Here is a 56176-nt window from a genome sequence, read left to right as displayed (position 1 = left end):
CGGTGAGGGTGATGGCCATGATGGTGTGCTCCTCGGCTCTGCGTCGCGCGGCCCCGGATCGGGGCTCGCGTCTGTGGAACAGAGCCTGCGCCCACCCGGTTTCACGACGGCCTCAGCGCGCTTTCAGCCGACGCGCGGACAACGGCATGCGCTGAAAGCGAGTTGAGAACACGCCTCTCAGCGATCGACCACCCAGCGCGCGTCCACAGGCCAGGACCCCGTGCCGACGATGTGCTCCACGATCCTGAACGCCTCGTCGATCCGCACGGTGTCCCCGTCCGGGTACTCGTCGTGCTGCCCGTCGGCAAGAACGAACCCCGCGCTCGACCCGTCGGCTCCCGGATCCACGGCATGCTCGCCGGGGTCGCCCTCTCCGGCCAGCAGCATCACCATCGCCCGCTCCGCATTCGTCACGAAGGCCAACGACCGCCCGGCCGAACTGGTCAGCCAGGTCTCACGATGCCCGTCGTCGATCCGCGCCCGCAGAATCTCCCGAACCGCCTCGGAGGGCACAGCCACGGCTCCGCCGTCATCGATCGTCCATGACTCGATCATGAGCACGACGATCTCACGGACGGGTCAGTCGGTGGCCGCTGCGGCAGCACTGGTCAGGCCACCCGCGTCCCCCGCCGCCACACCCCACTCACCAACGGCACCCCCGGCCGATAAGCCAGGTGCACATGGCTCGGCGCATCCAGCAGAACCAGATCCGCACGCGCCCCCACCGCCACCCGCCCCACATCATCCCGTCGCAACGCCGCCGCCCCACCCGCCGTGGCCGACCACACCGCCTCGTCCGGAGTCATCCCCATGTCCCGTACCGCGAGCGCAATGCAGAAGGGGACGGACGACGTGAAGGACGAACCCGGGTTGCAGTCCGTCGACAAGGCCACCGTGACGCCCGCGTCCAACAGGCGGCGCGCGTCCGGCCATTCCGCGCGCGTCGAGAACTCGGCGCCGGGGAGCAACGTCGCGACCGTACGGCCGCTCGCCAGCGCGTCCACGTCCGCGTCCGTCAGATGCGTGCAGTGGTCCGCGCTCGCCGCGTCCAGTTCTACGGCGAGTTGGACGCCGGGGCCGTAGGAGAGCTGGTTGGCGTGGATGCGCGGGTGCAACCCCTTCGCCCGCCCCGCCGTGAGGATCGCGCGCGCCTGGTCGCCGTCGAACGCGCCCTTCTCGCAGAAGACGTCGATCCAACGGGCGTGCGGGGCACAGGCGTTGAGCATCTCGCCGGTGACCAGTGCCACGTATGCGGCGGGGTCGTCGGCGTAGTCCGGGGAGACGATGTGCGCACCGAGGTACGTCACCTCGTCCGTGTGCGCGGCGGCGATGCGCAGCGCGCGGGACTCGTCGGCGACCGTCAGGCCGTAGCCGGACTTCGTCTCGAAGGTGGTGGTGCCCTGGCGGAGCGCCTCGTCCAGGTAACGGGTGAGGTTCGCCTCCAGTTCCGCGTCGCTCGCCGCGCGCGTCGCCGCGACCGTCGTACGGATGCCGCCCGCGCTGTACGCCCGCCCGGACATGCGGGCGTTGAACTCCTGGGTGCGGTCGCCCGCGAAGACGAGGTGGGAGTGGGAGTCCACGAAGCCCGGCAGGACCGCCCTCCCACCGGCGTCGACCCGATTGTCAGTGGCGGGTGCTTTGCTTGATTCACCGGTCCAAGCGATGCGGTCGCCGTCGATGACGACGGCCGCGTCCTGGATCAGACCGAGAGGGGAACCGTCACCGAGGGAGGGGTCGTTGGTGACCAGCGTGGCGATGTTGGTGATGACAGTGGTGCTGCTCATCGTGTCCTCGTGGGTGCGGGGGAGCGTGTCCTCGTGGGTGCGTGGGTCGGCGATCGTCTCTACGCACGCAGGGCTTCGACCGCCTGCGCGAGCGCTTGCGGCACATCCGGTACGAGCGCGTGCGCCCCGTCGCGTACGACGTGCCGCCCGCCCACGATCGTGTGCCGTACGTCCGCTGCCGTCGCCGCGAATACGGCCGTCTCGGCGCCGAGCCTGGGCACCGGGCCTGCCGTCCTGACCGAGTCGAGCGCGATGGTGGTGAAGTCCGCGAGCGCGCCTGCCTCGAGAGTGCCCGCTTCGGCCCAGCCCAGCGCCGCGTGGCCGTCGGCCGAGGCTGCGCGGAGCAGGGCCGCCGCCGTCCAGTGACCCCGGGTTCGGGTGCGCAGGCGTTCGTTCAACTCCATTGCGCGGGCCTCTTCCAGCAGGTCGATGACCGCGTGACTGTCCGAGCCGAGGGAGAGGGGGGAACCGGCTCGCTGGAGGGCTACGGCGGGGCCGATGCCGTCCGCCAGGTCGCGTTCCGTCGTCGGGCACATGCAGGTGCCCGTGCCGGTCGAGCCCAGCAGCGCGATGTCCTCGTCCGTGAGGTGGGTGTTGTGGACGCCGGTGGTGCGGGGGCCCAGCACTCCGTGGTCGGCGAGGAGCCGGGTCGGCGTGCAGTCGTGGGCGGTGCGGCAGGCGTCGTTCTCGGCGGTCTGCTCGGACAGGTGGACGTGGAGCGGGGCCCGCCGCTCCTCGGCCCAGCGGGCCACCGTCGCCAACTCCCGTGCGGGCACGGCCCGTACGGAGTGGATGGCGGCACCGATCCTTGCGTGATCCCGTTCCTTGAGAAGTGAACAGCGTTCCGCCCAGGCGTCCGCGCTTCCGTCGGAGAAGCGCAGCTGGTGGCGGTTGGGGGGCTGTCCGAAGCCGGAGGAAAGGTAGGCGGTGTCGAGGAGGGTGATGCGGATACCGGCTTCGGAGGCGGCGGCGATGAGGGCCTCGCCCATGGCGTTGGGGTCGGCGTACGGGGTGCCGCCGTGCGCGTGGTGCACGTAGTGGAACTCGCCGACCGCCGTGATCCCGGCCAGCGCCATCTCGGCGTACACCGCGCGGGCGAGTGCGTGGTAGGTGTCCGGGGTGAGCTGGTCTGCGAAGGAGTACATCAGCTCGCGCCAGGTCCAGAAGGTGCCGGAGCCGACCTGGACGGTGCCGCGCAGGGCGCGGTGGAAGGCGTGGCTGTGGGCGTTGGCGAGACCGGGGAGGGTGAGGCCGCGGAGGATCTCGGCGCCGGGGGGCGGACCCTCGATGCCCGTGCGGACGGCCGCGATCCGTCCGTCACTCACCTCCAGGGCTACGCCCGGCTCGACGTTGGTGTCGAGCCAGGCGTGTTCCAGCCAGTACGTCCGCGTGGTGGGGTGCGTCACCTGCAGGCCAGCCCTTCCAGTACGTCGGCGAGTGCGGTCACCCCGGCCACGCAGTCGTCCTCGGCCGCGAACTCGGCCGGGGAGTGCGAGACGCCCGTGGGGTTGCGCACGAACAGCATGGCGGTCGGGATGCTCCCGGAGAGGATTCCGGCGTCGTGTCCGGCACCGGTGCCGAGGACGGGGACGTTCAGGTGTGTGTCCTCGCCGGTCTTCCCCAGGACTCGGGCGAGTTCGTCGCGCAGGGCGTGGTCGAACTCGACGACCGGGGTGAAGGACTCCCGGACGATGTCGAGTTCGATGCCGTGCGCCTCCGCGTATTCGCGGGCCGCCTTCTCGACGCCGGTGACCACCGTGTCCAGGGTGTCCTGATCGGCGGCGCGGGAGTCGAGCCAGCCGCGCACCAGGGAGGGGATGGCGTTGACGCCGTTCGGTTCTACGGCGATCTTCCCGAACGTGGCCACGGCGCCCGCGAGTTGGGCCTCGCGACGGGCGGCGAGAACGGTCTCGGCGTACGACAGCATCGGGTCGCGGCGGTCCACCAGCCGGGTGGTGCCGGCGTGGTTGGCCTCGCCCCGGAAGTCGAACCGCCACCGCCCGTGCGGCCAGATGGCGCTGGCGATGCCGACCCGGTCGCCGGACAGGTCGAGGGCGCGGCCCTGTTCGACGTGGAGTTCGACGAAGGCGCCGATGCGGGCGAGTCGTTCGGGGTCGGGGCCGATGGCGTCGGCGTCGTAGCCTGCCGCCGCCATGGCCTGCGGGAGGGTGACCCCGTCGCCGTCGGTCAGCCTGTGCGCCTGCTCGACGGTGAGCTGCCCGGCGGTCAGCCGTGACCCGACGCAGGCGAGCCCGAAGCGGGCTCCCTCCTCGTCACCGAAGTTGACGAGGGCGAGCGGCTTGGTGAACTGCGCTCCCCTGCCCCGCAGTTCGTCGAGTGCGGCGAAGGACGACACGACGCCGAGGGGACCGTCGAAGGCCCCACCGTCCGGCACCGAGTCGAGATGCGACCCGGTGACGACGGCGTCCCCGGCGGCGGGGTCACCCAGCCAGGCCCACTGGTTGCCGTTGCGGTCGAGCTCGTAGGTCAGGCCGCGTGACTCGGCCTGTGCCTTGAACCAGTCCCGGCACTCGGCGTCGGCGGCCGTCCAGGCGAACCGGCGATAGCCGCCGGAGTCGGGGTGCCGGCCGATGGGGAGCAGCTCGCGCCACATCTCGTGGAAGGAGTCACCGGCCACCAGAGCCGCGCCGGCACCGGCACTCACGCCCGAAAACACACCCGCACCCGGCGACGAGAGACCCGCCCCCGCCGAAGAGCTGCCGCCCCGCTCATCTCCCGGAAGGGTCACGCGTCTCCACCCTCGCGCATCGGCACCCGCACACCCCGCTCGTCCGCGACCCGCTCCGCGATGTCGTAGCCGGCGTCGACGTGCCGGATGACGCCCATGCCGGGGTCGTTGGTCAGCACGCGGCGGAGCTTCTCGCCCGCGAGCTTCGTGCCGTCGGCCACCGAGACCTGGCCCGCGTGGATGGAGCGGCCCATGCCGACGCCGCCGCCATGGTGGATCGACACCCAGGACGCACCCGACGCCACATTCACCATCGCGTTCAGCAGCGGCCAGTCGGCGATCGCGTCGGAGCCGTCGAGCATGGCCTCGGTCTCGCGGTAGGGCGAGGCGACGGAGCCGGAGTCGAGGTGATCGCGGCCGATGACCAGCGGGGCGGCCAACTCACCGCTCGCCACCATGTCGTTGAAGCGTTCGCCGGCCTTGTCGCGCTCGCCGTAGCCGAGCCAGCAGATGCGAGCCGGGAGGCCCTGGAAGTGGACCCTTTCGCCCGCCATCTTGATCCAGCGGTGCAGGGACTCGTTCTCCGGGAAGAGGTCGAGGATCGCCTTGTCCGTCTTGTGGATGTCGGAGGCCTCGCCGGACAGGGCGGCCCAGCGGAAGGGGCCCTTGCCCTCGGAGAAGAGGGGGCGGATGTAGGCGGGGACAAAGCCGGGGAAGGCGAACGCCCGCTCGTATCCGGCGAGTTGGGCCTCGCCGCGGATCGAGTTGCCGTAGTCGAAGACCTCGGCACCGGCGTCCATGAAGCCGACCATCGCCTCGACGTGCTTGGCCATGGACTCACGGGCGCGGACGGTGAAGCCCGCCGGGTCCTTGGCGGCGGCGTCGGCCATGTCGTCGAAGTCGATGCCGATGGGGAGATACGCCAGCGGGTCGTGGGCCGAGGTCTGGTCGGTCACGATGTCGATGGGGGCGCCCTCGGCGAGCATCTGCGGGAGCAGCTCCGCCGCGTTGCCGAGGAGGCCGATGGAGAGCGGGCGGCGGGCGTCGCGGGCCTCGACGGCGAGCTGCAGGGCGTGCGCGAGGGAGTCCGCGCGCACGTCGAGGTAGCGGTGCTCGATGCGGCGTTCGATGGCGCGCGGGTCGACGTCGATACAGATCGCGACGCCGTCGTTCATGGTCACGGCGAGGGGCTGGGCGCCGCCCATGCCGCCGAGGCCGGCCGTGAGGGTGATGGTTCCAGCGAGGGTGCCGTTGAACTTCTTCGCGGCGACGGCGGCGAAGGTCTCGTAGGTGCCCTGGAGGATGCCCTGGGTGCCGATGTAGATCCAGGAACCGGCGGTCATCTGGCCGTACATGGTGAGCCCGAGGGCCTCCAGGCGCCGGAACTCCTCCCAGTTGGCCCAGTCGCCGACCAGGTTGGAGTTGGCGATGAGGACGCGCGGCGCCCACTCGTGGGTCTGCATGACGCCGACCGGGCGGCCGGACTGCACGAGCATCGTCTCGTCCTGCTTGAGGGTGCGCAGGGTGCGGATCATGGCGTCGTAGGAGCGCCAGTCGCGGGCGGCCTTGCCGGTGCCGCCGTAGACGACGAGCTTGTCGGGGTGTTCGGCGACCTCGGGGTCCAGGTTGTTCTGCAGCATCCGCAGGGCGGCTTCCTGCTGCCATCCCAGGGCGCTCAGTTCCGTACCGCGCGGTGCTCGTACGGGGCGGGGTCCTGACATGGTCTGCCTCCTAGCGGACTGCGATCAGCGGATGTCCACGGCGCGTCTTTACTGTGGTTATTCACATCCTGGCGTTCTGAATAGAACTAGTCAATACATCGAGGCCCCGATGTGGGCAGGCTCCGAGTGTTTGGCTGGATGTAACGACCACGGGCAACGACACGACGGGGGACGCAGTGAACGACGTACACCAGGGTCACACGGACGGCGCCGAGCGGACCGCGCGCCGGGACCAGGCGGTGCGGGCCGCCGTGGAGCAAGGGCTCCTGGGACCCGGCGCCCCCATCGCCGCGCTGCTCGACGTCACCGGTATCCGGGAGTCCGCGGCGGCGCTGCGGGCGGCGTTCGACGAGGTGACCGCGCCGGGGACGCCGGTGCTGCACGCGTTCGCCGTGAAGGCGAGCCCGCTGGTGCCGGTGCTGCGGCTGCTGCGCGAGGAGGGCATCGGGGCGGAGGTCGCGAGTCCGGGCGAGTTGGCGCTCGCGCGGGCAGCCGGCGTACGGCCGGAGCAGACCGTGCTGGACGCGCCCGCGAAGACGGCGGCGGAGTTGCGGGAGGCGCTGGCGCTGGGGATCGCGGTGAACGTCGACAATCCGCAGGAGTTGGAGCGGATCGACGCGCTCATGCGGTCCGCCACCAGCCGCTCCCCGCTCGGGATCCGGGTCAATCCGCAGATCGGCGGCGGGTCGATCGCCGCGCTCTCGACGGCCACGGCGACCTCGAAGTTCGGGGTGGCGCTGCGGGACGAGGGGGCGCGCGAGTGGGTGGTGCGGGCGTTCGCGGAGCGACCGTGGCTGACCCGGCTGCACGCGCACACCGGGTCGCAGGGCATCCCGCTGGCGTTGCTGGCGCGGGGCGTCGCGGAGACGTACGAGCTGGCGGAGGAGATCAACGCGCGGATCGGGCGGCCGCAGATCGACACCCTCGACATCGGCGGCGGCTTGGGGGTGAACTTCGGCTCGGACGCGACGACCCCGACGTACGCGCAGTACGCGCGGCTGCTGCGGGAGGCGGTGCCGGGGCTGTTCGACGGGCGGTACGGGCTGGTGACCGAGTTCGGGCGGTCGATGCTGGCCAAGCAGGGCACGGTGGTGGCCCGGGTCGAGTACGCGAAGAGCGCCGGCGGGCGGCCGATCGCGATCACGCACGCGGGCGTGCAGGTGGCCACGCGGACGGTGTACGCGCCGCAGTCGTGGCCGCTGCGGATCGCCGCCTACGACGGGAAAGGGCGGCCCAAGTCGGGGGCGGACGTGGTGCAGGACGTCGCCGGGCCCGCGTGCTTCGCGGGGGACCTGCTGGCCGAGGGGCAGGCGCTGCCCTTGCTGGAGCAGGGGGACTACGCGGCGGCGCTGGACACCGGGGCGTACTACTTCGCGGCCCACTACGCCTACAACTCCCTTGCCAGGCCCGGGGTTTACGGCTTCGTGCCGGACGGTTCCGGGGGCGTGGCGTTCGCGACCGTGCGGAAGCCGCAGACGGTGGCGGAGATCGTGGCCGAATCCGGAGGGGCGCACGCCGCCGCGCTCACCACCCTGCGCGCGCCTGGGCGCCGTTGACGCACACCGGTGCGAGCAGGGTTCAACTGACCCATGCAACTCGTCTGAAAACGGGGTCAGTTGACCCACCTTAGTCACTCGGGTGCATGTTCCACTGGAAAATGCCAGATCCCTCACCCCTCGGCCACACGGTGCGTAGCTTCGTCGTCACTCAGCCGAACCGCAGGCGGGAGGGGAGCCACGGTGCCCGGAATCGACGAGTGCTTACTGGAGGCCATGCGACTGCCCGGTGCCCGGGGAGCCGCGCTGGTCGACTGGACGAGCGGGCTGGCCCTGGGCGTCGTAGGAGAGTCGCCCGGGGGTGACCAGGAGGCCAGTGCGGCCGAGGCCGCGGAGCTGGCGCGGCTGGCGGCCGAGCACCGGGCGTTCGCGTCCGTCGGGGAGGACGGGGAGGAGGCCGACGATCCTCCGCTCGAGGATCTGATCGTCAGCAACCGGGACAGCTATCACGTGCTCCGGTTCGTGCGGACGTCGTTCGAGAGCAGTGTGTTCCTGCATCTGTGGCTGGCCCGCACGGAGGGCAATCTGGCGCTGGCCCGGATCCGGCTCGGCGAGATGGCCGGACGGCTGGTGCTGGGATGACCGCCGTCAGGACCACGCCGACCACACCGCCGCCCCGGCTGCCCGTACGGGACAAGGCCGCCGCCGGTGACCGCGGCTGGGGCGGGGTCTCGCCGATGCTGACGCGGCTCGCGGCGGAGGAGGCCACCGGGGTTCTCGTCCGCGAGCGCGGCAGTCTTCACCTCGTCGCGGGCCATGTGGTGCACGCCGAGAGCCCCTCCGCACCCGGTCTCGACCTGCTCCTCACCGCGCGCGGCACATTGCGCACCGAGGCCTGGCAGGCTGCCGCCGACGCGACCGACGACCGGCACGCCACGACCCGACTGCTGCTCGACCGCGGCCTGTTGAGTTCGGGAGCGCTGGAACTGTGCCATCTCGGGGCGCTGTACGACGCGGCGTACTTCGTGCTCGCGCCGAGCAGTACCCCGGGGCGTTTCCGGTACGGGGTCACGCATCCGGTCGGCGGGGTGCGGCCGGTTCCGGTGGCCACGCTGGAGCGCGAGACGCTGCGCCGCCGCGATCTGCTGCACCGCGTCTGGCCGGACGCGGCGACGGACGGCGCGCCGCTGGTGCGGGCCGAGCCCGTCGCTCCCCCGCCGGTCACCGCCCGGCAGGCGGCGGTACTGGCCCAGGTGGACGGCGTACGGACGGCGACGGACATCGCGCGGGCGCTGGGCCGGCGGGCGTTCCCCACGCTGCTGGACGTCCGGCGGCTGGTGTCGGCGGGGCTCGTGTCGCCCCGGCCGCCCGCGCCCGCCGCCGCGCCCTCGTCCGGCACCACCGGTCCCGACGGCACCCGTCCCCATGCCAGCCCTCCCCATGTCACCGACCCCGACATCACATTGCTGAAGAGGCTCAGGGATGCGCTGGAGGCCCTTTGAGTGGCAGCGAGCACGCGCCGAGAGGAGAGAGCCGATGGCCTCCGAGGCCGAGATCCTCGACGAGCTGCGCCGGTTGAGAGCCCGTGTGCCCCAGCTGACCGGGGCGCTGGCGGCGGGCGTCGACGGTCTCGTCCTGGCGCAGGACACCCCCGGCGTCGAGCCGGAGCGGGTCGCGGCACTGACCGTGACGGCGCTCGGCGTGGCCGTACGGATGGCGGACGCGACCGGGCAGGGCGACTTCCGCGAGCTGATCGTGCGCGGGGTCTACGGCTATGTCGCGACCTACGCGGCAGGCACGGGCGCCGTGCTGACCGTGCTCGCGCAGGACCGCGTCAACGTCGGCCGGCTGCTGCTGGAGGGCCGCCGCGCGGGGGCCCGGATCGGCGAACTGGTCGACGCCGAGGCGGCGGCCGCGGCCGAGGCCGAGGAACAGGCCGAAGCGGCGCCCGCCGAGGCACCCACCAAGACCACCACGGCACGAACGAGAACGGCGCGCGCACCACGCACCACCGCAACCACCAACGCGCGCACCACCACGGAAAGTTGAACGGACCCAAGGGAGCACTGTCATGGCCAACACCGAAACCTCGCTCAAAGAGGCGCTGACCTCCATCGAGGGCGCGACCGGCGTCGCACTCGTCGACTACACCAGCGGTATGGCGCTCGGCACGATGGGCGGCAGCAAGACCTTCGACCTCGGCGTCGCCGCCGCCGGGAACACCGACGTCGTGCGCTCCAAGATGCGCACGATGGAGCACCTCGGCCTGAAGGGCGAGATCGAGGACATCCTGATCACCCTGTCCAACCAGTACCACCTGATCCGCCTGCTCAAGGGACGCGGCGGCAACGGCCTGTTCCTCTACCTGGTGCTCGACGCCAACCGCGCCAACCTGGCGATGGCCCGCCACCAGCTGAAGAAGATCGAGGCGGACCTGGAGGTCTAGGCCCCCGGCTACGCGAAGACGTCGCTGCGGCGCGCCCCGCCCGGGGTCGCGTCGCCGGCGGCGATGCCCGTGGAGCGGTAGCCCTTGACCGGCTTGCCGGCGGGGGCGCCGTTGCGCTTGTCCAGCCAGTCCACGCGGATCCACAGCAGGACGTCGTCGGCCCGTTCCCGGCGGCCCAGCCAGGCGGCCTTCAGGCGCAGCCCGGCACCGGCACCGGCGAGCAGCATGCCGCCCGCCGCGGGCACGGCGAACGAACTGCCCAGCGCGAGCACGAAGGCGAGGACCACCCACCAACGGTGGGCGCGGCGCCAGTTCCGTACGGACACCGCGCGGTCCTGGAGCACGTCGTGCTTTCCGGCCCGGGCGGCGCCGCGCGCGAGGGCGGTGTAGCGCTTGCGGCGCGCGTACGACACCACGAGCGCCGCGATGATGAACAGCGCGGCCCCGGCCATCACCCCGATCCGGCGCCCGGTGACACCCGACGGCAACACCCCGACACCCGCCGCCAGCACCCCGAACCACCACAGCGGGGCGGCTCCGGCCCGTACGACGACTGCCACTCGGGCCAGCCCCTGGACTCTGCGATCTCCGCGTGCCACGTCCCGCCTCCTGGTCGTCCCGGCACAGTTCCGTAGTGCGGGGAGACTAGTGAGCGAACGTGAGACGAGTCTGAGAACGGGCTTTTTCGCCCTTGCCCCGTGTCAGGCTTTCCCACCCTCGCCCCGTGTCAGGAGGGGGTGTCCAGGCGCTCGGTGAGCTCCCCGGCGGCCCAGCGGGCCCACTGCTCGGCGGCCTCGGAACCCCGCAGGCCGTATTCGAGCATGAGCCAGCCGCAGACCTGGACGGGGTCGCCGACCCACTTCGCGTTGTCGTGGATGGCCTGCAGCGCCGTGAGCCGCGCGTGGTTGTGGTCGGCGAACTTCTCCAAGTAGGCCGCGCCTTCCCCGCTGTTGAGGGTCCACAGGAAGAAGACGCGGAGGAGGGCGGCGCTGCGGAAGGCGAGGTCGAGGTCGGGTTCGGTGAGCCAGCGGCGCAGTTCGGCGCGGCCGGCGTCGGTGATGCCGTACTCGCGGCGCTGGCGGGCGCCGGTGCCGGTGATCTCGATCAGACCGTTCTCGTCGAGCTTGGCCAGTTCGCTGTAGACCTGGCTCTTCTGGGCGGGCCACACGGCCGACAGCCCCTCGTCGAACCGCTTGAGCAAGTCGTAGCCGCTGGCGGGCTGTTCGGAGAGGAGCCCGAGGAGGGCGTGGGGCAGGCTCATGAACTCACCCTACCTTTCCGGTATTTCACCAATCCTGACTGGACGGTCGAGAGTTGGACGGTCATAATTCTACCGTCCAACATTGGACTCACCGCTTCGACTTTTGGATTCGTGGAGGAAGACACCGGTGAACTACGTCCGCGGTTTCGCACCCTGGCTGTGTTACGCGGCCCTGAGCCCGGTCGACTGGCGACTGGGCACGGGCGCCGCCGCACTGGCCGCGCTCTGGTTACTCGCCGGGCAGCTCCGCGCCCGCAGTGTCGACCTGCTGGGCGCCGCCACCTGCGCCTTCTTCGTGGTCATGGCCGTCGTCGCGCTGGCGGACCCGGCATCGGGGCTGCGGAACTGGATCTGCGCGCTGGCGAACACCACCCTCGCGGCCACGGCCCTGACCTCGCTCGCCGTGCGCCGCCCCTTCACCCTGACCTTCGCCCGGGCCGAGGTGCCGCAGGAGTTCTGGCACGCGCCCCGGTTCATCCGGGTCAACATGGTCCTGACGGCGATCTGGGCGTCCGCGTTCACCCTCGGCGCGCTCGCCTGCGCCTCCGTGGTCCAGTACGACCACTCCTCGACCGCGCCGCTGGTCACCGTCCAGGTCCTGGCGTTCGTCGTCCCCTTCGTCCTCTCCGGCCGCTACGCCGCCCGAGCCAAGGCCGCGGCCGGACAGGCGATCGCGTGAGCACGCACAACGAAACGACCGAGCCCGCAGAGCCCGCCGAGCGGATCGAACCGGCGAGTCCGGAGCGGCTGATCTACTTCTCGGACGCGGTGGTGGCCATCGCCATCACGCTGCTGGCCCTGGAACTGCCGGTCCCGGGCGCGGAGGCGCACGGCGACTCGGGCGTGCAGCACTTCCTGCGCGAGCACCTGACGGAGTACTTCGCGTTCCTCGTCAGCTTCGCGGCCATCGCCATGCAGTGGATGCTCCACCAGCGCCTCTTCCGGTACGTGACCGGTCTGTCCGGCGGGGCCATCCGCTGGAACCTGCTGTGGCTGCTGCTGATCGTCGTCACGCCGTTCACGACGAAACTGCTGACCAGCGAGGCGGACGCGTTCCGGATCCAGTTCATCGTCTACGCGGCCACTCAGGCGCTGACGAGCCTGTCCTTCAGACTGGCCTTCGCGGACCTGCGCAGGTCGGGGATGCTGCGCCCGGACGCCCCGCGCGGGGTGATCACGGAGACCCTGGCATGGGTGGACGCGATGATCGTGACCTTCGCCGTCTCGATACCCGTCGCACTGGTCACGCACTGGGCATCCCTGTGCTGGGCGCTGCTGCCGGTGACACAGAAGGTCCTGCGCCGCCTCACCTGACGAGAAGGGGCCGCCCGGCAACCACCGGAACCCGGGCAACGGGCGGCCCCGGCGCGAACCCGCCCGCGATGCGGCGGACCGGAGGCCCCGTCACTCCACGAACAGCCCCCGCGCCGCCGCCCGCGCGTCGAACTCCTCGAGCCGCGCCTGCGCGTCCGGCAGGTCGTCGCACATCGCCTCCAGGAGGACCCGGCCGAGGAGCATCGGGGCGCACGCCGTGTCGAAGGCGAGGCCGGTGCCGACGGCGGCCGGGATCAGCAGGTCGGAGACCTTGGCGACCGGGGCGAACGCCGAGTCGGCGACGGTGACGACGGTCAGGCCCGCCTCCTTCGCGTACGCCAGCGTGTCGACGACCTCGCGGGGATGCCGGGGCAGTGCGAAGCACAGCAGGGCGGTGGCACCGGCCCGCACCGCCGCGTCGATCCGGTCGTGGATCATCGTGCCGCCCTCGTTGAGCAGCCGTACGTCCGGATGGACCTTGGCGGCGAAGTACGCGAAGCCGTACGCCTGGGAGGCCGCCGCGCGCAGACCGAGCACGGGCAGCGGGCGCGAGGCGGCCAGCAGCCGGCCGGCCTTCGCGACCGGGCGGGGGTCGGCCAGTATCTCCGAGAGGTGCTTCAGGTTCTCGATCTCGGCTTCCACCGCCTGCTGGTACTCGTTGTACGACGCCGTGTCCGGGGCCGACTCGGAGGGCGCGACCTCGCGGAGGTGTTTGCGCAGCGCCGGGTAGCCGTCGAAGCCGAGGGCGACCGCGAAGCGGGTCACGGAGGGCTGGCTGACGCCGGCGAGTTCGGCGAGTTCGACGCTGGAGAGGAACGGCACGTCGGCGGCGCGCCGCACCATGCTGTGCGCGATGCGCCGCTGGGTCGGCGTGAGCCGGTGCCCCTCGAAGAGCGCCTGCAGCCGTCCGGCCGGGCTGTCGGTCACATCCGTACTCCTGTCCGCCACACGCGTACTCCCGTCCCCAGTGCCGTCCACGCTCATGACGTGCTCCCCCTCCAGATCTCCGTGAACCGGTCCAGCAGTCCCGCCGCCGCCGTCACATCGTCCGTGAGCGGCCGGTCCGCCGTCCCGTCGTCCAGCACCGACTCGGCCAGCTCCAGCGCACGCCCGACCGGGAGTTCCGGGTCGGGCCGCAGGTCGCGCTGGCGCAACGCCCGTACGGCGGCGACGAGTTCGCAGCCCACGACGAGACGGTACGCGCGGCAGGCGCGCAGTGTCTGACGTGCGGCGAGCGAGGCGAAGCTGGCCTGTTCCTCGACGCCCCGGGAGAGTACAGCGTGCCCGAGCGAGGCGGGAGCCGAGAACGCGCGCAGGTCGCCGAGGGCGGCAGCGGCGGCGTACTCCAGGATCATCACGCCGGAGGAGGCGGGTTCGTTGTCGGCGAGGAAAGGCTTGAGGCGGGTGAACGCGGGTTCGTTGAGCGAGGAGAGGCGTGACGTCGACAGGCGGGCGACCTGGGTGATCGCGAGCCTGAAGTGGTCCAGGGCGAGGGCGAGTTGGGCCTGGTAGAAGCCGCCGTGGTGGTAGGCGGTCATGTCCTCGGCGGAGATGAAGGGGTTCTCCGCAGCCGCGTTGATCTCGATCGCGAGCACCTCCTCCAACGCGTCCGCCGCGTCGTGCGCGGGCCCGTGGATCTGCGGCAGACACCGGAACCCGTACGGGTCCTGAATACGACCGAGCGGCGGGGTGGGCCGGTCGGCGGCCCCGATCAACTCCCGCATCCGCCGGGCGACTTCACTCGACCCCCGATGCGGCCGAGCCGCATGCACCGGCGCGGCGAACGGCTCGTGCGACCCGTCGACAGCGAGCAACGAAAGCGCCCCGACGACCTGCGTGGCCCCGATGAGCCCGCGCAACTCCTGCAGCGCGAGCGCGGATTGCCCCAGGGTGAGCGCGTTGCTGCTGATCAGGGCGAGCGCGTCGTTGTTGTCGAGGGGTTGGGGCTCGGGGACACCCACAAGGGCATGGTCACCCGGGACGTCTCGCCACGGATGCTCCCCCACCAACGCCAGCCCCACCTGAGCCAACGCAGCAATATCCCCCGTCCCCACCGACCCGAACTCGTTGACGACCGGATACACCCCGCTCTCCAGCGCCTCGCACAGCGCCGTGACGACCGTCGGCCGTAGCCCGGCGCCCCCGGCCAGCAACTGGTTGGCGCGGACGGCGAGCATCGCCCGCACCTCCCGGGCCGGGAGTTCGTCGCCGATCGCGCCCGCGTGGCTGCGGAGCAGCCTGAGCCCGTGCTCGGCGGCAGCCTCGGTGGGCACGTCCTCGTTCCGGTTGGCGCCGACGCCCGTCGAGCGGCCGTAGACACGACCCGTCGCGGCGATCTGGCGGGCCGCGTCCCAGGAGTCGGTCGCGCGCTTCATCGCGTCGGTGCCGGGGACCGGCCGGGCGTCCCCGTCGGCGAGCCGGACGACATCGGCGACCCCGAAACCGACGCCGTCGAGGACGACGAGGTCGGAGTTCCCGGACACCATCGCATCGGCGGCGTCCGCCATCTGAGACGACATATGGCGCCAAACTCCCCTCAATCAGGACACTCGATCTTGCCTGCCGGTCATCCGTTACCTCGGATTAACGCGGAGACATTGACAAACTATTCAGACACCGAGAACTCTGCATGACGTTATACAGCCGGGCAAGGGACAACTCATGATCCAGTTCGACGCGGTCCACAAGCGCTTCCCCAACGGCACGACAGCAGTTCACGACCTCTCCCTGGAGATGCCGGAAGGCGGGGTCACCGTACTGGTCGGTTCCTCCGGTTGCGGCAAGACGACCACCCTTCGGATGATCAACCGGATGATCGACCCGACCTCGGGCGTCATCAAGGTCGGCGGCAAGGACGTCACCCAGCAGGACGCGGCCGAACTGCGCCGTTCCATCGGGTACGTCATCCAGCAGTCGGGGCTCTTCCCGCACCGCACGGTGCTGGACAACATCGCCACCGTGCCGCTGCTCCTCGGCCACGGCCGCAAGAAAGCGCGGGCCCGTGCCACCGAGCTGCTGGAGACCGTCGGCCTCGCCGCCGACGCCGGCAAGCGGTACCCGCACCAGCTCTCCGGCGGCCAGCAGCAGCGCGTCGGCGTGGCCCGCGCGCTCGCCGCCGACCCGCCGGTGCTCCTGATGGACGAGCCGTTCGGCGCCGTGGACCCGGTGGTCCGCACTCAGCTCCAGGACGAACTCCTGCGCCTGCAGAAGGAGTTGAACAAGACCATCGTCTTCGTCACGCACGACATCGACGAGGCCGTACGGCTCGGCGACCGCATCGCGATCTTCCGCACCGGCGGCCACCTCGTCCAGTGCGCGGCCCCCGCCGAACTCCTCGCCCGCCCGGCCGACGACTTCGTCGCCGACTTCCTCGGTGCCGAGCGCGGCCTCAAGCTGCTCTCGCTGACGACCCTCGCGGACGTCCCGCAGGGCCCGGCTCCCGAGGGCGGCAACTGGACCCTGGTCCTGGACGCGGCCCGCAAGCCCCTGCACTGGGCCGCGAAGGACGTCGAGCTGCCCGTACGGCCGCTGACGGACGGCGACTCCCTGCTCGCCGCCCTCAACGAGTCCGTCGCCTCCCCGAACGGCCTGATCGCCCGCGTCGACGCCGCCGGCGTCCTCACCGGCGTGTCGTCCCGCGACGACATCCACACCCACGCGGGCCAGGCCCACGCCGAAGCGCGGGTGGCGGCATGACCGTCGACTGGTCGTGGATCGGCGACCACACAGACGACCTCACCAGCCTCACGTTCTCGCATCTCCAGGCCGCGATGACCGCCGTCTTCTTCGGCCTGCTGATCTCGCTCCCGCTGGCGGTCGTGGCCCACCGGGTCCGCCCGCTCCGGGGCTTCCTGCTCGGCCTGTCGAACGTGCTGTTCACGATCCCGTCGATCGCGATCTTCGTGCTCCTGCTCCCGATCAGCGGCCTCACCCGCACCACCACCGTGATCGGCCTGACGGTCTACACGCTGGTCGTGCTGCTGCGGAACACGGTCGAGGGCCTCGACTCGGTGCCCGCGAAGACGAAGGAGGCGGCGAAGGCGATGGGCACGCGCCCCCTGCGCACGCTCCTCACCGTCGAACTCCCCCTCGCGCTCCCGGTGATCATGGCGGGCGTCCGCATCGCCACGGTCATGTCGATCTCCCTCGTCTCGGTCGCGACCTACATCGGCGACGGCGGTCTCGGCCAGCTCTTCACCGACGGCTTCCAGCGCGACTTCCCGACCCCGGTGATCGTGGGCGTGGTCCTCACCCTGCTGCTCGCCGTGGTCGCGGACGCGGCCCTGGTCGGCCTCCAGTACGTACTCACCCCGTGGAAGAGGCGGCGAGCCTGAGATGTACGAACTCTTCAAGAACCTCGGCAAGTGGCTGACCAGCGGCTCCCAGTGGGCCGGTTCGGACGGCATCGCGCACCGCCTCGCCGAGCACCTCCAGTACTCGCTCCTCGCCACCCTCATCGCGGCCGCGATCGGCCTCCCGCTGGGCCTGCTGATCGGCCACACCGGCAAGGGCGCGTTCCTCGCGATCAACCTCGCGTCCTTCGGCCGCGCGCTGCCGACCGTGGGCCTGGTCGTCCTCGTCTTCCTGGCCAGCGGCCTGTCCATGTGGCCGGTGTACATCGCGCTGGTCGCCCTCGCGGTCCCGTCGATCGTGACGAACACCTACGCCGGCATGACCGCCGTGGACCCGGACGTGAAGGACGCGGCCCGCGGGCAGGGCATGCGCGGCCACCAGGTCCTGTTCCAGGTCGAGTTGCCGCTCGCGCTCCCCCTGATCATGACCGGCCTGCGCCTCGCCCTCATCCAGGTGGTCTCCACGGCGACCGTCGCCGCGTACGTCTCCTTCGGCGGCCTGGGCCGCTTCGTCTTCGACGGACTCGCCCAGCGGGATCTTGTGCAAGTGCTGGGCGGGGCGGTGCTTGTCGCCGTTGTCGCCATCGTGCTGGACCTCGGTCTCTCCGGGCTTCAGCGCTTCCTCTTCCGTCATCGCACGGCGTGAGCCCTTCGCTCGATATGCCGTCGATCGTCTGCGGCTTCGTCGTGGCTGGTCGCTCCCCCACTCTCGGCTTCGCTCGACCGGGGGGACCCCCATCGCGGCGGTAGCCGGACATCGGCACGGCCCCGCGCCCCTTCAGGGCGCGCTGCCCCTCGGGGCACTACAGACTTCACCCGACCCGACTAGGGAACCCGAAATGAACCGTCGCACCCTCCTCGGCGCCCTCGCCGGAACGGCCGTCGCCGTCCCCGTCCTGTCCTCCTGCGCGAGCGGCGTCACCTCGCTCGACGGCGGGGGATCCGCCGGCGCCGGCAACGCCTCCAGCAAGAACGGCGTCACCATCGGCACCGCCAACTTCACCGAGAACCAGGTCCTCGGCTACCTCTACGCCGCCGCCCTCGAAGCGGCCGGCGTGAAGGTCAAGGTCCGCCCCAACCTCGGCACCCGCGAGATCGTCTTCCCCGCCCTGAAGAGCGGCGACATCGACCTCCTCCCCGAGTACCAGGGCTCCCTGCTCACCTACCTCCAGCCCAAGTCCAAGGTCGCGGAGGCGGGCGAGATGCAGAACGCCCTCACCCTCGCCCTCCCCTCCGGCCTCCAGGTCCTGCCCTACGGCATCGCCGAGGACGCGGACTGCTTCGTCGTCACCCGCGAGACCGCCAGGAAGTACGGCCTCACCACGCTGGCCGACCTCGCCAAGCACAACGGCAAGCTCACCCTCGGCGCCTCCGCCGAGGTGAAGACCCGTCAGGTGGGCGTCGTAGGACTGAAGGACGTGTACGGCGTGGAGTTCAAGGAGTTCAAGTCCCTTGATTCCGACGGGCCGTTGGTGAAGGGCGCCCTGAAGAAGGGCGATGTGGACGTGGCGAACCTGTTCAGCACCGACACCGACATCAAGGCCAACGACTGGGTCGTCCTGACCGACCCCAAGACCCTGATCCCCAGCCAGCACATCGTGCCGCTCATCGCCGACCGCGTGGCCGACTCCACGGTCCGCAAGGCGCTCGCCCGCGTCGGCAACCTCCTCACCACGGCCCAGCTCACCGAGCTGAACCGCCAGGTGGACAAGGACAAGAAGGACCCGGAGGACGTGGCGAACACGTACGCGAAGCAGCACGGCATCACGAAGTAGTCGCCGGTCGATGCAATGGCCCGTCGATGACCGGTCGATGATCTGACGAGGGATCAGTCAAGTGTCGTTAAATCGGCACTTTCGGTAACTGATCGAATGCGTAGGGTGATTTCACTCTCACCACCTGAGGAAACGCATGGCCTCGAACCGCAGGGCCTTTCTGACGGCCACCGCCGTCGGCGCGCTGGCCGCCACCCCCGCGACCGCCACCGCCGCCGTCGGCCCACACCCCCACCCGACCACCGCCCCCGCCGCGCTCGCCGAACTCCTGGACGGCAACCGCCGCTACGCCACCGGCCACTCCCGCCACCCGGACGAGAGCCGTCGGCTGCGCCACCAACTGGCCACCGCACAGCACCCGTTCGCGGTGATCGTCGGCTGCATCGACTCCCGGGTGCCGCCCGAGCTGGTCTTCGACCAGGGCCTCGGCGACCTGCTGTGCATAAGGACGGCCGGCGAGGTCCTGGACGAGGCGGTGCTCGGGTCCATCCAGTACGGCGTCGAGGAACTGCGCATCCCCCTGGTGCTGGTGCTCGGCCACGAGCGCTGCGGGGCGGTGGCGGCGACCCTCGCGCACCTGGAGACCGGCACGCCCGTCCCCGGACATCTCGCGCTCCTCGTGGACGAGATCAGCCCGGCCGCCCGCCGCACCCGGGCGCTGCCCGGCGACTGGGCCGAGCACACGATGACCGCCCACACGGCCTGGGTACGAGACGCGATCCGCGCGGACCCCGCCTTCACCTCCGCGCATGTCGTCGCGGCCCGCTTCGACCTCGACACGGGGCTCGTGTCCCTGCTGCCGTAGCCCCCAACTCCCCACTGCCGTAAGCGCGTTCCCCCCTCTGCAGAGAAACCCGTGCCCATGCCCATGAACGGCGTGCTCTCCGTCCTGCCCTCCACCGCCGACCTCCGCACCATGACCCGCGCCCCGCGCCGCGACCTGCTGTGCGGCCTCACCGTCGCCGTCGTAGCACTCCCCCTCGCCCTCGGTTTCGGGGTCACGTCCGGTCTCGGGGCGGCCTCCGGACTGATCACCGCGATCGTCGCGGGCTCGCTCGCCGCGCTGTTCGGCGGCTCCGCGCGCCAGGTCAGCGGGCCGACCGGCGCGATGACCGTCGTCCTCGTCCCGATCGTCCACGAGTACGGCGCGAACGGCGTCCTGACGGTCGGTCTGATCGCCGGCGTCATGCTCCTCGGGCTCGCGTTCGCCCGCGCGGGGGCGGCGATGGCGTACGTCCCCGCGCCGGTGATCGCCGGTTTCACCATCGGCATCGCGTGTGTGATCGGGCTCCAGCAGGTGCCGTCCGCGCTCGGCGTGCCCACCCCGAGCGGTGACCAGGTCGCGGTGGTCGCGGCAAGGGCGGTCGAGGAGTTCGACGCGACCCCGCACTGGGCGGCCCTGCTCCTGGCCCTCGGTTCGGCCGCGCTGATGCTGGCCGGGGCGCGCTGGAAACCGACGGTTCCCTTCTCCCTGGCGGCAGTTGGCGTGGCGACGGTCGTCTCGGAGGCCCTGCACCTGCACGTCACGCGCCTGGGCACACTCCCGGCCTCGCTCCCGGCCCCCTCCCTCGCCTTCCTGGACGTCTCCCGCATCCCGACTCTGCTCCTCCCCGCCGCAGCGGTGGCGGCGCTGGCCGCCCTGGAGTCCCTCCTCTCCGCCTCCGTCGCGGACGCGATGCGCCCCGGCGAACGCCACGACCCCGGCAAGGAACTCTTCGGCCAGGGCATCGCCAACCTCGCGGCCCCGCTCTTCGGTGGCGTCCCGGCGACAGGCGCCATCGCCCGCACGGCGGTCAACGTCCGCACAGGCGCCACCTCCCGCCTGGCCGCACTCGCGCACGCCGTGATCCTCGCCGGGATCGTCGCGGTCGCGGCACCCCTGGTGGGCCGTATCCCGCTGGCCGCACTGGCCGGAGTGCTGCTGGCGACGGCGATCCGCATGGTGGAGACGGACGCGGTCCGCGCGATGGCCCGCTCGACGCACGGGGACGCCCTGGTCCTGGTCCTCACGGCGGCCGGCACCCTCGCCCTGGACCTGGTGCGGGCCGTGCTCATCGGCCTCGGCGTCTCGGTCCTGCTGGCCCTGCGCGCGGCGATGCGCGGCACGCGCCTGACCCCGGCCGAACTCCCCGACACCGCCTCCGGCACGGTGACGTACCGCTTCGACGGCCCGCTCCTCTTCGCCGCCGCCCACCGCTTCCGCCGCAGCCTGGCCGACGTCCAGGACGTGACGGCCGTAGACCTACGACTGTCAGGCCTCACGGCGGTCGACGCGACGGGCGCGCTCGCGCTGAAGGACGCGGTGGGCGAGCTGCGCGACCGGGGTATCGAGGTCCGCATCACGGGCGTCGAGCACGCCCACCGCAGGGTGCTGGAGTCGCTCGGGGTGCTCCAGGTGAACCCGACTTCCAACAGGGGGGCTATCCCCAGTGCAGCGGGCGCGACCGCTCCCTAATCTGAGTCGCATGACGGGAATGGACGCGCACGACGCCGAACTCAAGAAGGAACTCAACGCCACCCTGCAGGCGCGCAGGGAGCTGGGCGACGAGTACGAGTCGGCGCTGGTCGACTCGTTCCTGGAGAAGGTCGACCAGCGCATCGACGGCGCGGTGGAGCGCCGGGTGCGCCGGCAGATGGCCGAGCAGCAGATGGTGGTCGCCCGCGGCTCACGCGGCGGGCCGAAGCCCACCGACTCGTGGGGCGAGCGGTTCGGCTTCGGCATCGTCTCGATGGTGCTGGCGATCCCGCTCTCCGCGATCGGCGGCGGCATCGCCCATCTCCCCGGACTCCTGGTGGCCTGGGCCGGCATCGTCGGGGTGAACGCGGTACAGGCGGCACGCACGAATCCGGGATTGTTCGGAGGCGTACGACGCGGGAAGTCCTCACAGGACAGCGAGTGGGAGGACTGAGCGTCCCTGGCGATTTCAGGGCCCTGTGGGGGCACCAACGCCGGTCACGTGCTGGGGAGTTGGGCCACTACAGGGCCGTAGAAAAGCTATGCGCGGGGACCGCCGCACCCCCCGTTGCCGGGAGGGCGGGACGACGGCGGTCCCCGCGAGGGACGCGTGCCGGGTCAGGGCCGGGCGTGCGCGTCCTAGGCGTCGGTGGAGGTCCGGGAGCCGCTCCGGAGGTCCGTGACGCCGTTTTTGTGTCGGCGAGGCGGGGAGCCGCTCCCGCCCTGCCGACATCCATCAATCTGCCGTACCCGTGTTAAGCGGGTGCTGCGTGGACGTGACGCGCTCGTACCACTTCAACGAAGTCCACCGTTTGGGTGGGCAACCGCAAAGTCGCCGCCGTCACGGCCCGTTCACCGGACGTTTCCTACTGCTTCCCGCCCTTGGCGAGGAAGGACAGCAGGTCCTGCCGGCTGATGACACCGGTCGGCTTGCCCTCGACCAGGACGATCGCGGCGTCGGCGGCGCCGAGCACGGTCATGAGGTCGCCCACCGGCTCACCGGAGCCGACCTGCGGCAGCGGGGCCGACATGTGCTTCTCCAGCGGGTCGGTCAGGGAAGCACGCTGGGTGAACAGGGCGTCCAGCAGCTCGCGTTCGACGACCGAGCCGACGACCTCCGCCGCCATGACGTCGGGGTGACCGGCGCCCGGCTTCACGATCGGCATCTGCGAGACGCCGTACTCGCGCAGCACCTCGATGGCCTCGCCGACCGTCTCGTCCGGGTGCATGTGCACGAGGGACGGGATGGCTCCGTGCACCTTGTCGTTGAGGACGTCGGCGACGCGGGCGCTGGGACCCTCGTCCTCGAGGAAGCCGTAGTCGGCCATCCACTCGTCGTTGAAGATCTTGGAGAGGTAGCCGCGCCCGCTGTCGGGGAGCAGGACCACGACCACGTCGTCCGGCCCGAGCCGCTCCGCGACCCGCAGCGCGGCGACGACGGCCATCCCGCAGGAGCCGCCGACGAGCAGCCCCTCCTCCTTGGCCAGCCGCCGGGTCATCTGGAACGAGTCCTTGTCGGACACGGCCACGATCTCGTCCGCGACGGTCCGGTCGTAGGCGGTCGGCCAGAAGTCCTCACCGACGCCCTCGACGAGGTACGGCCGCCCGGACCCGCCGGAGTACACGGACCCCTCGGGGTCGGCGCCCACGACCTGGACCTTGTTGTCGCTGGCGTCCTTGAGGTAGCGCCCGGTGCCGGAGATGGTGCCGCCGGTGCCGACGCCCGCCACGAAGTGGGTGATCTTCCCCTCGGTCTGCTCCCACAGCTCGGGGCCGGTCGAGTGGTAGTGGGAGAGGGGGTTGTTGGGGTTGGAGTACTGGTCCGGCTTCCAGGCACCCGGCGTCTCGCGAACGAGCCGGTCGGAGACGTTGTAGTACGAGTCCGGGTGCTCGGGGTCCACCGCGGTCGGGCACACGACCACTTCGGCGCCGTACGCGCGCAGCACGTTGATCTTGTCGGTGGACACCTTGTCGGGGCACACGAAGATGCAGTGGTACCCCTTCTGCTGGGCGACGATGGCCAGGCCGACGCCGGTGTTGCCGCTGGTCGGCTCGACGATGGTGCCGCCGGGCTTGAGCGCCCCGCTCTGCTCCGCCGCCTCGATCATGCGCAGGGCGATGCGGTCCTTCACACTCCCGCCGGGGTTGAAGTACTCCACCTTGGCCAGAACGGTCGCCTGGATGCCCGCGGTCACGCTGTTGAGCCTCACCAGCGGGGTGTTGCCGACGAGGCTGATCATCGAGTCGTGGAATTGCACCGTTGTCTCCGGTTGCTGCAAAGAAGTGTCGTGAATGGTCTGGCCAGCCTAAGGCCCGGAAATGACGTTCACCGCCTGTTGAGATTGGGCGACGTGCTGTTCGGGGCAAGGAGTGGGTGACGGCTCAGAGGAGGTGGCGGCGGCGTATGACGAAGATGTCGAGGGCGCGGGTGGCCCGGCGGATCGCGGCCGGTGCGGCGTACGGCGGTGGCGGGGTCGGACTGGTGGGCGCGGCGGCCGTCGGCCTGGTGCTGGCCGAGGTCCGCTTCGTGAAGCGCCATGTGGGCAACGGCCATGCGCCGGGCAGCAACCATGTGCCGAGCGCGGACGGCCGGTACGGCCATGTCTACGACACCCCGGGTGAACCCCCGATCCGGCTGACCATGCTCGGCGACTCCACGGCCGCCGGGCAGGGCGTGCACCGGGCGGCCCAGACCCCGGGCGCGCTGCTGGCCTCGGGCCTGGCGGCAGTCTCGGAACGCCCGGTCGAACTGCGCAACGTGGCCCTCCCCGGCGCCCAGTCCGACGACCTCGACCGCCAGGTGGCGCTCGCCCTCGCGGACACCTCCCGGGTCCCCGACGTCTGCGTGATCATGATCGGCGCGAACGACGTCACCCACCGCATGCACCCGACCCGCTCGGTCCGCCACCTCTCGGCGACGGTACGACGGCTGCGCACGGCCGGCGCCGAGGTGGTCGTCGGCACCTGTCCCGACCTGGGGACGGTGGAACAGGTCCAGCAGCCCCTGCGCTGGCTGGCCCGCCGGGCCTCCCGGCAGCTGGCGGCGGCCCAGACGATCGGCACGGTCGAGCAGGGCGGCCGCACGGTGTCGCTGGGCGACCTGCTGGGCCCCGAGTTCGCGGCGAACCCGCGCGAGCTGTTCGGCCCGGACAACTTCCACCCCTCGGCGGAGGGCTACGCGACGGCGGCGATGGCGGTCCTCCCGACCGTCTGCGCGGCGCTGGGCCTCTGGCCGGCGGAAGAGGACCGCCCGGACGCGTCCCGCCGCGAGGGCTTCCTCCCGGTGGCACGGGCCGCCGCGGAGGCGGCTTCGGAGCCGGGCACGGAGGTCACGGCGGCGATGCCTACGGGGCCGCGGGGGCCGTGGGCTCTGCTGAAGCGGCGGAAGCGACGCCGGATGCCGGAGGCGTCGCCGGTCCACTCGTCCGTCTCGGCGACTTCTCGACCGGCCGAGACCGGCGGTGGGCGGGCGTAGGCCCGGATGGGCCCGGGGGTGCAGATCCCGGAGCCGGCACCCTCCAGCCCGTCCGGCGTTTGAGGACGAGGCCGTTCAGGCCGATGGGGGTCTGGGGGCGCAGCCCCCAGGGACGCCCGCGCCAGTCGTCCGCCGGACGGGCTGGGGGCCGGCGCGCTTCTCGACCCACCGAGTCGGGTGGTGGGTGGGCATAGGTCGGGGGTCCGGGGGGCGGAGCCCCTTGGGACGTCCGCCCCGACCCAGCCGCACCACTGGCCCGCTCTACCGCCGGAGGCCCAAGCAAGCGCTTAGACAATTGCGGTCAGGGTCACACAGCGATCCCCGTGACCTGTGCCATACGTACGGGTAACTTCCCAAGGAGCCCCGCACATCACACCGTACGAACGCCAATGGAGCCGTGATGCCCGAAGCCGTCATCGTCTCGACCGCCCGCTCCCCCATCGGCCGCGCCGTCAAGGGCTCCCTCAAGGACCTGCGCCCCGACGACCTCACCGCCACGATCATCCAGGCCGCCCTCGCGAAGATCCCCGAGCTGGACCCGAAGCTCATCGAGGACCTGATGCTCGGCTGCGGCCTCCCCGGCGGCGAGCAGGGCTACAACCTCGGCCGGATCGTCGCCGTACAGATGGGCATGGACCACCTGCCGGGCTGCACGATCACCCGTTACTGTTCCTCGTCCCTGCAGACCAGCCGCATGGCCCTGCACGCCATCAAGGCCGGCGAGGGCGACGTCTTCATCTCGGCCGGTGTCGAGATGGTCTCCCGTTACGCCAAGGGCAGCTCGGACGGCCTCCCGGGCACCACGAACCCGATCTTCGAAGAGGCGCAGGCCCGCACCGCCGCCACCGCCGCGTCCGAGGGCTCCACCTGGCACGACCCGCGTGAGGACGGCCTGCTCCCCGACCCGTACATCGCGATGGGCCAGACCGCGGAGAACCTCGCCCGGATCAAGGGCGTCACCCGCCAGGACATGGACGAGTTCGGCGTCCGTTCGCAGAACCTCGCCGAGGAAGCCATCAAGAACGGCTTCTGGGAGCGCGAGATCACCCCGGTCACGCTGCCCGACGGCACGGTCGTCAGCAAGGACGACGGGCCGCGCGCCGGCGTCACCCTGGAGGGTGTCTCCGGCCTCAAGCCGGTCTTCCGCCCCGACGGCCTGGTCACCGCCGGCAACTGCTGCCCGCTGAACGACGGCGCCGCCGCGGTCGTCATCATGAGCGACACCAAGGCCCGCGAGCTGGGCCTGACCCCGCTGGCGCGGATCGTGTCGACCGGTGTCTCCGGCCTCTCTCCCGAGATCATGGGCCTCGGCCCGGTGGAAGCCTCCAAGCAGGCCCTCGGCCGCGCCGGTCTCACCGTCGACGACATCGACCTGTTCGAGATCAACGAGGCGTTCGCCGCCCAGGTGATCCCGTCCTACCGCGACCTGAACATCCCGCTGGAGAAGCTGAACGTGAACGGCGGCGCGATCGCCGTCGGCCACCCCTTCGGCATGACCGGCGCCCGCATCACCGGCACGCTGATCAACTCCCTCCAGTTCCACGACAAGCAGTTCGGTCTGGAGACGATGTGCGTCGGCGGCGGCCAGGGCATGGCGATGGTCATCGAGCGCCTCAGCTGACCAACGAGATGACCAACTCCCCGTAATCGCACGGGAACTTTGCGTCACCTTCAGGCCCGGAACCCAGTAACCACCTGGGTTCTGGGCCGATTTGTGATCCAATCTCCCCCAGGATGTGACCTATCTCCCTTCGGAGAGGGATTTTCCCAGGTCAGGACCGTTTCACCACCAAACATCGGGCCCAAAGTCCTGCCCGTTTCGTGACGTTACGCACTGACAGCTGGTTAGTCCGCCCTTCAAGCTGATGTAGGAAGTCGGGGGTCGACTTTGAACCGGGAGTACGTCAGTGAGCGCCATGCCGATCGCTTTGCTGCTCACCACGGCCGCCACAGGCGCCGTGGGCGTCGCCGTCCTGCGCACCCTCTTGGTGCTGCGTCGCCAGGTAGCGGCCCTGCACACCGAACTGGCCGAGGGCCGGGCCGCCGCCGTAAGGGCGCTCGTGCCCGCCGCCCGCACCCACACCGACGCGGATGAGATACGCGCCGCCGTCGCCGAGGCACTGGCCGAGGAGCGGGAGCGGGAACTGGCCGAGGCGCGGGCCTTCTGGGCCGCCCAGGAGTCCCGCGACACCGAGGTGCCGACCCTGCTGGGTCTGCCCGACAGCGAGCTGTTCCTGCCCCGCCAGAGCGACTTCGTGGGCCTCGAACCGCTGGAGCCGGTCACCGAGCCGTTCACGGACGCCGACGAGTTCGCCGGGGAGTCCCCCGAACTGGCCGCGGCCCGCCGCCGCCACCCGTCCCACCCGGACTTCGTCCCGGCCCAGTCACCGGTCGCCAACGACCACGAACGCACGGTGGCAACGCTGGAGGAACTCGCCGAGTCCGCCGTAGAACTGGCCGACGTCCGCCCCGGCCCCCTCGGCACCCTCGACGTCTACGTCTTCGCCGACGGCACCACCCTCTGCATGACCCCGGGCCACCGCGAAACCGCCGAACGCCTCGCCGCGGCGCTCCGTGCGGGCGAAACCCCGTTCCTGTTGGGCGGCTCGGGTGTCTCCGGCGCCTACACGTTGACCTTCGCGTGCGGCCAGGAGAACGTCTACATCCTGGCGGACAGGGTCATAGCGTCACTCTGATTTCTCGGGGGTGCGCCGGTTCGTTTTCGAGCGCGGGCCGGTGGGGGCTGGTCGCGCAGTTCCCCGCGCCCCTTCGTAACTCGGGCCCAGTTTTCAGGGGCGCGGAGAGCTGCGCGCCCCCGAAAGACACGGCGGGCCTGAGTTTTTAGGGGCGCGGGGCTGTGTCAATTTGCGGCTCCGCCGCGTGGGCGCGAGCAACCACGACCCACCCGCAGCCAACCCACAACAGAACCCCCTCAGGGGCGCGGGGAACTGCGCGACCAGCCACAACGCGCCCGCAGCCGCCAACGCAGCCTCAGACCCCCGCCCTCTTCTGCGCCTCCGCAACCAACCCCAACGCCTCATCAACCTCGGCGTCATTCACCAACACGAGCGCGAAGTCATGTACGGCAACGGTGATTTGATCCGCCGCGGCGAACATCCCCGCGTCAGGCATCTCCCGAGGCTCCACCCCGGGCTCCTCCACCAACTGCGCCCGCCGAGTCATTTCCCTGGCCAGCGCCAGCGCCTCCGCGGCAGCGCCCCGCTGCAAACGGCTCTGCGGCGCAGCCCTGAGCCGGTCCGCAAAGTGATCCACCGCTTGAGTCAACCGCGTCGTATCCACCACGCCGCGAGACTACGCGCCGTACCGGGACTGTTGCCAACGGGCGAACGCTCAGGCACGGTGACTTGAAGGACCGGCTTACACCCCATGCGTCCGGAGGCGCCGATGTCCCAAGTGTTCTCCCAGGAGACCCACCGCAACATGCTCGCCCGCATCCCCCATTGCACCGGTCGTGAAGTGTCCGACTGGCTGCGCACCGTCGACGAAGGCCCCGCCCTCTTCCGCTTCGAGGAGAAGGTCAGCTGGCTCCGCGCCGAGCACGACCTCGCGTACGGCCACGCCAAGGCGATCATTCACGAGTACGACCTGAGGAGGGCCGCGCGCAAACTGCTCTAGGCGCGCACCGCAGACATGACCACGAGACGACGAAGGGCCCCGGGAACGAACCCGGGGCCCTTTCGCGCACGTCACCGCGGCTGCCGGCGCAGCCGCTACCGCTAGTTGTTGCTGTTGAGGATCGAGAGGATCCGCAGGAACTCCATGTAGATCCACACCAGCGTCAGCGTGAGCCCGAAGGCGGCGAGCCAGGCCTCTTCCTTGGGCGCGCCGTAGGCGATGCCGTCCTCGACCTGCTTGAAGTCGAGGGCGAGGAAGCACGCGCCGAGGATGATGCCGATGACACCGAAGAAGATGCCGAGCGGGCCGCTGCGGAAGCCGAGGCCGTCACCGCCGCCGAACACCGCGAACAGCAGGTTCACGGCCATCAGCAGGATGAAGCCGAGCGCGGCCGCCATCACGAAGCCGTAGAAACGGCGGTTGACGCGGATCCAGCCAGCGCGGTACGCGATGAGCACGCCGGCGAAGACCGCCATCGTGCCGATCACGGCCTGCATGGCCGCGCCGCTCGCGATGCGGTTGTCGACGACGCTGGAGACGACGCCGAGGAAGACGCCTTCCAGGGCGGCGTACGAGAGGATCAGCGCGGGGACGGGCTTGCGCTTGAAGGACTGGACGAACCCCAGGACCATCGCGATCAGCGCGGCGCCGATCCCGATGCCGTACGAACGGCTGAGGTTGGCGTCGTCGACCGGGAGCAGCGCCCAGGCGAGCGCGGCCGTCACGATCAGCGTGCCGAGAGTGGTGCCGGTGCGCAGGACGACGTCGTCCATGGTCATCCGGCCGGTGGTGGCCGGGGCCTGGGGCGGTGCGCCCTGCTGCAGGTCCTGCTGGGCGTACGGGTTCTGCGCGTAGGGGTTGCCCCCCGCGTACGGGTTGCCCTGCGTACCTACGGCGGGGCCCCCGGCCTGCGGCGCGGTGTTGAAGCCCGCGTAGCCGTTGTCGCGGCTGAACCCCCGTCGCGAGAAGACCGGGTTTCTGCTCCTCATTTCACTCCTCCATGGCCGCCTCGCGCGGCCTTGGCCTCAAGAGTAATAGGTAGGCAAAGGATTGACCCTACCTCTTGGGGAGGATCTTCCCCTCGTCCTGCCACGGTACGCGGTGGACCACACCCCCTGTGAACACTGGTACCAACCCGTGACGCCCCCCTTAGAGGCCCCTTATCCCCGCCCGTCCCCCTGTTCATCCAAGTTCATCCAAGGGGAACCCGGTGTACGCCTCCGCGAGATCCGTCTCGGCCGCGCGCGAGGACGCGATCCGCTCCAGGCGGGCCAGCTGGAGCCGCCCCTCGAAGGGTGTCGCGTCGGGCGCGCGGTGCAGGAGGCTCGTCATGTCGTAGGAGAACCGTTCGGCCTGCCACACCCGCCGCAGACAGGTCGCGGAGTACCGGTCGAGCCGCTCGTCGCTCCCCGTCTCCTTCTTGTACGTCAGTGCCCTCGCGAAGGTGACGACGTCGCCGACGGCGAGGTTGAGGCCCTTCGCCCCCGTCGGCGGCACGATGTGCGCGGCGTCCCCGGCGAGGAAGAGCCGCCCGTGCCGCATGGGCTCGTGGACGTAGGAACGCATGGGGGTGACGGACTTCTGCGTGATGGGACCGCGGTCGAGCCGCCAGTCGTCGTCCGTCTCGAAGCGGCGCTCCAGCTCGTCCCAGATGGCGTCGTCGCCCCAGCTCTCGGCGTCGGCGTCCTCCGCCACCTGGAGGTAGAGACGGGAGACGGACGGGGAGCGCATGGAGAGGAGGGCGAAGCCGCGGTCGTGGCGGGCGTAGACGAGCTCGTCGTGGGAGGGGGCGACGTCGGCGAGGATGCCGAGCCAGGCGTAGGGGTACGACCGTTCGAAGACGCGGGTGAGTTCGGCGGGGATCGCGGTGCGGGCGATGCCCCAGAAGCCGTCGCAGCCGACGACGTAGTCGCAGTCGAGGACGTCCTCACGGCCCTGGTGCCGGAAACGGACGCGGGGGCGGTCGGTGTCCGCGTCCTCGACGGCCAGCGCCTCCGCCTCGAACAGCAGCGGGCCGCCCTCCTTGAGCTGAAGGGCGATCAGGTCCTTGCACACCTCGGTCTGGGCGTACACGGTGACGCTACGACCGCCGGTGAGGGCCGGGAAGTCGACGCGGTGCCGCTTCCGGTCGAACCGCAGCTCGATCCCGTCGTGCCGCAGCCCCTCCCGGTCCATCCGCTCACCGGCGCCGGCCGCGCGCAGTACGTCGACCGTGCCCTGCTCCAGGATTCCGGCGCGTTGGCGGTGCTCGACGTAGGTACGGTCGCGGCTCTCCAGGACGACCGAGTCGATACCGGCGTTGTGCAGCAGCCGGGCGAGGAGGAGTCCGGCGGGGCCGGCTCCGATGATGCCGACGGTGGTACGCATCGGGGGTTCCCTTTCGAGCGCGAGCCGCAAGTCTTGAGCCGTGAGTCCCGAGTCACGATTCGTTCGTCAGGTGAAATTTACTTCACATACCTGTTAGGGCAAGTCTCCGACCGCGCGGGCCACCTGTCAACGGTCCCGGAGTCAGCCCGGGACGGCGGGCCAGGGTCGGCCGGAGATAGGAGACCAGGTGGGCGTCCGAGATCCTGAGGTGTCCGCCGGGGCGCAGGACACGCGCGAACTCCGCGAGCACCGGGGCCAGTTCGGGGATGTGCTCCAGGGCGAGGGCGCACACGACGGTGTCGACCGCGTCGTCGGGAAGCGGGAGCCGGTACAGATCGACCTCGGGCCGATGTGCGCTCACAAGCGACACACCGTTCCCGCTGGTCACACCCAGTAACCGCGATGGTGCCCGGAGCCGGACTTGAACCGGCACGCCCGCGAAGGGGCAGCGAGGTTTAAGCTCGCCGTGTCTGCATTCCACCATCCGGGCAGGCCGTGGGCTCCGCATCGAAGTCACGAGCCTATCGGGGCACGTCTCCCCAACAGCGGGCAGGCGGACCGATGTTGTCTTATTTTATTGATGTCTGAGGGTTCATCAGACCCTGGAAAGAGCCATCAGCACTTGCCAATAGCCTTGCGCGCGGTCTGGGAGCGCGTGTGCGGAATGACGGAATTTCACCGCCCGAACGAGGGTGCTCCACCGGTTCTTGACGTAAGCGGGTCTCGGGGGCGGTCCTCATCCCCAGGTATGACAGCGTCGAGCGCAGTCCGACTGGAGGCTGTCCTCGGAACCGGAACAGCGGCTGACTACACGGCGGGGCGGGGCCGGAAGGATGGGACACGTCCCCAGCAACACCGTCGTCCCGACAGGAGCGCCTTCCGTGACCACCACCCCCATCGCCGACCGGACCACCTCAGTGGCCGCGCGTGCCACGGATCTTTCCAAGGTCTACGGACAGGGCGAGACCCAGGTGGTCGCCCTCGACCGGGTCTCGATCGCCTTCCGGCAGGCCGAGTTCACCGCGATCATGGGCCCCTCGGGGTCCGGCAAGTCCACCCTGATGCACTGCGTGGCCGGCCTGGACAGCTTCTCGTCCGGTTCCGTGCGCATCGGTGACACCGAGCTGGGCTCCCTGAAGGACAAGCAGCTCACGAAGTTGCGCCGGGACAAGATCGGTTTCATCTTCCAGGCGTTCAACCTGCTGCCGACGCTGACGGCCCTGGAGAACATCACGCTCCCCATGGACATCGCCGGCCGCAAGCCCGACAAGGAGTGGCTGGACTCGGTGATCCGGATGATCGGTCTCTCCGACCGGCTCAAGCACCGGCCGTCCGAGCTCTCCGGCGGCCAGCAGCAACGCGTCGCCGTGGCACGGGCGTTGGCCTCCCGCCCCGACATCATCTTCGGCGACGAGCCGACCGGAAACCTCGACTCGCGCTCCGGCGCCGAGGTGCTGGGCTTTCTCCGCAACTCCGTAAGGGAGTTGGGGCAGACGGTGGTCATGGTGACCCACGACCCGGTGGCGGCTGCGTACGCGGACCGGGTGGTGTTCCTCGCGGACGGACGCATCGTCGACGAGGTCTACGAGCCGACCGCGGACTCGGTGCTGGACCGGATGAAGCGGTTCGACGCCAAGGGCCGTACCAGTTAGGCCTTTTGACGGCCCCTCAACTCACCGCCCCGGCAGCCGACTTCGCCGCTCCGGCTCCCGACTCCGCCGCCCGGCTCACCCCTCGTACCCCTGGACTGAGTAGACCCATGTTCCGAACCGCCTTGCGCAACGTACTCGCGCACAAGGCCCGGCTCCTCATGACCGTGCTCGCCGTGATGCTCGGCGTCGCGTTCGTGTCGGGGACCCTGGTCTTCACCAACACCATCTCGAACGCCTTCCAGAACAGCTCGGCCAAGGGCTTCGACCAGGTCGACGTCGCCGTCCGGGCCAAGTCCCAGGACAGCAAGGGCGACGCGGTCGGCAAGACGCCCGAGCTGACCCAGGCCATGCTCGACACCAGCGCCAAGGTGCCGGGCGCCGCGTCCGCGACCGGTGTCGTGAACGGCTTCACCGCGATCGCCGACAAGAAGGGCAAGCTCATCGGCGGCGGCTTCCAGTCGGAGGGCGGGAACTACTGGGGGGACAAGGACGCCCGCTACCCCCTCAAGTCCGGTGCCGCACCGCACGGTTCGGGTGAGGTCGCCATCGACTCCGAGACCGCCAAGCGCGCCGGGTACAAGGTCGGCGACACCGTGCGTCTCTCGGTCGACGGGCCGGTGCTGAGCCCGAAGATCACCGGCATCTTCACCACCGACGACGGCAATGTCGCCGCCGGCGGCAGCCTCGCCCTCTTCGACACGGCGACCGCGCAGAAGCTGTTCGGCAAGGCGGGGACGTACGACGAGATCGATGTGAAGGCCGCGGCCGGGACGAGTCAGGCGGCGCTGAAGTCGCAGCTGGACCTGGCCCTGCCCAAGGGGCAGACCGAGACCACCACCGCGAAGAAGCTCGCCGACGACCAGGCCGAGACGATCGCCTCCTCGATGAGCGGGCTCAAGCAGGGGCTGCTGGTCTTCGCGGGGATCGCGCTCTTCGTCGGCACGTTCATCATCGCCAACACCTTCACCATGCTGGTCGCCCAACGCACCAAGGAACTGGCCCTGTTGCGCGCGGTCGGCGCCTCCCGGCGGCAGGTCACGCGGTCGGTGCTGCTGGAGGCGTTCGTGGTCGGCGCGATCGCCGCGGTGGCCGGTCTGGTCGCCGGTATCGGCATCGGCGCCGGGCTGCGCGCCCTGATGGGCACGATCGGCGCGACCGTCCCGGACGGCCCGCTGGTCATCACCTCGGGCACGGTGCTCAGCGCCCTCGCGGTCGGCATCCTCATCACCATGCTCGCCGCCTGGCTGCCCGGCCGCCGGGCCGCGAAGATCCCGCCGGTCGCCGCGATGAGCAGCGTGCACGCGACGGCCACCACCAAGTCGCTGGTGCTGCGCAACACGCTCGGCGCGCTGTTCTCCGGCGCGGGCATCGCCGTCGTCATCGCGGCCACGACGATGAACGGTTCGGACGGCCAGGCCCCCATGGGCATCGGCGCCGTACTCCTCATCATCGGGGTGTTCATCCTGACCCCGCTGCTGTCCCGCCCGCTGATCGCGGCCGCGGCACCGGCCCTGCGGATCTTCGGGATCTCCGGCAAGCTGGCCCGCCAGAACTCGGTGCGCAACCCGCGCCGTACGGCCGCCACCGCCTCCGCGCTGATGATCGGCCTCACCCTCATCACCGGCATGACGGTGATGGCGGGCAGCCTCCAGCAGGCGATCGACAAGATGGCCTCGTCCGCGATCAGCGCCGACTACATCGTCTCGATGGCAAACGGCAACCAGCTCTCCCCCGACGTCGACAAGACCCTCACCACCACGTCCGGCGTCACCGCCAGCAGCCCGCTGCGCAACGCCCCTTCGCGCATCGACGGCACGACCGAGTTCCTGACCGGGGTCAACGGCTCGGCCATCGGAAAGCTCACCGACCTCAAGGTCGACAGCGGCACCTTCAAGGTCGCCGGCACACAGGTGGTCGTGGACGACGACACCGCCAAGTCCCATGGCTGGAAGGCCGGTTCGACCTTCACCACGCACTACGAGGACGGCAAGGCGCAGCAGCTCACCGTCTCCGCGGTCTACGAGGGCAACGCGGTGATCCGGGGCATCATGCTCGACAACGCGACGCTCGCCCCGCACCAGACCGACCCGGCCGACATGCAGATCCTCGTCAAGACCGCTGACGGCGCGTCGAGTGCGACGAAGGACAAACTGGAGAAGGCCCTCGGCTCCAACCCGGCCGTCAAGGTCCAGGACAAGAAGGACCTCTCCGACAGCATCGCGCAGGTCTTCACGCTCATCCTCAACATGGTCTACGGCCTGCTCGCCATGGCGGTGATCGTCGCGGTCCTCGGGGTCATCAACACCCTTGCCATGTCGGTCTTCGAGCGCTCGCAGGAGATCGGGATGCTGCGCGCGATCGGCCTGGACCGCAAGGGCATCAAGCGGATGGTCCGCCTGGAGTCCCTGGTGATCTCGCTCTTCGGCGGGGTGCTCGGCATCGGTCTGGGAGTCTTCTTCGGCTGGGCGGCCGGTGAGCTGATCGGCGCGAAGATGGCGACCTACGAACTGGTCCTTCCCTGGGCCCGGATGGCGCTCTTCCTGCTCCTGGCGGGCACGGTCGGCGTCCTCGCGGCCCTGTGGCCGGCCCGGCGCGCGGCGAAGCTGAACATGCTGTCGGCCATCAAGTCCGAGTAGCGGTAAATGAGTTGGTGCCCCGTTCCGGTGTGGAACGGGGCCCCTTTCTGTTCTCTGCCGCGCGTGCTCAGTTCCAGGTGCGGGCGCGCAGCGGCATGCCGGAGTCGCCGGAGTCCGGGGTACGGACGGCCAGGACCTGGTTGACGCCGATGCGGTTGCGCTCGAAGGCGAGGGCGGAGGCCGCCATGTACAGGCGCCAGACGCGGGCACGACCGGCTCCGGCGAGCTTGGCCGCGCGGGCCCACTCCGCCTCCAGGTTGACGACCCAGCGGCGCAGGGTGAGCGCGTAGTGCTCGCGGATCACCTCGACGTCGCGCACCTCCAGGCCGGCTCGCTCCAACTGGGTCACCGTGGTGCCGATCGGGGCGAGTTCGCCGTCCGGGAAGACATAGGAGTCGATGAACTCGTCGATGTGGTACGAGGATTCGTCGCGGTGCGGGCGGCGGGCGATCTGATGGTTCAGGAGCCGCCCGCCGGGCTTGAGCAGCGAGTGGAGGACCCCCGCGTACTCCAAGTACCGCTCGGCGCCCACGTGTTCGGCCATGCCCACGGAGGAGATGGCGTCGTAGGGCCCGTCGCTGACGTCCCGGTAGTCCTGGACCCGGATCTCCACCTTGTCGGTGAGTCCCTCGCCCGCGACGCGCTTACGGGCGTAGGCGGCCTGCTCCTGCGAGAGGGTCACGCCGACGACGCTCACGCCGTACTCGCGGGCCGCGTGGATCGCCATCGAACCCCAGCCGCAGCCGACGTCGAGGAGTCGCTGACCGGGTGTCAACTCCAGCTTGCGGCAGATGAGTTCGAGCTTGTCGCGCTGGGCGTCCTCCAGGGTGCCGTCCGGGGACTCCCAGTAGGCGCACGAGTAGACCATGGACGGGCCGAGGACGATCTCGTAGAAGTCGTTGCCGACGTCGTAGTGGTGGCTGATGGCGCGTTTGTCGGTGCGTTTGGTGTGGAGGTGGGCGCGGCTGCGGCGGACCTCCTCCGGGGGCGGGGCGGGCGGCAGCGGGAGCCCGCCGAGCTTCACCAGTCCGCGTACGGCGGACCGCACCTCGGGGTCGCGCAGGGCCTGGGCGAGGGTGCGGGCGTCGTCGCCGCGCTCCCACACCAGCTCGGACATCGCGTCGAGGGCCGCGTACAGGTCGCCCTCGATGCCCAGGTCGCCGGAGACCCAGGCGCGCGCCATGCCGAGTTCGCCGGGCTTCCAGAGGAGTCGGCGCAGGGCGCGGCGGTTGCGTACGACCAGGGTCGGCGCATCGGGCGGCCCTGCCACGGAACCGTCCCAGGCGCGGATGCGCACCCGGATGGGGGTTCCCAGTAGCTGTTCGAAGAGGGATTTGAGCCGCAGCGCGGCATCAGCCATGGCGCACACCTCCGTGAAACGGATCCCGGACATTGTCCATCACTACGTAAACACCGGCCAGGCCCGGTCGCAGTCCTGCTTGAGCGTTACGAGTAGGCAAAACAGGTGTAGCCACCATGTACGAAGGTGTGCCGGGAACGCCGAAGGGGCCGCCCGCACCACGGATGGCGAGCGGCCCCTTCGGGCGTGTTTCAGAGGAGACCGGGGGTCAGGAGGCCTTGGCCTTCTCCTCGGTCTTCGCGGCGGCGGCCGGGGCCGGCGCCGGCTTGGCGGCCTCGTAGAACTCCTCGCGGGGGTTCTCCATGGCGCCGAGCGACACGACCTCGCGCTTGAGGAACATCGCGAGCGTCCAGTCGGCGAAGATGCGGATCTTGCGGTTCCAGGTCGGCATGGCCAGACCGTGGTAGCCGCGGTGCATGTACCAGGCGAGACGGCCCTTGACCTTGATCTTCACCTTGCCCATGACGATCATCGCGACGCCCTTGTGGAGGCCGAGGCCCGCCACCGCACCCTTGTTGGCGTGCGAGTACTCCTTCTGCGGGAAGCCCCGCATACCGGAGATCACGTTGTCGCCGAGGACCTTGGCCTGGCGCAGCGCGTGCTGGGCGTTCGGCGGGCACCACGCGTTCTCGACGCCGGCCTTGCGGCTGGCGATGTCGGGCACCTGGGCGTTGTCGCCTGCGGCCCAGATGTAGTCGGTGCCGGTGACCTGGAGGGTCGGCTGGGCGTCGACGTGACCGCGCGGGCCGAGCGGGAGGCCGAAGCGGGAGAGAACGGGGTTCGGCTTGACGCCGGCCGTCCAGACGATCGTGTTGGAGTCGACCTCGAGGCCGTTCTTCAGCACCACGTGGCCGTCGACGCAGGAGTCCATCGAGGTCGAGAGGTAGATCTCGATCCCGCGGCTCTCCAGGTGCTCCTTGCCGTACTGGCCGAGCTTGGGGCCGACCTCGGGGAGGATCTTGTCGGCGGCGTCGACGAGGACGAAGCGCATGTCCTCGCGGGAGACGTTGTTGTAGTACTTGGCCGCGTCCCGGGCCATGTCCTCGACCTCACCGATGGTCTCCGCACCGGCGAAACCGCCGCCGATGAAGACGAAGGTGAGCGCCTTGCGGCGGATCTCCTCGTCGGTGGTGGAGTCGGCCTTGTCGAGCTGCTCGAGGACGTGGTTGCGCAGGCCGATGGACTCCTCGATGCCCTTCATGCCGATGCCCTGCTCGGCGAGGCCGGGGATCGGGAAGGTGCGGGAGACCGCGCCCATCGCGATGACGAGGTAGTCGAAAGGCAGCTCGTACGCCTCGCCCACGAGGGGGGCGATCGTGGCGACCTTGCGGTCCTGGTCGATGGTGGTGACCCGGCCGGTGAGGACCTCCGCCTTCGGCAGCACGCGTCGCAACGGGACGACGACGTGCCGCGGGGAGATGCTGCCGGCGGCGGCTTCGGGGAGGAAGGGCTGGTAGGTCATGTACGACCGGGGGTCGACGACCGTGACGGTCGCCTCGCCGTAGCGCATCTTCTTGAGAATGCGCCGAGCTGCGTACAGGCCTACGTACCCACCGCCTACTACGAGGATCCTGGGACGCTCCGTGGTGCTCATGCCATCGAGTATCCACCTGCCCCTGGGGGGTCGCTCGTGCGCCCCTTCACAAGCTTCGGTGGGGGGTGTGTTATCCTCCGCGACTCGCATGATCCAGGTCACTCCGCGGGCGGGGAACCACGGGTCGGTTCGCCCCGTTGTCAAGGCCGCGTGAGCTGCCGCTCTACCCCAGCGGACCCCCTGGACCACACCTCGCCGACACCCTCCCGAAACTCCCCCGAATCACTCGCGTACCACCCCGCCGAGCACGCTCCGGGCCCCGCCGAGACCCCGGAAGGGCCAACCGGGGCAGTCGAGTCGTCCAACCGGACAGAATTCCTTGTGAAGAACTTCACGAACTTTCTTACGGACGTGTTCCGGAGGGGGTCGGCGAGCGCCCCTGCACCCGCTCATACGTTATATGGGCTGCTCAGGAGTTTACTGAGGGGCATGACCGTCTACGACTCGCTCGGCACGACGTACAGCCGGACCCGGCAGCCGGACGCCCGCATCGCCGCGCGGATCCACACCGCGCTCGGTGACGCCACGGATGTGATCAACGTGGGCGCGGGCACCGGCTCCTACGAGCCGGCGCACACGGTTCTCGCCGTGGAACCCAGCCGGATCATGCTCGCCCAGCGGCCACCGGGATCCGCGCCCGCCGTGTGCGCGGTCGCCGAGCGCCTTCCGCTGCGCGACGCCGCCGCCGACGCCGTCATGGCGCTGCTGACCGTCCACCACTGGACCGACCTCGCGGCCGGCATCGCCGAACTCCGCCGGGTCGCCCGCCGCCGTATCGTCGTCCTGACCTGGGACCAGCAGGTCTTCCGCGAGCGGTTCTGGCTCGTGCGCGACTACCTCCCCCGGGCCGCCGCCCACGACGACACCCGCGCCGTCCCGACCGAACGGCTGGCCGCGCTGCTCGGCGGGGCGCGACAGGAGACCGTCCCGGTCCCGCACGACTGCGCGGACGGCTTCGGCGCGGCGTACTGGCGCCGCCCCCACGCCTACCTCGACCCCCAGGTGCGCGCCGGGATCTCCCTGCTCGCCCAGACCGGGGAGGACGCCCTGGCTCCCGGCCTGGCGAGGCTCGCCGACGACCTCGCCACGGGCCGCTGGCACGACCGGCACGCCGACCTGCTCGCGCTCGACGCCGTCGACGTCGGCTACCGGCTTCTGGTGGCGGACTTCTGACCTACGGGCGGGCCAGGTGCACACCTACACCAACGGCCGTAGATCCAGGGCGAGTCGGGAATGAAGGCGCGACGGCCGCACGTTGGCAGCCCCATGACGTCCTCGCCGACCACCATGCGCGCCGTCCGGCTCTCCGCCCCCGGCCCCGTCGAGAACCTGCGCCTGACCACCCTCCCGCTGCCGCCCGAGCGGGACGGCTGGGTGCGTATCCGCGTCGAGGCGTTCGGCCTCAACCGCTCCGAGTTGAAGCTCCGGTTGGGGGTGAGCGAGGGCGTCAGCTTCCCCCGGGTGCCGGGTATCGAGGCAGCCGGCACGGTCGACGCGGCCCCGGCGGGCAGTGGACTCACGCCCGGGCAGAAGGTCGTCGCGATGATGGGCGACATGGGGCGCACCTACGACGGCGGCTACGCCGAGTACACGTCGGTGCCGCTGTCCCAGGTCATCCCCGTCGACACCGAGTTGCCCTGGGAGGTGCTGGGCGCCCTGCCGGAGATGGTGCAGACCGCCTACGGCTCGCTCACCGTCGGCCTGGATCTGCGGCCCGGCCAGACCGTGCTGATCCGCGGCGGCACCTCCTCGGTCGGCCTGGCCGCCGCCGCGCTGGCGACCTGGCGCGGAGCCACGGTGCTGTCCACCACCCGCCGCCCCGACCGCCTCGCCCTGCTGAAGGAACACGGTGTCGACCACCCCGTGCTCGACACCGGCGAAGTCGCCCCCGCCGTACGCGAGTTGTACCCGTCCGGCGTCGACGCCGCCCTCGACCTCGTCGGCACCCCGACCCTCCCCGACACCCTGCGCGCGGTACGCGTCCACGGCACGGCCTGCTTCGGCGGCAGCCTCTCCAACCAGTGGACGGTGCGCGACTTCTCCCCGAACGAGTACCTGCCGAGGGGCGTCCGCCTCGCGGGCTACTTCGGCGACGCGTCCGACCTGCCCCCGGCGGTCTTCCAGGAGATCCTCGACGCGGTCGCCACCGGCCGGCTGTCCTTCCCCGTGGACCGGGTCTACGACGGCCTGGAGCAGGTGGCGCAGGCCCACGACGACATGGAACACGACCGGGCCACGGGGAAGTTGGTGGTGCGGGTCCGGCACTAGGACCCGTCCGGCGACTCGATCCGGCCACGTGTACACACATGCGCGTACACTGACGTCATGACCGAGGAAACCGTGACCATACGGGAAGCCCGCGCGCATCTCGCGGAGCGCATCAACCTGGCCGAGGAAGGCACCCCGACGGTCATCACTCGCAACGGCATTCCGGTGGCTGCCGTGGTGCCGATCGCGGACTTCGAAGCCCTGGAAGCGGCGGCCGACGTCATGCTGGCCCGAGAGGCCGAAGCGGTCCTGGCCGAGAGCGGCCCCACCGTGACCATGGCCGAGCTGCTGGCGGATCTGTTCACCGAGCACGGTGAAGGCGCCGCGTGAAGTACGCGTTCCGGTTCACCACGGCGGCGCAGCGGCAGCTCCGGGCCATCAGTCGACTCGACGCCATGCGCATCCTGACCGCGCTGACCGCACTCGGTGACGACCCGTATCGCGAGGACGCCGACGTCAAGAAGCTCACCGGTCCGTCGGGGCTCTACCGGCTGCGGGTCGGAAGCTACCGGGTCGCCTACCAGATCAACGATGGCGAACTCGTCATCCTCGTCGTCAAGGTGGGCGACCGACGGGACGTGTACCGCAACCTGTAAGCGGTCGGGCCAAGGACCATCCGATCCCGTCGAGGATCGCCGCCTATCGCGACTCGGCCGCCGTGGAGAAAGCAATCCCGTCCAGGATGTCGTGCTCGCTCACCACGACCTCCGTCGCTCCGACCCGCTCCATGATCGAGAGGAGTACGAGGGCGCCGGCGCCGATGACGTCGACGCGGCCCGGGTGCATGGAGGGGATGGCCGCGCGTTCGGCGTGGGTGGAGCGGAGGAGGGACTCGGTGATCTCGCGGACGCGGTCGTAGGAGACGCGGGAGTGGTGGATGGCCTCCGTGTCGTACTCGGGGAGGTTCTGGGCGATCGACGAGACCGTGGTGACCGAGCCGGCCAGGCCCACCAGGGTGCGGGCCTCGCGGAGCGGGACCGTCTGTTCGGCGAGGTCCAGGGCCGCCTCGATGTCCGCGCGCATCGCCGTGATCTGGTCCGGGGTCGGCGGGTCCGTGACCTTGCCGTCGCGGACGAGGTGGCGCTCGGTCATGCGGACGCAGCCGATGTCCACGGAGCGGGCCGCGCGGACCTGGTCGTCGCCGACCACGAACTCCGTCGAGCCGCCGCCGATGTCCACGACGAGGTAGGGCTTGGCGAGGGCCAGGTCGTCGCGGCCGGTCAGTTCGGCGGTCGCGCCCGTGAAGGAGAGTTCCGCCTCCTCGTCGCCGGTGATGACCTCAGGTTCGACGCCGAGGATGTCCAGGACTCCGCGGACGAAGTCGTCGCGGTTCGAGGCGTCGCGGGAGGCGGAGGTGGCGACGAAGCGGACCTTCTCGGCGCCCTTCTCGCGGATCACCTGTGCGTACTCCCGGCAGGCCGCGAACGTGCGCTCCAGTGCCTCGGGGGCGAGCCGGCCGGTCTTGTCCACGCCCTGGCCGAGCCGCACGATCGTCATGCGCCGGTCCAGCTCCAGAAGTTCACCGGTGGCCGGGTTCACGTCAGCGACGAGCAGCCGGATGGAGTTCGTACCGCAGTCGACGGCCGCGACGCGGTTGAAGCCGTCGGCGACGAGCGGGACCTCGGAGAAGAAGGTGCTGCGGATCGCGGTCGGGTCGGCGGTCTCGACGGGCAGTTCGTCGGCCGGGTCCGGTGCCGCGAGCGGCTGTACACACGGCCCCTTGGCCCACCACTCCGGCAGCATCGCGATCGCCTCGTCGCCCAGCGGGTTGACGCCCGGGCCCGCGGCCAGGGAGTGGCCCACGAGGACGTGCAGGCACTTCACGCGGTCCGGCATGCCGCCCGCGCTCGGGAAGCCCTCCAGGACCTCGATGGCGTCGCGGCGGGCGAGGTAGTCCTCGTGGGCGGCGCGGTACGCGGCGGCGAGTTCGGGGTCCGACTCCAGCCGCGCCGTCATCTCCTTCATGACACCGTTCGCCTCCAGCGTGCCGATCGCCGAGGCGGCGCGCGGGCACGTCAGGTAGTACGTCGTCGGGAAGGGGGTGCCGTCGGGGAGGCGGGGGGCCGTCTCCACCACGTCCGGCTGTCCGCACGGGCAACGGTGTGCGATCGCACGCAGGCCGCGCGGCGGGCGCCCGAGTTGCTGCTTGAAGGCCTCGACATCCGCGTCGGTGGGCTCGGTGCGCGGGGTGGACGGCGGGGGCGTTTCCATGCGGGTACGAAAGTCTCTCTGAAGTGTCTGTCGGTTCACTGGTCGGAGGCGTCGGACTTGTCGACGCCGTCCCAGACGTTCGAGTACCAGGGGCGGTCGGCCGCCCCCAGCTCGGCGCGGGACTGCTTCGCCGCGTCCGGGTCGATCACGATGTAGCCCGTCTCCCCGGGCATCACATAGTGCAGGCGCTGCCGGATCTGCTGTTCCGCGTACGAGTCGTCCTGCCAGCGTGCCTTGAGGTCGCGGAGCTGTTCGACGCGCTGCCGGGCCTGCTCCTGCTGCCGTTGGAGATCGGAGATCTCGGCGCGCTGGGAGACGTACTGCCTTATCGGGTACGCCAGCGCCACGATCAGCGAGCACAGCACCAGGGCGAGGAGGGCCGCCCGGCCGGTGAGCCGGGAACGGCGGGCCTGCCGTTTGGTCTGGGAGCGGTAGACACGGGCCGCCGTCTGCTCGCCGAGCAGCTTGAGCCTGGTCGCGGTGGAGAACCGGTCCCGGTCCTTCACGGCCATGTCCCGCCTCCCCTTCACACGTGCGTACGTCCCCGCACACGGTACGGGACCGGTGCGGGGACGTACGTACGACTGGCTAAGGATTGACCCGGTGGAACCCCGGGAGGGTCAGCCCTTGAAGCGCGGGAAGGCGCTGCGGCCCGCGTACTCCGCCGCGTCGTCGAGGATCTCCTCGATGCGGAGCAGCTGGTTGTACTTGGCGACGCGGTCCGAGCGGGCCGGGGCGCCGGTCTTGATCTGGCCGCAGTTCACCGCGACGGCGAGGTCCGCGATGGTGACGTCCTCGGTCTCGCCGGAGCGGTGGGACATCATGCACTTGAAGCCGTTGCGCTGGGCCATCTCGACGGCGTCCAGGGTCTCGGTCAGCGAGCCGATCTGGTTCACCTTGACGAGCAGGGCGTTGGCCGTGCCCTCCTCGATGCCGCGGGCGAGGCGCTCGGGGTTGGTGACGAAGAGGTCGTCGCCGACGATCTGGACCTTGTCGCCGATGCGGTCGGTGATGACCTTCCAGCCGGCCCAGTCGTCCTCGTACAGCGGGTCCTCGATGGAGACGAGCGGGTAGGCCGCCACGAGCTCCTCGTAGTACTCGGTCATCTCGGCGGCCGAGCGGGACTTGCCCTCGAACTCGTACTTGCCGTCCTTGTAGAACTCGGACGCGGCGACGTCGAGCGCGAGCGCGATCTGCTCGCCGGGGATGTAACCGGCCTGCTTGATGGCCTCGAGGATGAGGTCGAGGGCGGCGCGGTTGGACTCCAGGTTCGGGGCGAAGCCGCCCTCGTCGCCGAGGCCGGTGGACAGGCCCTTGGTCTTCAGCACCTTCTTGAGGGTGTGGTAGACCTCGGCGCCCCAGCGCAGCGCCTCGGAGAAGGACTCCGCGCCGATCGGGGCGATCATGAACTCCTGGATGTCCACGTTCGAGTCGGCGTGCGAGCCGCCGTTCAGGATGTTCATCATCGGAACGGGCAGCAGGTGCGCGTTCGGGCCGCCCAGGTAGCGGAAGAGGGGGAGGTCGGAGGCCTCGGAGGCGGCGTGCGCGACGGCGAGGGAGACGCCGAGGATGGCGTTGGCGCCGAGCGAGCCCTTGTTGTCGGTGGCGTCCAGGTCGAACATCGCCTGGTCGATCAGGCGCTGCTCGGTGGCGTCGTAGCCGACGAGCTCCGGGCCGATCTGCTCGATGACGGCGAGTACGGCCTTCTCGACACCCTTGCCGCCGTAGCGGTTGGGGTCGCCGTCACGCAGCTCGACGGCTTCGAAGGCACCCGTGGAGGCGCCGGACGGAACGGCGGCACGACCCGTGCTGCCGTCGTCGAGGCCGACCTCGACCTCGACCGTGGGGTTGCCTCGGGAGTCCAGGATTTCCCGGGCTACGACGACGTCGATGGACGGCACGAGCATCTCCTTCTTGGGGTCTGACGCGGCTACGGCAACACCGCAGCGGCTCTGCGAGACGAGCCTAACCGGCTCCGGGCGATTGGCCATCCGGTCGGCCGTCTGTTGGACAGAACCGAGAGTAAATTGTTTCCGAACGGAACAAAGAGTCCGGTAAAAATGCGCGCGGCTTGCAGAAGCGGAGCACAAAAAAAGCCCCGCCCCGGTGCGTACGGGGGAACACGCACCGGAGCGGGGAGCCCGTGGGGGACGGGGGTGACCCTCACGAGGTCTCCATGATGGAGTCCACGGATGTGAGGGCGCTGTGGTTCAGCTGAGTGCTACTTAAGGTGCAGCTGCTGACCCGGGTAGATGACGTCCGCGTCGTCGATGATGTCCTTGTTCAGCTTGAACAGCTGCTGCCAGCCGCCCTTCACCTTGTGCTTCTCGGCGATGGTGCTGAGGCTGTCGCCCTTGACGACCTTGTACTCGCCGTCACCCTTCTTGACCTTCTTGCCGGTCGGGGTGGTGACGGTCTTCTTGGCGGCCGGGCGCTCGGCGGAGCGGGAGGCGGTCGTGTTGGACGTGGAGCGCTCGGTGGTGCTCTTGGAAGAGCTGGTGCCGGACGAGCTGTTCGACGAGCTGGAGCTGCCGCCCGAGTACGTGGCGCCGGAGAGGCCGGTGCCGCAGACGGGCCAGGCGCCCTTGCCCTGGGCCGCGAGAACCTTCTCGGCGACCGCTATCTGCTGGGACTTGGAGGCCTGGTTCGCGGTGGAGGCGTAGGCGGTGCCGCCGTACGCGGCCCACGTCGAGGCGGAGAACTGCAGACCGCCGTAGTAGCCGTTGCCGGTGTTGATGGACCAGTTGCCGCCGGACTCGCAGCTGGCGACCGTGTCCCACTCGGACGCGGTGGCGGCGGAGGCGTTGCCGACCGCCATGAGCGGGGCGGCGATGGCTACGCCGGTCACGCCGGCGAGCGTGGCGACGCGGGTGGCCTTGGACGGACGGCGGTGCTTGCCCTTGCTGGAAAACAGCATGGAAAATCCCAATCCCCTCACCGACGCCTACGAGGTGAGCTGTCGGGTTCGGGCCGTGTGAGTTGCCCGGCCGCACACCTCTCGGTGCGCGACTTAACCCCAAGCCGGTTCCGGTGTCTCTCGACTCCCGGGCCCGGCACTTACCTTGGGTCCCCCGCTCCTGCCTACGGCGCTTGACGCGACGACTGTTCCCGGAGGCCGCTGGCAGGACTCGGCGTGTGCGGCAGCCGGGGCTCGTGGTGACGAGCGGCCTTGACCGTAGACACGGAATCGGCGGAATTTCAAAGACGATCAGGGCTTCTGAGACTCATCCCACACTTTGATCAAACCGGACATTCCAGCGCGAAGCATGACGTGAACTCCCGCTGCCCGCTTGCTACTTTTCGCCCGCTTCCGTACCGACGTCCAAGGTCTGACCGGCGGCGATCTGGGTCGGATCGGCGCCTATCACCTTTTTGTTCTCGGCGTAGAGCGCACGCCATCCGCCGTCGTAGCCAAGGGAGTCGGCGATGGACGCGAGGGAGTCGCCGGCGCGGACCGTGTACGACTGCGCCGCCACGCTTTCCTCGGCGCCGGCTCCACGATGCTTGCCGACACTCTGCTCACTCACGCCACCGTCGAGCGCGCCGGTGTCGACGAGGCTCCACTTGCCCACCGCCTGCTCCGAGTTGTCCGATTCATCGAGTTTCGGAGATGCGGTGACCGAGCCGTCGCTCGCCGAAGGACTGGTGGACTTGTCGGACTTGGTGGAGTCTGTGGAGTTTTCCGTCGCGGTGGGCGAGGGGCTGCTCGACGGGTCGCCGGTGGAGGAGTCGGACGTATCGGACGAAGTCGAGTCCGTGGTGCCGGAGTCGGACAGTCCGGAGGACGCGGTGGGGTCGGAGGAGCCTGCGGAGTCCGTCGCGTCGGACGACGGCGAGTCGCTCGCGACGCCCGTGTCGACGCCCGTCGAACCCGAGGTCGTGGTGAGGCCGGAGAGCAGGGCGCAGGTCATCCAGGGGGACGTGCCGCGGTCGTCGAGGATCTTCTCGGCGACGGCTATCTGCTGGGAGCGGCTGGCCAGGTCGGCGCTCGGGGCGTAGTCGAGGCCGCCGTACTTCGCCCAGTCGTCCTGGGTCAGCTGCAGCCCGCCGTAGTAGCCGTTGCCGCTGTTCTCGCTCCAGGAGCCGCCGCTCTCGCACTGGGCCACCTTGTCCCAGGTGGTGCCGTCGGCGGCGTTCGCGGCGGCGGCGCCGAGGAGCGGGATGGCGATGGCGGAGCCGGTCACGCCGGCCGCGACGAGGAGCGCCGGAGCCTGACGGGGGCGACGGTGACGACCGTTCCCGGAGAGCATGCGGAGGCCTTTCGCGTGACAGCGGGGGGACCGCGCGGCGGATGATGCGGGGCGCCGCGCTGGTATTCGAACGTAGCCGCAGTCGATCACTTGTCACAAGTTAATGCCACGTAGATCACGTGAAGATCACAGAGTTGAAGAAGTGTCACCTTCGGGTTTACGGGGCGAGATGACCTGTTCGGTCCAGGTCTACGGAGTTGGAGTGCCCGCTCGGGGGGTGAACTCCACGGGCAGTGTGCGCAGTCCGCGCATGATGAGGCCGCCGCGCCAGCGCAAGTCGGCCGGGTCCGCGGCGAGTTGGAGGTCGGGGAGGCGGGTGAGGAGGGTGGCGAGCGCGGTCTGGCCCTCCAGGCGGGCGAGCGGGGCGCCGAGGCAGTAGTGGATGCCGTGGCCGTAGCCGAGGTGTTGATTGTCACGCCGTCCGAGATCGAGCACGTCGGGATCGGCGAACCGCTGCGGATCACGGTCCGCGGCGGCCAGCACGACGAGCACGGGGTCGCCGGCCGCGATGTCCTGCCCGCCGAGGGTGACGGGGCGGGTGGCGAAGCGCCAGGTCGCGAGCTCCACCGGGCCGTCGTAGCGCAGGAGTTCCTCGACGCCGGTTTCGAGGAGGTCGTGTTCACCGGCGGCCAGGGACTTCTGGAGGCGGGTGCGCTGCTCGGGGTGGGTGAGGAGGGCGTACGTGCCGTTGCCGATGAGGTTGACGGTCGTCTCGAACCCGGCGAAGAGCAGGATGAAGGCCATGGCGGCGGCCTCGTTCTCGGTGAGGTGCTCGCCGTGGTCCGAGGCGCGGATCAGGCCGGAGATGAGGTCCTCGCCGGGGAGGGGTTCCGGGCTGTCGGGGAGGGCCTCGCGCTTGCGGTGGATGAGTTCGGCGAGATAGCCGCGCATCTTCTTCACGGACCGGGCGACTCCGCCCCGCGGTCCTCCCCCGTGCCGGATCATCATGCCCGCCCAGTCGCGGAAGTCGTCCTGGTCCTCGCGGGGGACGCCCAGCAGATCGCAGATGGCGTAGATGGGGAGCGGGAACGCGAAGTCGTGGATGAGGTCGGCGGAGCCGGTCCGCGCGAACCCGTCGATCAGATCGTTCGTCAACTCCTGCACCCGGGGCGCGAATTCGGCCACACGGCGGGGCGTGAACGCCTTGCTCACCAGACGACGCAGGCGAGTGTGGTCCGGCGGGTCGATGTTCAGCAGATGCGTCATCAACTCGGCCTTGCGCTCACCCGGGATGCCGGTCTTGCCCTTCGCGTGGGCCGGTTCGTCGTGGTGCGCGGGGTTCTTGGACAGGCGCGGGTCGGCGAGGGCCTGCTTGGCGTCGGCGTGCCGGGTGACCAGCCAGGCCTCGACTCCGCTGGGGAGCCGGGTTTTGTGCACGGGGGCGTGTTCGCGGAGCCAGGCGTAGGCGGGGTAGGGGTCGGTGGCGAACTCCCAGGTGAAGAGTTCGGGGGCGCGAGGCTCGTCGTGGTGCATGGCCCGACTTTATGCAGAGGGCGGAACGGCTCCTCCATGGGCGGAGGGGCTCCTCCATGTACTCATGTACCGGAGGTGCTCCTCTATATACGTGCGTCATCCGCACGTCCCGGCCCGCGAAAACCCGTTGGCGGGCCACGGCGGCCCCTGCTACGTTCCCGGAGGCCGTGCGAGAGAACGAGGAGGTGGTACCCGTGAACACAGTTTCGACATGGGTGCTCCCCTCCGGGGTCACGGTCGGGCGATAGGTCGTCCGGGAGCGCCACTCTGCGCACTCCCGAAAGGCACGACCATGCATGTCACTTCCGAACAACGCCTCGACGACGGCGTCCTCGAGCGCGAATTCACCCTCGGCGAGATCCCCGGCATCCTGTGGACGCCCGCCTCCTCACCGGCGCCGCTGATCCTGCTCGGCCACCCCCCACTCGGCTTGCGCAGGATGTACCCCCGGCTGGTGGCACGGGCCCGGCAGTCCGCGGCGGAGGGTTTCGCCACGGCCACCATCGAGCTCCCCGGAAGCGGCGACCGGCCCCGCTGGGACGCCGTCGAGGAAGCCCGCGCCGCCCTGCGCCGGGCGATGGAGGCCGGCGAGTCGGTCAGCGACGAGATCGTCGACGCCCTCGTCCTTCCGCTGGTCGACAAGGCGGTCCCGGAATGGCAGGCCGCCCTGGACGCCCTCCTGTCGCTGCCCGAGATCGGCGGCCCGGTCGGGTACTCGGGGGGAGTGATCTCCATCGGAATCCGGCTCGCGGTGGTCGAACCGCGCATCGTGGCCGCCGGTCTCTTCGCCGGGAGTCTCGTGCCGCGCGCCATGTTCGAGGAGGCCCGCCGGGTCACCATTCCCCTGCATGTCCTGCTGCAGTGGGACGACGAAGGCAACGACCGGCAGGCGGCCCTGGACCTGTTCGACGCCTTCGGCTCCGAGGAGAAGTCCCTGCACGCCAATATGGGCGGTCACACCGGCGTCCCGCAGTTCGCGGGGGACTCGGCGGCCCAGTTCTTCACTCGGCACCTGAAGTCCGGGCACCTGATGTAACGCCGGACCGTCAGGCCGAGACCGGACGCCGGGCGGCATCGGTCTGACTGCCGCCGTCGAGGACAGGCCCCGGCCCTCCTCGACGGCGGTGCTCGGGCATCGGCGCCTGCGCCGGAGTCAGCCCTCGGTCACCGACGCCCGGACCGGAGTCAGTCCTCGGTCACCGTCCCCGTACCGGTCTCCCTCTCCCTGATCGCATCCCGATAAGCCCGCCCGGCCGCCCGCAACGCCGCCTCCGGATCCACCCCGTCCGCCTCCGCGCGCACCGCCAACGCCAGCAGCTCGTACCCGATGCCGTCGTCGCCCTTCGGCAGCGGTACCTCAAGTCCCGCCGTCCGCACGCGTGATGCCAGCTTCGCCGCGAGGGCGAGGCCTGGCTGGCCCATGGGGACGCCCTCGGTGACGGAGGTGCGCTGTTTCTCTATCGCCTTCGTGCGCAGCCAATGCGCCTTGACCTCCTCGGGAGTCGACGCCGTCTCGTCGCCGAAGACGTGCGGGTGGCGGTGGATCAGCTTGGTGACGATGCCGGCGGCCACGTCGTCGATGGAGAAGGGGGTGTCGGGGTCCTCTTCCGCGATGCGGGCGTGGAAGACGACCTGGAGCAGGACGTCGCCCAACTCCTCGCGCAGTTCGTCGCGGTCGCCGTCCTCGATCGCCTCGACGAGTTCGTACGCCTCCTCGATGCCGTACTTCGCCAGGCCCTTGTGGGTCTGCTGGGAGGACCACGGGCACTCGGCTCGGATGCGGTCCATGACCTGGACGAGGTCGAGGAGACGGGCGCCCGGCAGGTCGTAGGAGGCGGGGAGGAGTTCCAGCTCGGGCATCTGGACGCGGCCGGAGCCGGCGAGGCGGGCCAGGCCGTCGGTCAGGGCCGGTTCGCCCTCGCCCGACGCGATCACGACGACCGTGTGGCCGTCCGCGCAGGCCGCCACCAGTTCCTCGGCGGTCGGGGACGCCTCGTCCACCTGTATCCCGGCCTCGTACAGATACGGCAGCTGCGGATGCCCGCCGTCCGCGCACAGCACCTGGTCGGCTTCGCGCAGCGTCTGCCACGCGGGCCAGGACAGCAGGCCGGGGGCGACGCGGTGGCTGGTGGTGAGCAGGACGATGCGGCCGGGGGTGGGGGCGGGGATGCCCTCGGGAGCGGGACTGGTTGCGTTCACCCTTCGAACGTAACCCACGCCGCCGACAGCCCCGGAGTTGTCCACAGGCCGACCGGCACCCCTGTGGACATCGGGTCCGCCGTACCGTTACGCCGCCTGCTTCGTCTGCGCCGCGGTCACCTCTCGCACCCAGGGCGTCTTGGCGTCCACGCGGCTGCTCTTCTCCACGTCCCACGTGCCGTAGCGCGGGTTGAGGTCGACGTGGAGTTCCTTGGAGGCCTGGGAGAGGGCCTTCCAGAAGGCGGGCTGGGTGGTGTCGGTGCCGAGTTCGGCGGCGAGTTTGCGGCCCTCTACCTGGAGGCGGAGGTTCTCGTCGAGGCGCTTCGGGGGGACGCCGTACTGTGCCAGCCAGGTCGCCTCCAGGGCCTTGGAGCCGCCCGCCTGCTGGGCGAGGCCGGCCCGCATGTCCTGGATGTCCTTGCGGGTGACCGTGACTCCGGCGTCCTGCGCGGCGCGGTGCACGACCTTGTCGAAGACCATGCCGTAGAGCGTCTCGCGGGTGAGGCCGCCGGTGGTGGCGATGGCCCGCTCGTACTGTGCCTCGTCCTGTACGGCCGCCCGCTGGGCCGTACGCACCTCGTTGACCCTGCTCTGCAGTTGCCCGACGGTGATGCGCTGACCGCCGACGACAGCCGCCGCGCCCGGATGCGCGTCGCTTCCGCAGGCGGTCAGGGCGGGTGCCGTAGCGGCGATCACGGCGGTGAGGACGAGCGCGGTGCGACGGCGGCGGTGCAAGGGAGCCTCCCGTTGGAGATTGTGCGACGGTGCACAAAGTCTTGCGGTGATCGATGTTAGGCAGTGGGTCGCCTGTGGCCAACCCATTCGACCAACGATTCACCAGGACTTCGGGCACCGGCACGCACGCGTGGGGCTCTGCCGGCGACGGCGACCGGTCAGCCGGTGATGGCCACCGGCGCGTCCCACGCGTCACGGTCCACGGTGATCGTGTAACCGCCGCGCGTCTCCTTGCTGTTGACCATGTACTGGTGGGCCCGGCTGTGGTTGGTGAACTGGGTGGAGCCCCAGGGCCAGTCCGAGGTCGTGGTGTACGTCTTGTCCCACAGCGCGTACCAGAGGTTGCCCGGCAGGTCCGTCTTGTTGGTCGCCGTCGCGATCGCCTTGGCGCTGGAGCTGGTGAAGCCGTAGTAGCCGGTGCGGTAGATCTTGGCGTGCAGTTCCTTGTCGAAGGCGCGGACGTACGTCAGGACGGCGTTGTTGCAGGCCGTGTTCGTCGTGTCGTACGACTCCATGTCCAGGTAGATCGGGCTGCCGGCCTTCATGCCGAGCGCCGAGGCCTTGGCCACCGCGTCGTCCGCCTCGCTCTTGCCGACGGACGCGGCGGTGGAGGCGCTGATCTTCACCGAGCCGCCGGAACCGCAGGACGGCTGCGAGCCGACGTAGAGCGGGATGAACTTCCAGCCGACCGTGCTGAGGGTCTTGACCCAGGAGGCGGTGAGGTTGGGCTGGCTGCAGCCGCGGTTCTTGCCGCCGATGTAGACGGCGGCGGCGCCGTAGGCCCCGTCGGTGTGCCAGGCCTTCATCGCGGCGAGGGAGGGCGCGGCGCAGGTGTCGAACGCGCGGCCGGTGTAGGTCTTCTGCGCGGGCCAGGCGGTGGCGGCCATCGAGTTCGTCGCGGCGATACCGCCGCCGGCGACGACGGCGGCACCGGCGACGCCCCAGGCTATGTATCTGCGCTTCTTCGACTGCCGGTGCTCGGACATGGAAGACCCCACCCCTGGTTCGTACGTGACTGGTGTTGCGCGTGGCTTGAATGTACTCGGCAAAATCTAGCGGCTGAGGGTGCTAGCCCCGCACCTGCCCCAGCCACTGCAAGGTCCGTCGGATGTCGCCCGCGAGCGGGTGTCCGGGGCCGTGGCGGCGTTCGACGTCGGCCAGGAGGCGGGCGAGGGTCTCGTGGGCCGCGCCGCGGTCGCCGAGGGCGAGGAGCAGGTGGCCCACGCGGCGGCGGACCTCGTGGGCGAGTTCGGGGTCGCCGGCGACGTACTGGTTCTCGTAGTACGGCAACAGCGCGCGGTACTCCGCGAGGGCCGCCGCCGGTTCGCCGAGCGACTCCAGGCACTGGGCGGCCTCGTAGCGGTAGCGCAGGGACTGCGGGTCGGACGGGCCTGCCTCGGCGGCGCGTTCGTCGGCGAGGCGGCGCAGTTCGGGCAGTGCGCGCCGGTACTGGCCGTCGTCCATGAGCGTCGCCGCGTACTGCTTGCGCAGGGTGCGGACGACCGGGGAGTGCACGCCGTGCTGCTCGGCGGCCGTGGGCAGGATCGCGCCGAGGATGTCGACAGCCTGCGTGATACGGCCCTCGCCGAGCAGCCGCTTGACCTCGTCGACGGCGGCGGCGACATCGGGTTTCTCGGCGGGGGTCGGCGCGAGCGGGGCGGGCTGCGGCGCGGGGGTGCGGGCGCGGTCCGGCCAGGGGGCGTGCGGGCGCGTGAACGGGCGCGTGGGGTCGAGCGGCGCCCCGCTGGGCATCCCGCGCGCGGGCAGCAGCAGCGCCAGGCGCTCGTACACCTCCTGCGCGGAGCCGGGCCGGTGCTGCGGGTCCTTGGCGAGGAGGTGCAGGACGAGCGCCTCGAGCGGCTCGGGGACTTCGGGGCGGATACGGCGGACGGGCACCGGCGGCTCGTACAGGTGCCGGTGCAGCACGCCGAGCGCCGTCGAACCCGCGAACGGCACGTCCCCGCTGAGGAGTTCGTGCAGGAGCACACCGAGCGCGTACAGGTCGGTGTACGGGCCGACCGCGCCGCCCATCGCCTGCTCGGGCGCCATGTAGGCGGGCGAGCCGATCGGCGTGCCGGTGTGGGTGAGGCGGGTGGTGTCGGCGTCCATGACGGAGGCGACGCCCAGGTCGAGGACGGTGACCGTGCCGTCCTGCTTCACCATCACGTTGCGCGGCTTGAGGTCACGGTGGACGATCGGCACGGCGTGCACGGCGCTCAGCACCGCGCACAGTTGCGCGGCGACCGAGACCGCCCACTGCCACGGGTACGGGTCGTGCTCGGCGAGATGGTCGGAGAGGTCCGCGCCGTCGACGTACTGCATGACGAGGAACAACTCCTCGCCCTCGCTGCCCGCGTCGTGCACCGTGACCAGGCCGGGGTGGTCGACCTGCGCGGTCACCCGGCACTCGCGCACGAAGCGGCGGCGCAGCTCGTCGGCCTCCTGGCCCGCCACCTTGTCGGGGCGCAGCAGCTTCACCGCCACGCGCCGGTCGAGCCGCCGGTCGTACGCCGTCCAGACCTGGCCCATGCCGCCCTGCCCGATGAGCGTGGACAGTTCGTAGCGGTCGGCGACGACACGCCCTGCCGCCACGGTCACCGTCCGCTCTCGTCGTGCTTGCGCAGATAGTCACTCAACTCATCGAGCTCGGCGCGCACTTGGTCGATACGGGCGGGCGCGGGACGCTGCGGCGGCGGGGTGGACAGGGGCGGCTGCGGGGCCGGGGTGCGGGGCATCGGGGGCGGGGTGTGCTGCGGCACGGGTGTGTGGGGTATCGGCGGCGGGGTGTGCTGCGGCGAGGTCGTCGCCGTGTACGGCGACGGGGGCTGAGCCGACTGCGCGGGCTGCGGGTAGCCGTACGCCGGGGACGGCTGCCCTGCGTATGCGCCCTCACGCAGCCGCTGGAAGTGGCGTATGTCCGCCGCCAGGTAGTACACGGCCGCCGCCACCAGGGTGCCCAGGAGCAGGGTGATGCCCAGATAGCCGCCGTTGGTGTGGACCTCCTCGCCGGGCTCGGAGCCGAGCAGCACGATGCTGAGCACGTCCGCCGCCGTCGCGGCCACCAACAGGCCCCAGTCCAGGGACTTTCGGGTGACGATGGCCAGCCGCAGGAGCATCACCCAGGCCAGGAACCCGATGCTGAACACCGAGATTCCCACGAACAGCACGCGCAGGAAGACCAGCGCCGCGGTGGGCGGCGGCTGCTTCACGGGCTGTGGGTAGCCGTGGCCTTGCATGGCTGCTCCAAGTGCCTTCGGAGGGCGGTCGTGCGATTGTCGCTTCGAGCGTATAGGCCCACACCGACAAGCGGTCCCGGGTTGTACCGAACCGTTGTCGTGCTGATCACTTGATACGACATCGCAGGTGCCGACGGTGGCCACGGAGCCCGGCCTTCCGGAGCGCGACGGGGCCTCAGCCGGGCGTGACCGTCCCGTCCGTCAGCCCGTCGTACATCCCGCGCACGAGCTGCTCGCCGAGCCGGCCCGCCTGCCGCAGCGCGCGCTCGAAGTCCTCCAGGGCGCGGAACCGGGCACCGTAGCGGCGCTGTTCGTCCAGGGGCAGCCGCGGCAACTGGAGCCTGCGCACGTCGAGTCGGGTGGCCGTCGACGCGTAGCTGCTGGCCTGGCGGTTGTTGGCGGTGCCGCGCAGGAACCCGGCGAGGAACCACGGGTCCAGCGACGCGGGATCGGGCCGCAGCAGCACCAGGCTGCGGCCCAGGGCGGCGCCCTTGGTCGTGTCGTCGATGACGCGCGCCATCGAGCCGCCGCCGAGCACCGGGACGACGACATCGCCGGGCTCGGTGAGGACGGCGTCCTCGTCGCTCTCGGGGAGCAGCCCGGAAGGGGCCGTTCCGGCGAGGACGTCATGGTCGGTGAGAACGGGCACACGCGCGTGGCCGCCGTTTCCCCCGGTACGCAGCACCAGGGCGCCCCCGCGCGCGAGTTCACCGATCGTGGTGAGCGGCCAGCGCGTGGGCCGCTCCTGGTCGGCGGGGTGGTCGACGGGCGGCGGAGTGAGGTCGGCGGTCAGCCGGAGCGTCTCGCCGAGCCGCTCGCGGACGGCCGTGAGCTGGTCGGCGCCGTCGGCCGCGGTCGCGGGCGGGAGGTGCCGGGCGGGGGCCAGGTCGACGTCGTCGTCGAGGAGTTCGATGACCGGCACGGAACGCGCGAGCCCCGGCTCGTCGTCCAGCCGTCCCGCCCGGTCGAACGCCTTCCAGGCATCCAGCACCGCCCCCCGCACGGCCTGCCAGTCCGGCCCGCCCCGCCCCTCGGTGGCGAACCGCCCGGTGTCCACCAGCAGCACCTCCGGCTGCGCGGGCGCCCGCTCCGGCCGCCGCAGCACCCACAGGTGCAACGGGATGTTGTACGGCGGCGCCGCCCCGATCGGCAGCGCCACGACCGCCTTCAGCGCCCCGCGCCGCAGCAGGTCGGCGCGGATACGGCGGCCCGAGCGTCGGGAGGCCGCGGCCGGCGGCATCAACAGCACGGCCGTGCCGCCGTCCTTGAGCCGGGCGAGCGCGTGCTGCACCCAGGCCAGCTCGGACTCGTTGCGCGCCGGGAAGCCGTACTCCCAGCGGGGGTCGTAGGCGAGTTCGTCGTGCCCCCAGTTCCGCTCGTTGAACGGCGGATGGCACAGGACGGCGTCGGCCCGCAGTGCCGGGTACGCGTCGGCGCGCAGCGTGTCGCCTGCCGTGCCGCGCACGGTGACCTTCGCGTGCAGGGCGAGCCGGAGCGCGGTGAGGGCGGCGAGTTCGGGGGCGTTGTCCTGGGCGTACAGCTCCTGGCCGGGGCGGGGGGTGACGGCCCGCAGCAGGGCGCCGGTGCCGCAGGCCGGGTCGAGCGCGGTGTGGGCGGGGCCCGCCAACTCGGCCATGAGGCGGGCGAGTTCGGTCGGGGTGAGCGTGTACTGCCGCGGGTTGGCGTCGAGGTGCCGCCCGAGCAGGAACTCGAAGGTCTGCCGCGCGCCCATTTCGGCGGCGAGTTCGGCGGCGCCGCGGAGGAGGGGGGCCGAGGGGAGGAGTTGGGGGC

At 70.6% G+C, this 56176-nt stretch carries 54 protein-coding genes, 1 tRNA gene, 1 pseudogene and 1 riboswitch (1 of these 57 cut by a window edge); of the genes and pseudogenes, 25 read left to right on the top strand and 31 right to left on the bottom strand.

Going from position 1 to position 56176, the window contains the following annotated elements; genetic code table 11:
- From OO70_RS45660 to hutU, 6 genes are all read right to left on the bottom strand, one after another.
- Nucleotides 1-19: the beginning of a hypothetical protein gene (locus tag OO70_RS45660; RefSeq protein WP_043685985.1), read on the bottom strand. The gene continues 392 nt to the left of window position 1, outside the view; the window shows 19 of its 411 coding nt (coding positions 1-19); its start codon is at nucleotides 17-19; the stop codon falls past the left edge of the window.
- A gap of 158 nt (nucleotides 20-177) precedes the next feature.
- Complete coding sequence (locus OO70_RS45655) at nucleotides 178-555, bottom strand: hypothetical protein (protein ID WP_043686121.1); 378 nt, start codon at nucleotides 553-555, stop codon at nucleotides 178-180.
- A 53-nt stretch (nucleotides 556-608) separates the two neighbouring features.
- Nucleotides 609-1784: an imidazolonepropionase gene (gene hutI / locus OO70_RS45650; protein WP_043685982.1), complete on the bottom strand. Its 1176-nt coding sequence runs from the start codon at nucleotides 1782-1784 to the stop codon at nucleotides 609-611.
- Nucleotides 1785-1843: 59 nt separating this feature from the next.
- Nucleotides 1844-3190, bottom strand: a complete 1347-nt coding sequence (locus OO70_RS45645) for a formimidoylglutamate deiminase (RefSeq protein WP_043685979.1) — start codon at nucleotides 3188-3190, stop codon at nucleotides 1844-1846.
- Nucleotides 3187-4398, bottom strand: coding sequence for an allantoate amidohydrolase (locus OO70_RS45640; RefSeq protein WP_106971895.1), 1212 nt, complete (start codon nucleotides 4396-4398; stop codon nucleotides 3187-3189). Before OO70_RS45640 ends, OO70_RS45645 begins: the two co-directional genes overlap by 4 nt.
- A gap of 131 nt (nucleotides 4399-4529) precedes the next feature.
- Complete coding sequence (hutU, locus tag OO70_RS45635; RefSeq protein WP_043685975.1) at nucleotides 4530-6194, bottom strand: urocanate hydratase; 1665 nt, start codon at nucleotides 6192-6194, stop codon at nucleotides 4530-4532.
- A 176-nt stretch (nucleotides 6195-6370) separates the two neighbouring features.
- Between hutU and OO70_RS45630 the strand changes: the two genes are divergently transcribed.
- From OO70_RS45630 to OO70_RS45610, 5 genes are all read left to right on the top strand, one after another.
- Complete coding sequence (locus OO70_RS45630; protein ID WP_043685973.1) at nucleotides 6371-7750, top strand: type III PLP-dependent enzyme domain-containing protein; 1380 nt, start codon at nucleotides 6371-6373, stop codon at nucleotides 7748-7750.
- Between the two features lie 183 nt (nucleotides 7751-7933).
- Entirely contained in the window at nucleotides 7934-8332 is a 399-nt protein-coding gene (locus OO70_RS45625; protein WP_199827530.1) for a hypothetical protein, read from the top strand.
- Nucleotides 8329-9192 carry a hypothetical protein gene (locus tag OO70_RS45620; RefSeq protein WP_043685968.1) on the top strand — a complete coding sequence of 288 codons (864 nt, stop codon included), beginning with the start codon at nucleotides 8329-8331 and terminating at the stop codon, nucleotides 9190-9192. The genes OO70_RS45625 and OO70_RS45620 overlap by 4 nt, the downstream gene beginning before the upstream one ends.
- Before the next feature lie 34 nt (nucleotides 9193-9226).
- Complete coding sequence (locus OO70_RS45615; protein ID WP_043685966.1) at nucleotides 9227-9739, top strand: roadblock/LC7 domain-containing protein; 513 nt, start codon at nucleotides 9227-9229, stop codon at nucleotides 9737-9739.
- Between the two features lie 22 nt (nucleotides 9740-9761).
- Nucleotides 9762-10136 (top strand): roadblock/LC7 domain-containing protein, encoded by a 375-nt coding sequence (locus OO70_RS45610; protein WP_043685963.1) that lies wholly within the window; start codon nucleotides 9762-9764, stop codon nucleotides 10134-10136.
- Between the two features lie 8 nt (nucleotides 10137-10144).
- Here OO70_RS45610 and OO70_RS45605 read toward each other — a convergent pair whose 3' ends face one another.
- Nucleotides 10145-10735: a hypothetical protein gene (locus OO70_RS45605; RefSeq protein ID WP_078651823.1), complete on the bottom strand. Its 591-nt coding sequence runs from the start codon at nucleotides 10733-10735 to the stop codon at nucleotides 10145-10147.
- Between the two features lie 128 nt (nucleotides 10736-10863).
- Nucleotides 10864-11397, bottom strand: coding sequence for a PadR family transcriptional regulator (locus OO70_RS45600; protein WP_043685956.1), 534 nt, complete (start codon nucleotides 11395-11397; stop codon nucleotides 10864-10866).
- A gap of 127 nt (nucleotides 11398-11524) precedes the next feature.
- On the opposite strand from OO70_RS45600, the gene OO70_RS54975 reads away from it, so the two are divergent.
- Nucleotides 11525-12076, top strand: a complete 552-nt coding sequence (locus OO70_RS54975) for a DUF3159 domain-containing protein (protein ID WP_043685953.1) — start codon at nucleotides 11525-11527, stop codon at nucleotides 12074-12076.
- Nucleotides 12073-12711, top strand: coding sequence for a TMEM175 family protein (locus tag OO70_RS54970; RefSeq protein WP_043685950.1), 639 nt, complete (start codon nucleotides 12073-12075; stop codon nucleotides 12709-12711). The genes OO70_RS54975 and OO70_RS54970 overlap by 4 nt, the downstream gene beginning before the upstream one ends.
- Before the next feature lie 90 nt (nucleotides 12712-12801).
- On the opposite strand, the gene OO70_RS45585 is transcribed toward OO70_RS54970, so the two are convergent.
- Together OO70_RS45585 and OO70_RS45580 are read right to left on the bottom strand one after the other, a co-directional pair.
- A complete protein-coding gene (locus tag OO70_RS45585; protein ID WP_051742223.1) occupies nucleotides 12802-13695 on the bottom strand; it encodes a MurR/RpiR family transcriptional regulator in 894 nt (297 codons plus the stop codon).
- Nucleotides 13692-15230, bottom strand: coding sequence for an aromatic amino acid ammonia-lyase (locus OO70_RS45580; RefSeq protein ID WP_043685944.1), 1539 nt, complete (start codon nucleotides 15228-15230; stop codon nucleotides 13692-13694). Before OO70_RS45580 ends, OO70_RS45585 begins: the two co-directional genes overlap by 4 nt.
- Nucleotides 15231-15372: 142 nt before the next feature.
- On the opposite strand from OO70_RS45580, the gene OO70_RS45575 reads away from it, so the two are divergent.
- The 7 genes from OO70_RS45575 to OO70_RS45545 all read left to right on the top strand — a co-directional run bounded on the left by OO70_RS45575 (nucleotide 15373) and on the right by OO70_RS45545 (nucleotide 21747).
- On the top strand, nucleotides 15373-16407 hold the full coding sequence (locus OO70_RS45575) for an ABC transporter ATP-binding protein (protein WP_043685942.1): 1035 nt from the start codon (nucleotides 15373-15375) through the stop codon (nucleotides 16405-16407).
- On the top strand, nucleotides 16404-17045 hold the full coding sequence (locus tag OO70_RS45570) for an ABC transporter permease (RefSeq protein ID WP_043685939.1): 642 nt from the start codon (nucleotides 16404-16406) through the stop codon (nucleotides 17043-17045). The genes OO70_RS45575 and OO70_RS45570 overlap by 4 nt, the downstream gene beginning before the upstream one ends.
- Before the next feature lies 1 nt (nucleotide 17046).
- Nucleotides 17047-17709, top strand: a complete 663-nt coding sequence (locus tag OO70_RS45565) for an ABC transporter permease (RefSeq protein WP_043685936.1) — start codon at nucleotides 17047-17049, stop codon at nucleotides 17707-17709.
- 193 nt (nucleotides 17710-17902) lie between these two features.
- Nucleotides 17903-18838: an ABC transporter substrate-binding protein gene (locus tag OO70_RS45560; RefSeq protein ID WP_043685933.1), complete on the top strand. Its 936-nt coding sequence runs from the start codon at nucleotides 17903-17905 to the stop codon at nucleotides 18836-18838.
- A 136-nt stretch (nucleotides 18839-18974) separates the two neighbouring features.
- Entirely contained in the window at nucleotides 18975-19643 is a 669-nt protein-coding gene (locus OO70_RS45555) for a carbonic anhydrase (RefSeq protein ID WP_043685929.1), read from the top strand.
- 57 nt (nucleotides 19644-19700) lie between these two features.
- Complete coding sequence (locus OO70_RS45550) at nucleotides 19701-21293, top strand: SulP family inorganic anion transporter (protein WP_043685926.1); 1593 nt, start codon at nucleotides 19701-19703, stop codon at nucleotides 21291-21293.
- 19 nt (nucleotides 21294-21312) lie between these two features.
- Nucleotides 21313-21747 (top strand): hypothetical protein, encoded by a 435-nt coding sequence (locus tag OO70_RS45545; RefSeq protein WP_043685923.1) that lies wholly within the window; start codon nucleotides 21313-21315, stop codon nucleotides 21745-21747.
- A 412-nt stretch (nucleotides 21748-22159) separates the two neighbouring features.
- Here OO70_RS45545 and OO70_RS45540 read toward each other — a convergent pair whose 3' ends face one another.
- Nucleotides 22160-23551 carry a cystathionine beta-synthase gene (locus OO70_RS45540; RefSeq protein ID WP_043685920.1) on the bottom strand — a complete coding sequence of 464 codons (1392 nt, stop codon included), beginning with the start codon at nucleotides 23549-23551 and terminating at the stop codon, nucleotides 22160-22162.
- A 146-nt stretch (nucleotides 23552-23697) separates the two neighbouring features.
- Between OO70_RS45540 and OO70_RS45535 the strand changes: the two genes are divergently transcribed.
- The 3 genes from OO70_RS45535 to OO70_RS45525 all read left to right on the top strand — a co-directional run bounded on the left by OO70_RS45535 (nucleotide 23698) and on the right by OO70_RS45525 (nucleotide 27464).
- Nucleotides 23698-24768, top strand: a complete 1071-nt coding sequence (locus OO70_RS45535; RefSeq protein ID WP_043685917.1) for an SGNH/GDSL hydrolase family protein — start codon at nucleotides 23698-23700, stop codon at nucleotides 24766-24768.
- 400 nt (nucleotides 24769-25168) lie between these two features.
- A complete protein-coding gene (locus tag OO70_RS45530; protein WP_043685914.1) occupies nucleotides 25169-26389 on the top strand; it encodes an acetyl-CoA C-acetyltransferase in 1221 nt (406 codons plus the stop codon).
- A 295-nt stretch (nucleotides 26390-26684) separates the two neighbouring features.
- Complete coding sequence (locus tag OO70_RS45525) at nucleotides 26685-27464, top strand: hypothetical protein (RefSeq protein WP_199827535.1); 780 nt, start codon at nucleotides 26685-26687, stop codon at nucleotides 27462-27464.
- Nucleotides 27465-27759: 295 nt separating this feature from the next.
- Here OO70_RS45525 and OO70_RS45520 read toward each other — a convergent pair whose 3' ends face one another.
- Nucleotides 27760-28041 (bottom strand): hypothetical protein, encoded by a 282-nt coding sequence (locus OO70_RS45520; RefSeq protein WP_043685908.1) that lies wholly within the window; start codon nucleotides 28039-28041, stop codon nucleotides 27760-27762.
- Between the two features lie 132 nt (nucleotides 28042-28173).
- Between OO70_RS45520 and OO70_RS45515 the strand changes: the two genes are divergently transcribed.
- A complete protein-coding gene (locus tag OO70_RS45515; RefSeq protein WP_026151524.1) occupies nucleotides 28174-28404 on the top strand; it encodes a DUF4287 domain-containing protein in 231 nt (76 codons plus the stop codon).
- 101 nt (nucleotides 28405-28505) lie between these two features.
- Here OO70_RS45515 and OO70_RS45510 read toward each other — a convergent pair whose 3' ends face one another.
- The 4 genes from OO70_RS45510 to OO70_RS45495 form a co-directional block, all read right to left on the bottom strand.
- Nucleotides 28506-29393 carry a Bax inhibitor-1/YccA family protein gene (locus OO70_RS45510; RefSeq protein WP_043685905.1) on the bottom strand — a complete coding sequence of 296 codons (888 nt, stop codon included), beginning with the start codon at nucleotides 29391-29393 and terminating at the stop codon, nucleotides 28506-28508.
- Between the two features lie 193 nt (nucleotides 29394-29586).
- The gene (locus tag OO70_RS45505; RefSeq protein WP_043685902.1) at nucleotides 29587-30771 is read right to left on the bottom strand and encodes a 4-hydroxybenzoate 3-monooxygenase; all 1185 of its coding nucleotides are present in this window, start codon (nucleotides 30769-30771) and stop codon (nucleotides 29587-29589) included.
- 82 nt (nucleotides 30772-30853) lie between these two features.
- Nucleotides 30854-31132, bottom strand: a complete 279-nt coding sequence (locus OO70_RS55605) for a class I SAM-dependent methyltransferase (RefSeq protein WP_234337094.1) — start codon at nucleotides 31130-31132, stop codon at nucleotides 30854-30856.
- A gap of 42 nt (nucleotides 31133-31174) precedes the next feature.
- A tRNA-Leu gene (locus tag OO70_RS45495) sits at nucleotides 31175-31261 on the bottom strand.
- A 391-nt stretch (nucleotides 31262-31652) separates the two neighbouring features.
- Between OO70_RS45495 and OO70_RS45490 the strand changes: the two genes are divergently transcribed.
- Complete coding sequence (locus OO70_RS45490; protein ID WP_043685895.1) at nucleotides 31653-32423, top strand: ABC transporter ATP-binding protein; 771 nt, start codon at nucleotides 31653-31655, stop codon at nucleotides 32421-32423.
- A 107-nt stretch (nucleotides 32424-32530) separates the two neighbouring features.
- Nucleotides 32531-35059: an ABC transporter permease gene (locus tag OO70_RS45485; protein WP_043685893.1), complete on the top strand. Its 2529-nt coding sequence runs from the start codon at nucleotides 32531-32533 to the stop codon at nucleotides 35057-35059.
- A gap of 67 nt (nucleotides 35060-35126) precedes the next feature.
- On the opposite strand, the gene OO70_RS45480 is transcribed toward OO70_RS45485, so the two are convergent.
- Together OO70_RS45480 and OO70_RS45475 are read right to left on the bottom strand one after the other, a co-directional pair.
- Nucleotides 35127-36419, bottom strand: a complete 1293-nt coding sequence (locus tag OO70_RS45480; RefSeq protein ID WP_051742221.1) for a class I SAM-dependent methyltransferase — start codon at nucleotides 36417-36419, stop codon at nucleotides 35127-35129.
- 208 nt (nucleotides 36420-36627) lie between these two features.
- Nucleotides 36628-38013 (bottom strand): NAD(P)/FAD-dependent oxidoreductase, encoded by a 1386-nt coding sequence (locus OO70_RS45475; protein ID WP_043685888.1) that lies wholly within the window; start codon nucleotides 38011-38013, stop codon nucleotides 36628-36630.
- A gap of 429 nt (nucleotides 38014-38442) precedes the next feature.
- Here OO70_RS45475 and OO70_RS45470 point away from each other — a divergent pair, with 429 nt between their 5' ends.
- From OO70_RS45470 to OO70_RS45455, 4 genes are all read left to right on the top strand, one after another.
- The gene (locus OO70_RS45470; protein ID WP_043685885.1) at nucleotides 38443-39186 is read left to right on the top strand and encodes a class I SAM-dependent methyltransferase; all 744 of its coding nucleotides are present in this window, start codon (nucleotides 38443-38445) and stop codon (nucleotides 39184-39186) included.
- 93 nt (nucleotides 39187-39279) lie between these two features.
- The gene (locus OO70_RS45465) at nucleotides 39280-40281 is read left to right on the top strand and encodes a zinc-binding dehydrogenase (RefSeq protein ID WP_106971890.1); all 1002 of its coding nucleotides are present in this window, start codon (nucleotides 39280-39282) and stop codon (nucleotides 40279-40281) included.
- Between the two features lie 57 nt (nucleotides 40282-40338).
- Nucleotides 40339-40611: a type II toxin-antitoxin system Phd/YefM family antitoxin gene (locus OO70_RS45460; protein WP_043685882.1), complete on the top strand. Its 273-nt coding sequence runs from the start codon at nucleotides 40339-40341 to the stop codon at nucleotides 40609-40611.
- Complete coding sequence (locus tag OO70_RS45455) at nucleotides 40608-40877, top strand: type II toxin-antitoxin system RelE family toxin (protein WP_003990768.1); 270 nt, start codon at nucleotides 40608-40610, stop codon at nucleotides 40875-40877. The genes OO70_RS45460 and OO70_RS45455 overlap by 4 nt, the downstream gene beginning before the upstream one ends.
- 43 nt (nucleotides 40878-40920) lie before the next feature.
- Here OO70_RS45455 and OO70_RS56395 read toward each other — a convergent pair whose 3' ends face one another.
- From OO70_RS56395 to OO70_RS45425, 7 genes and pseudogenes are all read right to left on the bottom strand, one after another.
- Nucleotides 40921-41925 (bottom strand): Ppx/GppA phosphatase family protein, encoded by a 1005-nt coding sequence (locus tag OO70_RS56395; RefSeq protein ID WP_051742234.1) that lies wholly within the window; start codon nucleotides 41923-41925, stop codon nucleotides 40921-40923.
- Nucleotides 41926-42090: 165 nt separating this feature from the next.
- Nucleotides 42091-42492, bottom strand: a pseudogene (locus tag OO70_RS56390) (DUF501 domain-containing protein); the annotation flags it as partial.
- Between the two features lie 35 nt (nucleotides 42493-42527).
- Nucleotides 42528-43004: an FtsB family cell division protein gene (locus OO70_RS45445; protein ID WP_019064035.1), complete on the bottom strand. Its 477-nt coding sequence runs from the start codon at nucleotides 43002-43004 to the stop codon at nucleotides 42528-42530.
- 108 nt (nucleotides 43005-43112) lie between these two features.
- Nucleotides 43113-44399, bottom strand: a complete 1287-nt coding sequence (gene eno, locus OO70_RS45440) for a phosphopyruvate hydratase (RefSeq protein WP_043685874.1) — start codon at nucleotides 44397-44399, stop codon at nucleotides 43113-43115.
- A gap of 314 nt (nucleotides 44400-44713) precedes the next feature.
- Complete coding sequence (locus OO70_RS45435; RefSeq protein ID WP_043685871.1) at nucleotides 44714-45409, bottom strand: LysM peptidoglycan-binding domain-containing protein; 696 nt, start codon at nucleotides 45407-45409, stop codon at nucleotides 44714-44716.
- Between the two features lie 9 nt (nucleotides 45410-45418).
- Nucleotides 45419-45591, bottom strand: a riboswitch (cyclic di-AMP (ydaO/yuaA leader).
- A gap of 194 nt (nucleotides 45592-45785) precedes the next feature.
- Nucleotides 45786-46742: a LysM peptidoglycan-binding domain-containing protein gene (locus OO70_RS45430; protein WP_043685868.1), complete on the bottom strand. Its 957-nt coding sequence runs from the start codon at nucleotides 46740-46742 to the stop codon at nucleotides 45786-45788.
- A 189-nt stretch (nucleotides 46743-46931) separates the two neighbouring features.
- Nucleotides 46932-48215: a cytochrome P450 family protein gene (locus OO70_RS45425; protein WP_043685865.1), complete on the bottom strand. Its 1284-nt coding sequence runs from the start codon at nucleotides 48213-48215 to the stop codon at nucleotides 46932-46934.
- Between the two features lie 292 nt (nucleotides 48216-48507).
- On the opposite strand from OO70_RS45425, the gene OO70_RS45420 reads away from it, so the two are divergent.
- A complete protein-coding gene (locus tag OO70_RS45420) occupies nucleotides 48508-49251 on the top strand; it encodes an alpha/beta fold hydrolase (RefSeq protein WP_043685862.1) in 744 nt (247 codons plus the stop codon).
- A 149-nt stretch (nucleotides 49252-49400) separates the two neighbouring features.
- On the opposite strand, the gene OO70_RS45415 is transcribed toward OO70_RS45420, so the two are convergent.
- From OO70_RS45415 to OO70_RS45390, 6 genes are all read right to left on the bottom strand, one after another.
- Nucleotides 49401-50414: a nucleoside triphosphate pyrophosphohydrolase gene (locus tag OO70_RS45415; RefSeq protein WP_043685859.1), complete on the bottom strand. Its 1014-nt coding sequence runs from the start codon at nucleotides 50412-50414 to the stop codon at nucleotides 49401-49403.
- 87 nt (nucleotides 50415-50501) lie between these two features.
- Nucleotides 50502-51149 carry a SurA N-terminal domain-containing protein gene (locus OO70_RS45410; protein ID WP_043685856.1) on the bottom strand — a complete coding sequence of 216 codons (648 nt, stop codon included), beginning with the start codon at nucleotides 51147-51149 and terminating at the stop codon, nucleotides 50502-50504.
- A gap of 158 nt (nucleotides 51150-51307) precedes the next feature.
- Nucleotides 51308-52135: a glycoside hydrolase domain-containing protein gene (locus OO70_RS45405; protein ID WP_043685852.1), complete on the bottom strand. Its 828-nt coding sequence runs from the start codon at nucleotides 52133-52135 to the stop codon at nucleotides 51308-51310.
- An 82-nt stretch (nucleotides 52136-52217) separates the two neighbouring features.
- On the bottom strand, nucleotides 52218-53705 hold the full coding sequence (locus OO70_RS45400; protein WP_267881261.1) for a serine/threonine-protein kinase: 1488 nt from the start codon (nucleotides 53703-53705) through the stop codon (nucleotides 52218-52220).
- A gap of 38 nt (nucleotides 53706-53743) precedes the next feature.
- The gene (locus OO70_RS45395) at nucleotides 53744-54358 is read right to left on the bottom strand and encodes a hypothetical protein (protein WP_324604913.1); all 615 of its coding nucleotides are present in this window, start codon (nucleotides 54356-54358) and stop codon (nucleotides 53744-53746) included.
- A gap of 202 nt (nucleotides 54359-54560) precedes the next feature.
- A partial coding sequence (locus OO70_RS45390) for an N-6 DNA methylase (RefSeq protein WP_043685843.1) occupies nucleotides 54561-56176 on the bottom strand: 1616 nt, incomplete at its 5' end.

Origin of the sequence: Streptomyces xylophagus (assembly GCF_000716435.1) — a bacterium.
Classification (GTDB): domain Bacteria; phylum Actinomycetota; class Actinomycetes; order Streptomycetales; family Streptomycetaceae; genus Streptomyces; species Streptomyces xylophagus.
The sequence above is the reverse complement of the archived record's forward strand: the minus strand, read 5'-3'. Positions and strand labels throughout refer to the sequence as shown.

Excerpts from the sequence above, each read along its gene's own strand:
- OO70_RS45655 (WP_043686121.1), bottom strand. The coding sequence starts at position 555 with ATGATCGAGTCATGGACGATCGATGACGGCGGAGCCGTGGCTGTGCCC.
- hutI (WP_043685982.1), bottom strand. The coding sequence starts at position 1,784 with ATGAGCAGCACCACTGTCATCACCAACATCGCCACGCTGGTCACCAAC.
- OO70_RS45640 (WP_106971895.1), bottom strand. The coding sequence starts at position 4,398 with ATGTGGCGCGAGCTGCTCCCCATCGGCCGGCACCCCGACTCCGGCGGC.
- hutU (WP_043685975.1), bottom strand. The coding sequence starts at position 6,194 with ATGTCAGGACCCCGCCCCGTACGAGCACCGCGCGGTACGGAACTGAGC.
- OO70_RS45620 (WP_043685968.1), top strand. The coding sequence starts at position 8,329 with ATGACCGCCGTCAGGACCACGCCGACCACACCGCCGCCCCGGCTGCCC.
- OO70_RS45615 (WP_043685966.1), top strand. The coding sequence starts at position 9,227 with ATGGCCTCCGAGGCCGAGATCCTCGACGAGCTGCGCCGGTTGAGAGCC.
- OO70_RS45610 (WP_043685963.1), top strand. The coding sequence starts at position 9,762 with ATGGCCAACACCGAAACCTCGCTCAAAGAGGCGCTGACCTCCATCGAG.
- OO70_RS45600 (WP_043685956.1), bottom strand. The coding sequence starts at position 11,397 with ATGAGCCTGCCCCACGCCCTCCTCGGGCTCCTCTCCGAACAGCCCGCC.
- OO70_RS45585 (WP_051742223.1), bottom strand. The coding sequence starts at position 13,695 with ATGAGCGTGGACGGCACTGGGGACGGGAGTACGCGTGTGGCGGACAGG.
- OO70_RS45580 (WP_043685944.1), bottom strand. The coding sequence starts at position 15,230 with ATGTCGTCTCAGATGGCGGACGCCGCCGATGCGATGGTGTCCGGGAAC.
- OO70_RS45575 (WP_043685942.1), top strand. The coding sequence starts at position 15,373 with ATGATCCAGTTCGACGCGGTCCACAAGCGCTTCCCCAACGGCACGACA.
- OO70_RS45570 (WP_043685939.1), top strand. The coding sequence starts at position 16,404 with ATGACCGTCGACTGGTCGTGGATCGGCGACCACACAGACGACCTCACC.
- OO70_RS45565 (WP_043685936.1), top strand. The coding sequence starts at position 17,047 with ATGTACGAACTCTTCAAGAACCTCGGCAAGTGGCTGACCAGCGGCTCC.
- OO70_RS45560 (WP_043685933.1), top strand. The coding sequence starts at position 17,903 with ATGAACCGTCGCACCCTCCTCGGCGCCCTCGCCGGAACGGCCGTCGCC.
- OO70_RS45555 (WP_043685929.1), top strand. The coding sequence starts at position 18,975 with ATGGCCTCGAACCGCAGGGCCTTTCTGACGGCCACCGCCGTCGGCGCG.
- OO70_RS45550 (WP_043685926.1), top strand. The coding sequence starts at position 19,701 with ATGCCCATGAACGGCGTGCTCTCCGTCCTGCCCTCCACCGCCGACCTC.
- OO70_RS45545 (WP_043685923.1), top strand. The coding sequence starts at position 21,313 with ATGGACGCGCACGACGCCGAACTCAAGAAGGAACTCAACGCCACCCTG.
- OO70_RS45535 (WP_043685917.1), top strand. The coding sequence starts at position 23,698 with ATGACGAAGATGTCGAGGGCGCGGGTGGCCCGGCGGATCGCGGCCGGT.
- OO70_RS45530 (WP_043685914.1), top strand. The coding sequence starts at position 25,169 with ATGCCCGAAGCCGTCATCGTCTCGACCGCCCGCTCCCCCATCGGCCGC.
- OO70_RS45525 (WP_199827535.1), top strand. The coding sequence starts at position 26,685 with ATGCCGATCGCTTTGCTGCTCACCACGGCCGCCACAGGCGCCGTGGGC.
- OO70_RS45515 (WP_026151524.1), top strand. The coding sequence starts at position 28,174 with ATGTCCCAAGTGTTCTCCCAGGAGACCCACCGCAACATGCTCGCCCGC.
- OO70_RS45510 (WP_043685905.1), bottom strand. The coding sequence starts at position 29,393 with ATGAGGAGCAGAAACCCGGTCTTCTCGCGACGGGGGTTCAGCCGCGAC.
- OO70_RS45505 (WP_043685902.1), bottom strand. The coding sequence starts at position 30,771 with ATGCGTACCACCGTCGGCATCATCGGAGCCGGCCCCGCCGGACTCCTC.
- OO70_RS45485 (WP_043685893.1), top strand. The coding sequence starts at position 32,531 with ATGTTCCGAACCGCCTTGCGCAACGTACTCGCGCACAAGGCCCGGCTC.
- OO70_RS45480 (WP_051742221.1), bottom strand. The coding sequence starts at position 36,419 with ATGGCTGATGCCGCGCTGCGGCTCAAATCCCTCTTCGAACAGCTACTG.
- OO70_RS45475 (WP_043685888.1), bottom strand. The coding sequence starts at position 38,013 with ATGAGCACCACGGAGCGTCCCAGGATCCTCGTAGTAGGCGGTGGGTAC.
- OO70_RS45470 (WP_043685885.1), top strand. The coding sequence starts at position 38,443 with ATGACCGTCTACGACTCGCTCGGCACGACGTACAGCCGGACCCGGCAG.
- OO70_RS45465 (WP_106971890.1), top strand. The coding sequence starts at position 39,280 with ATGACGTCCTCGCCGACCACCATGCGCGCCGTCCGGCTCTCCGCCCCC.
- OO70_RS45460 (WP_043685882.1), top strand. The coding sequence starts at position 40,339 with ATGACCGAGGAAACCGTGACCATACGGGAAGCCCGCGCGCATCTCGCG.
- OO70_RS45445 (WP_019064035.1), bottom strand. The coding sequence starts at position 43,004 with ATGGCCGTGAAGGACCGGGACCGGTTCTCCACCGCGACCAGGCTCAAG.
- eno (WP_043685874.1), bottom strand. The coding sequence starts at position 44,399 with ATGCTCGTGCCGTCCATCGACGTCGTCGTAGCCCGGGAAATCCTGGAC.
- OO70_RS45435 (WP_043685871.1), bottom strand. The coding sequence starts at position 45,409 with ATGCTGTTTTCCAGCAAGGGCAAGCACCGCCGTCCGTCCAAGGCCACC.
- OO70_RS45430 (WP_043685868.1), bottom strand. The coding sequence starts at position 46,742 with ATGCTCTCCGGGAACGGTCGTCACCGTCGCCCCCGTCAGGCTCCGGCG.
- OO70_RS45425 (WP_043685865.1), bottom strand. The coding sequence starts at position 48,215 with ATGCACCACGACGAGCCTCGCGCCCCCGAACTCTTCACCTGGGAGTTC.
- OO70_RS45420 (WP_043685862.1), top strand. The coding sequence starts at position 48,508 with ATGCATGTCACTTCCGAACAACGCCTCGACGACGGCGTCCTCGAGCGC.
- OO70_RS45405 (WP_043685852.1), bottom strand. The coding sequence starts at position 52,135 with ATGTCCGAGCACCGGCAGTCGAAGAAGCGCAGATACATAGCCTGGGGC.